This is a genomic window from Haloferula sp. A504 (assembly GCF_044385805.1).
GTDB lineage: Bacteria > Verrucomicrobiota > Verrucomicrobiia > Verrucomicrobiales > Akkermansiaceae > Haloferula.
On the sequence record NZ_JBISBU010000003.1, the window covers coordinates 171,982 to 226,753 of the forward strand.

The following is a 54,772-nucleotide window of genomic DNA, read 5'->3' on the forward strand; positions in this document are numbered from 1 at the left end:
CGCGGCAGCCTTCGCTTACCTTGGTGCAGCCCTCCCACCAGTTGACGGTGTGATGGGTCCAGCTGATTTCACTGTCGTCCATATTCTCGTTTAGTTGGTGGTTTTACGTTTGGTTGCCCCCCGGCCACCGTGGCTCGGGTTGGGTTTGCTGCGCGTTCGCGCAGGCGGATTATCTTTTCGGGTGGTTCCCGTATCCCATTGCGCTAGTAATGGAGCCGCGTAGTCAAAACGGCAGCCAGCGTTCGCGTATGCGGAATCCGTCAACCAGACAATTTCTGTGTCTTTCATGTTACTGTAATTGTAGTAGTTTACTTTTGAATTGTCTCCCGTTCATCGCGGGAGGGTAGGGTTGGTTCTTGTCCGCAAAGGCGGATCACTTTCTTGGGTTGTCCCCGTAGGCCGGTTCGTTCCGGCACGATCTCGAAGACCTCGGGATACTTCTCCGCAAGGCCCTTCAGGCGGGCCACTGAGAGCCCGCTCGCGTTTCGGCTGACCACGTGGAGTGGTCCGTCGTGTCCCATCAGGAACAATTTCAGATCATCCCTCTCGGCTTCGTCCGGTGTTCGGTCGTCCAGGTGGATGATTTCGTAGGTGTCGAGGTGCGCGCGGAACACGATTCGGCACGCGGCCTCGACATCATTCTCGGTCACCTCCGGCATGGAGGCTCCGATCTCCTTCAATGCCGCCAGCACCACGGCCATTCGAGCCGCGTTTTCGCGCCAGCGCACTGCCAGCAAGTCCCGGAGCGAATGCTTCGGCACGCCCGCATCTTCGAACGGGTGACGGATGGCCTTGAGGCGCTCCATGGCACCGGGCGTGAAGCTGATCTCAAGGGGGGCACCAGAACGATTGGCCAGAGTGCGGTGACGCCAGATGCCGATGTGACGTTTCCAGCTCGCTGAGGCCTCGTTGATCGCGCCGCCCGCAGAGAGCCAGCAACCCGGCTGCTCCCCTTCGACCGTGAAGGCAAGGAAGCGTCCGAGAACGCCCGACATACGCAGGAGGCGGTCCTGCCAGAACCGCTCGGCAATGTCCGGCTGGATTCCGAACAGGCAGCTTATCGTCGCCCTCTCTGCGCGGCGGTTCAAATGCTTGGTGACCCGGATGGCATGAAGGGGGTCTCCGCTGTATCCGCGCAGCCATACGTTGCGCTCGGCCTCGCCAGGTTTGCCCTTCGAGCTGATCATCGCCTCCAGATGGGGGCGACCATCGGCGGTCACCACGAAGATCGCGTTCCGGAGGGCGTCCGCCAACGCCGCCTCCCGTGCCTGTGGGGTGGCGTCATCCACGATGAACCGGAACTGACGAGTCAGGTCCTTCGACCGCTCGTTCTCCAGTCGTCTTTCGAGGTGCGCGGTGTGTTGCGCGATCTCGAATGCTTCGGGATCATCGGCGAGCTTTCGCTTCGCCTGTGCCAGCTTGGCTTCCAGCTGCAGGATCCGTGGCCGGATCTCGACATCTCTGCGCCGTGAGACGCTGCGGATCGTCCGCTCCTGCAGCTCGTGGACCGGGCGCACGACGGCATCGTGCGAGCGCGATTTGCCGCTTCCGGTGGCCCCGATCTGCTGGATGAACAGGTTAACAGGGACAATCCCGCCGTCATAATTGCCAACCACATGGCCGGCCAGGACGCCCGACATGGTGCCGAGCATGGCCGAGGCGGTCATGTCGGATGGGATGCCAAGGTGCTCCTCGTGAAGGCGGCAAAACTCCTCCGCCCACGGTGGAAGCAGTGGAGCAAGAGGCTCCTTCGTTACGCCGGCGACACATGGAGCGTGCTCGACGTTGCCCTTGGCCTCGTCACGAATCTGGGAGAGGACTTCAGGCCAATCTCCATCGCCAGACGCGGCGCCTGGATCAGGCGAGTCGGTCTGGTTCTCTCCGGCGGCGGTGCCGTTAATCAGGCCGACTGGTGCGTCGGCGTCATCGTTCGGGACCTCGAGGGTCTCGGGTTGTTGTTGCATGCTTTCTCGTACTCAAGATTCGACCCAAAACCCGTGACCCGGAAGCTCCCGCCGGTTGTCCGGCGGGCCAGGTAGTTCAGGAGTTGGGTGAACCAAGCGAGAAAGTGGGCATTAGCCCGGCATCTTGATTCGAGTGCCCGGTTGCCCGAGCACGGGAGACGATTTCCATCACTCGGGATAGTTTGCAACCTGAAAATCCCTCCCGCTAATTCTTTGAATTCTTCGCATTCGATTTTCCCAACCGGGCGCCGGGTCGATCAAATGGGGGGGGACCAAGTCGGTGAAACTGAATTCCGAGTATTCGGAGTAATCACCCACCGGCTCCGGCTGGAACCACTTGGTGTCGGGGTATCAGTGTCGGTGGAGCGTTGACCGCGAAGGACGGGTCCGCTGCTGGCTGGGGAATTCCGCAGGCGATGGTTGCAGAGCCGAACTGGGGACGCATTCCGCCCTCGAAGCAGCCCTGACTGCTTGAGCTTGAGCACAGAGATCCGAGCAGCGATCAGACTTTCAGGTATGTGACCTCGACCCCCCGCGTCAGTCGCGCCTCCTGCATCGCCTGTTCGAGGGAGAACGGCCCGGTCTCGTACTTCTGGAAGATGTCGAGGCCGCGGTCCATGGTGATCTTCCAGCCGGTGTCGGTGGTGATGTTCCGGGCGTGGAAGTTCGGGTTGTGGTCGAATTCCCAGCTGAAGGACACCTTGGATCCAGTAAAGGTGTCCACGAGTTGATTGAGATTCTCCTCCTGCTTCACGCAGGAGTCCGGGTCGGATTGGGTGACCAGGTGCACGGCTACCTCGTCGCCTTCATCGACAAGATCGTGAACCATCTGCAGGAACTCCATGAGATTCCGGGCCTGGAAGAACATCCGAACGTAGGGGTCCCGGATGGTGATCTCGGAGGCCCCCTTCAGATGATCGGCAAAGAGCCGGCGGTAGCTCCATCCCTTGGAATTCTCAGGCACGACAACGTGCCCGGTCTCGGGAGCCGCCTCTTGGGGCTCCGATGCGGCTGCAGACGGCTCATCGCCCCCAGCAGGTTCGCCTTCATCTCTCGCTTCGTCGGGATTCGGAACAAGGCGCGGGGCAGCGAAGGCAGGATACTGGATCTCCTCCGGGGTAATGACCGTGACCTCCTTGTTGTCGGCCGCTCGGCGGAAGATGAAGTCGTGTCGCTTGAAGGTGTCGTCGATCCGGAGGATGTGCTCGCGGACCCTCCGGCGGCACTCCATCGAGAACTGGAGCAGCTCCTCGACCTCCTCCGCCGTGGCCTCCGCGTTCGGGTAGATCACCTTCATGAGCCCGGAGAAGGTCTTCTCGAAGCCGGTCTGGTCGCGGGTGGAGACCTCGGAGACGATCTTCAGGTGGTCCTTGTAGGCGCTGGTGAAGTCCTCGGTCCGCTGGTGTTTGAGGATCTCCGCCAGGTAGTCGACGATGAAGCCGTAGCCGCTGGTGAACAGCTCGTTGCGTACCGGTGAGACCTCCCATCCCGGGCTGAAGGCGTGGAGGCGGTCGAGGAAGGCGGAATCGATGTATTTGTCGGGCAGCTGGTCGAAGAAGTGAGAGTGCTTGAGCATGTAGGCGACCGACTTTTTGGTGTTGCCCATGAAGACCATCGAGGCCTCGGCACTGAGCTGCTCGATCCCCCGCGAAAAGGACCGGTTGGCCATGTAGTTCTTCATGATGTCGACCAATCCCTTGTCCACTTTCTTGTCCTTCCCCGCGAACTCGTCGAAGCAGATGGCATCCCAGAATCCGACCAGACCGATCTTGCCGTTGGAATTGTTGACGAAGAGCTTGGCCGAGCTGACCTCGGAGCCGGAAATGAGGATCCCGTGTGGGGAAAACTCGGCGTAGATGTGGGACTTGCCGGTGCCCTTCGGACCGAGTTCGATCAGGTTGTAGTTCCGCTCGCAGAAGGGAACGAGGCGGACCAAGGCCATGAGCTTCGCCCGACGGCTGAAATGCTCGGGATTCAGTCCGATGCTCTGGAGGAGGACACCGAGCCATTCGTCGGTCGTGAACTTCGCCCTCGCAGCAAGAAACTCTTCCCGGTCCACTTTCGCCACCTGGATTGGCTTGAGGGTGTCGATGTGCCAAGCGCTTGCCTTGGGATCTTCCGGGACCTCGTAGGTGGCGTCCACGATGCACCAGATGCCCCCGACCAGCAGCTTCGGATAGCGGCGGACGAAGTCCTCGGAAACGGGCACCTTCTTGAGCCCCAGGTTGGTGAATTCGGCCTCGTAGTAGCCACCCTTGTCGTTCAAATCGACCGTCAGCTTGTCGATGACCTTGTGCCGCCCCTTTTCCTTGATGGTCGATCTCACAAGGGCGGCCTCGTTGCGGTGCACGTAGTGCTTGGCGAGGATCCGCTGGACCGACTCCAGACCTGACTTCAACACCTCTGGGTCATCCGTAGCACAGTGCTGCCCCAGCAGGTATTCGAGCACATAGGTCGGCACCACGGCGTTTTGCTTGAGCCCCTTGGTGAGATCCTTCCGGACGACCAGTCCGGGGAACACCTCGACGATCTTGCGGTCGAGCTCGGTGAGCGTGCTGGGTTCGGCTGAGAGGATCTCCGCCGGGTCGGGAGTGTTGTCTTCAGAAGTCATCGAAGTCGGAGGCAAAGGGTTTCTGGATCTTGATGGGTTGTGACCGGTAAGTCACGGTTTGTCGGGTGCCCGGGAGCGTTTCCTCCAAGCGGACCTCGACCGTCTGGTCATTGTATCCGTCTGCGGCCGCCGAAAGCACCACGACGTGCGTCGTTTCCCGCGCACGAGTTTCCTCGCTGGTGGAATCGCAGGCGAGGGTCTTCAGTTCGGACAGCACGGTCCCGTCCTTCGCATAGACCCCTAGTTTGAGCTGCCGCGGCAGGACCTTCGCCGACACCGGTTCTTCCTGGTAGATCGAGAGGGACAGTTGCCCGGTCGTCACCTTGGCCGGCACCCGCATGAATTCGACTTCAACCCGACGGGTATCATCGGACCGAGCCTTGTGGATCTTGACGATGGGAACGACCACCTCCTGCAGGCTGAATCCCCCATGCACGTAGCGCTTGCCCGACCCCTGTCGCGGGAATCGCCCGAGCGAGCGGGGAAATGCGACCTGCCAGTCGCCTTCCAAGCCCAGTGCCTCCGCCGCAAACACCTTCACCGCCGGGGAATCCGAGATCCCCTTGCCGATGGCGAAACGGCGATTCTTGTTCAGCCACTCTTCCGCATCAGGGAATGCAGCCGCGTCCCCCTCGTGGAGCTGGTTCTGCTGGAAGAGAAACCCGTGATCGGCGGTGAGCACCATGGTCGTCCAGTTGATGCTGGCCGCCTTCTTCACTATCTGTTCCAGCTCCTCGAAACATTGCTCCACGGCGTCTGAGGTTTTCGCTTCGGTCGTCGACTGGTCGCCGATCTTGTCGATCACGTTGTGGAACACGTAGACCACGTCGTGGTCCTTCATCAGCGGTCGGCCTTCGGTCTTTGAGTTCAGTTCCAGGAAATGCTCGGCCTGGACGGCGGTTGCCCGGCCCTCGTTGGCGCGGCCGAGGATGTCCTTCCGGCCCTCCAGACCCGTGGCGCTGCGCCCATCCACCGAGACGGTGGCATCAGACGCCGAGATCGCGAACCCGCTTCCGGGAAGCAGCGAGGCCATTCCGAGCTGTGTGTAGGAAGGAAGCGAGGCCAGCATCGCCTCGATGCCCGTCGTCCACCGGTTCTCCGACTTCAACCGCTCGGCGAAGTCTGCCGCCGCCTCGAAGCGCAGGGCATCCGAGACGATCACCAGCACCTTCTGCCCCTTGCCGGTCACTGCCTTGATCGTCTCCGGGTAGAAGCTCCGCTGAGCCGGCACCGATCCCACCTGCCAGGATGGCATTCCGACCACCAGATCCGACCATCGGTCGGACAGCGGGAGGAGGAAGTTGTTCAAGTAGCTGCCCTCAACCCATTCCACCACCGCTTCCATGACGTTGACCTGCCCGTACTTCCGCTGGTGGTAGCAGAACCGGCGGTAAGCGGTGTCTATCCGCCACCAGCTCTTCGTGTAGCGGCGGAACCCCGCCTCGGCCGACTCCATGCCCAGCTCGGCACCTTCGAGCAGTTCCCGCAGTTCGATGGCTTGATCCAGCGCCTCGTAGCCATGTCGGTGAGCCTCATGCCAGAACGACTGCCGCCGGGCGGTGATCCACTGGCGGAGGTCAGACGCTCGCTCTCCCCGCTGGAAGGCCGTGCAGATACGATGGACGGCGAAGCGCTCGAAGACCTCAAAAGCATCCGACTTCCCGAGACGCGCAGGGTTCTCGATCCCCGACAGACGATCTTTGATATGGAGCTCCCGCTCCATCAACCCGGACCACGTCTTGAAGGATTCCCGGTGCGACTTGCTGTCCTTCCAGCGCTGGAGAAATACCTGCGCGTGAGGATGCAACGGAACCCCGTCGTCCAAGGGATTGGCACCACGGAACAATTCGACCACGAAATCCCGCATCCCGGGCTCCTGCGGGGCGTAGCCGAACAAACGCCCGACATCCCGCCAGAAGGCGATGACCAGATCGGCGGGGCCGAGGCAGTCCACCACTGGATCGAGCAAAGGTTCGGCGGCCGACGCATCGAGGAACTTCAACAGCATCCCGTCGATCTCGACGGCCGTCCCGGCAAGCACCGCCATCATCTTCACCCGGATGTCCTCGACCTCGTCGTCCGACTCGATCAGCTCCTTGAGCCGGCGGGTGTTCTCCGCCTTACGAAAAAAGCCGACATGCTGCTCGGCAAGGCCGCGGAAGTCGTAGGACACGCCGAGTTCCTGCACCGCCAGCGAAGCCCGGTCGGCCTTGAACTCGTGCCCCTGTAGCACGAGATCCAGCAGCCAGTTCTCGCCATCGTCCGGCCGGGCCGCGGGAGCGTAAATCAGGAACTTCGCATCCTTCGGGCTCTCCGCGAGGACATGAACCTTGATCCCGAAATCGTTGTCTGCAAGCCGCAGCTTCTCGACCTCCTCGCTCTCGAACGAATCAAACGCCGATTCCCACTCCTTGGCATCGTCATACCAGAAGATCAGCCGGTGTCGGCGGAAGAGGTCGGTGAGGCTGTCGTGGATGCGTTTCATGCAGGGGGATCTTCGGAGGTTGGAGGCTGCTCGGAGTTCGCCTTCATTTGGGAGACGGATACTAACTCAACTTCATCTCCCTCGACGAGAATCAGGTCGGGTTCCTCATCCCCGAATGGTTTGCCCCCTCTAATCGAGCACTTGTCCGTAACAAACTCGACCAGCTCTTCAAAGTGGAAGCCGTATCGATCGAGTCCTTTGCCATACAATCCATCAATTCCCTTGGGGTAGTTCGGATACTTCTTCTCGTTGTATTTTGAATCCATAATGTTGACCAATGCCTTCTCCGCATCCGCTGCATAGGTCTGTTGATCCGGGAATTGCCCAGGCTCAAGCCACATTGATTCAATGTCCTCCTCAGTAATGCAGGTTTCAAACGTCGACGGTTCTACTTGAAACATGAAAAGCACAAGCTCGTCTGAAACCCTTGCTTCCGGGGTGATTTGCCGTTCATTGGTCAGGATGGAGGTCCTAGCCTTGTGGCCAGTTCCGAAAAGCCTTTGAAAGCTATCGTTCTCTTTTGAAATCCCGACGTAATGCATTCTGAAGCGCATCAATTCCCATGGCGACTCAATGCCATTGAGCTCAACCAAATCGTTGAACCACTCGGTCAGGAGAGTATTTGGTGTACACCAGTAGATCGGCTCTTCCTCTGGATTGATCGGGCTCTTTCTAACCTTGAAGCACCTCGGGCCGATCTCGACCTGGAATGTGTCCGGAAGGTCAAACTGGTCTAGCGCCAAGGAAACTGGACCCACTTGAATCCCTCCACATTTCAGATTAAACGCGAGAACGCGCGTCTCCTCATCGACCGAGCATTCGTCAAACAAAAGCTCTTCCCTCTGACCCAATACGTAGAGTTTGCTACTGCGAAGGATATCCCGAACTTCTGGCACCTTGTATAGCCATTCGCCCTCCTGATTCGTGATCGGAGGGTAAACCAGCTTTAGGGCGTGAAATCCGAACCTCTTCACTTTGGACCTCCTTTGCTCCGTCTTGGCTGTTTGGTGGCAGCGACCACTCTTGGCCTCCTCTGCCGATTGACGTAATCGTGGGAGTCGAAGGCGAGGTAGAGGTATTGGGTCGCCTCGGCGAGCCCCTCGATTTCGTCTTCGTGGTATGGCCAGTGAGCAAATCGCTCGTACCGCCCTCCTAACTGCCGCCAGGTGTTCCAAGGCTCGGTGGAACTGAAGAGTTCGTTGCCTGTGAGGATCACCAATGGCGAAAAAGCGTCCCCCTTGAGCCTCGTGCGCCAGCCTCGCTTGGCCACCCGGGCCAGCATGCTGACCTCGCTGGGGGTCAATTCCCTGCGAAGGGTGGAGAACACCATTGCGGCACCCGGAAACTGCTGCGCGAAGCTCTCCATCTTCTCGATGTCGGCTCGGGTGAACTCGTTGTAGCTCTTGCATTCCGCGAAGATCACACCCTGCTCCGGAAAGCCCCCTCGGATTCGCCGCGTGTGCAGCGCGAGGTCCACCTCCATTTTCGGCCCTCCCTTCGTGGCATTGAAGCTCAGCATCGGAGTCACCTGATCCAGTGAGTGCCCCTTGAACAAGCGAAGCGTGAGGATCACAGCTAGGCCGCCTTGAGTTCCATGCCTGGAAGTGAACGCGCCGTGCCCGCGATAGGCCCACCGGATCTCCTTGGGTGACTCCGTGGGTAAGGCGAAATCCTCTAGGCATTGACCGCACCGAAGTTCGTAGTCCGAGTCCGCAATCGAATACCACGACCGCTGGCGGCACTGTGGACACTGAAGCTCCACTCCGAGCTTGATGATCTTGGCGTCGACCAACCACTTGGTCAGGCGATCCACATCCGCAAACTGGATCTGATTGGCCGCTTTGTGAATGAGACTTCGGAACGTTTCGGCCGTCAGCCACTTTTTCGAGGCGATCTCATGCAGGAGTTGGATAACGCACTCCTCGGTCAACCAATTGGTGCCCCACAGGCCGCCAAACTGTTTGAGCACATGCTTCACGATGTAGCCGTTGTCAGAGAGCTCCACACTCCAGCCGCGTTCCTTAAACCACGCCTTGAAGATCGGCTCCGCCTCGGGCAGATCCAAGCGGTGTTCAAACCTGCGGTGATCCACCAGCAGGACGGGACCATCTGCTGAGCAGCGAAGATCCCGCAGTATATAGCCGCCTACCGCACGAACAAGATCGTCGCCTCCCTGCGGGATCGCCTCTGCGTGGAGGCCCGTCTCACCATAGACCCGTGGCTCCAGCTCATTCGCGCACCTGGGAGTGCAATGGCGGGAGAACTCCGCGGCGAATTTCGGCAGCAGCGGGGCTAGGTAGAAGCGGTTCTCGACCGGGGCCAAGCGGACCTCCCGCCTCTCTACCGAGATCTCTCCACGACCCCCGCCATTGCGCCGCCTGTCCCACTCGCTCCAGACTCTTGGAATCCATGGTTGCCGCGTCAGCTTACCAAAGCCGTCCTGTTTGGCGGGCTTCAGATTCAGTGAGTTCGCGAATGCCTCGTGATCCTTCTCATCGACGGAAGGCGCCTTCAGCAGCGTGGTGTGGTTGAACATCGAAGGGTTGTTCCGGTAGGGCCAGTAGTTGTCTTCGACAAACTGCTCGACGAATGCCCGGACTTTATCGAGGTTCCTCGCCGCCAGCGGAACTGGAAGGATCCGCCAACCGAGTGCCCGCAGGTTCCAATAGAAGACGATGTCCTCGACGCTGCTCCCGTCCATCAGGTAGATCCAATCGTCTCTAAACGCCCTGACCCTGCACTCAATGTCCAAATTGGTGAGACGTCTGAGGAAGTGATTCTCGCTTCGGAAGTGGTCGAGGTAGGAATCATTCCCGCAGGCTACCCGCTGATAGTCGGGAAAGCGCTTGAGGTAATTCTCCGAGTCGCTTTGAAGCGAGGACGGAAGGCCACCGAAAATGCTGGTCCAAAGGAGGCTGTCGGCGACGTCAGGAATATCGAACGTCACCTTGTCGCGGCGGACGAATCGGAACTCTTCTGCCAGGAGATGGTTGAGGATCTCAAACAGTCCGACACCGTAGCGGGGCGTTCCATCCTCCGATATTCCGCTGAGGATCTCCTCCGCTTCAATCTCACGATAGCTTCCGAGATCGACATCCAACTCCTTCGTTGAACCGAGCCGAACAACGAAGTCCGGATCGTATGCCTGTAGGTATCCGTCAAAAACCTCACGGGCGTTCTTCGCTCCCATGAAGAAACGGTTTTTGCGGTCGAGTCGCCGGTGGAACGGAATGATCGGATTGTAGGTTCCACCCCACAGGAAGCTGCTGATCTGCATTGCCTCCAGCGCCGCTTGGCGATCCCAAGGCGGGATCACGAACCCAATCCGAATGGGTCGAAGCGTGGAAGTGAGTGTGCCAGTGATCATCAGTTCATTGCTTCCTGTTGAATCCCGGGATCATGCCGCGCCCCTGCCGATCTTCGGAAAGCGGATATACCCGACATCATCGACGTCGAGAGCCTCTGTGATGGCGATCTGAATTTGTGGTGACATGGATCAGGCGGGGAACGTTTTTAGGTGGCTTGCCGGGAAGCGATGCGCTGCTTCCGCCTGGATCTCTCCAGCATGCATTGTTTGAATCGATCTAGGTTCGGCATGAGGGTGGTGAGCATGATCCGTTCGTCGTCGAGCAACTCCATCAACTGATCGACCTCCGAATAGGGCAATGTGACTCTCCGAATGTAGTCCCTGATATTGGGTGCATGGTCGCCAGCCTCGGAATGCTTGGCCCGCCAGGTCGCCATCTTCTCTAAGCCGAGATCAATCGTGGGGTATTCACCCGTGAGGATGCGAAATAGATCCGCGTACTCGGGACAAGTGAACAAACCCTCTTGGGCTGCGAGATACGAGGTGGTGTCGGTTTTCTCGACAAACAAGGAATGCGACGAGAGGAGGACTTCGGCCGCTTCCCTGTCGTCTTCTCCTTCTCCCAGCTCCGACTCGGACAACGTGTGATTCCGGAGCATGAAGGGGTTTACCGCGAACACTGCGATCTTCTTATCCTCACCCAATGCGTCCTCGCCCAGCCCGGAGCCTGCGAAGAACGCTGCTTTCCGGGAGTCGTGGCTCCAGTCGAGCAGCCTGGTTGGTACTCCGTGGTGCTGCGCCAGGGCGGCGACCGAGTTCCGCATCGTGAAGTTGGCGACGCTCGGCCAGCTCCTTTCCAAGGCGCGAAAGTGATGATGCTCTTCCTTCGGGATCTCGCGGTATACTTCTTCCGGGATTTCGATCGCCTGAGTTTGAAGAACCTGATCGAAGATCTTGCTCCTGCGATGTTCAAATCCTGGATAAGAGTCTTCGATGTGCTCCGAGAATGAGGCTGCCCAACCAAAATCTTGAACTCGGATGTCGACCGACGAATGGGGAAAAGGAAGTCCCGCGTAGTTTGAGTGCACAATGAACTCCTGAAGCATGCCTAGCTCATTGTTGGATTGACGATGAACATCAGCCACTGCTTCTGGCACGGTTAGCGAGCAGCAATCGAGCATGCAGCTCATGGAGCCGAGGGTATCCACGCCGTAGGTGGCGTTGCTGAGAAGTCGAATCTCCTCACGGGTCGTGCAGTCGGTGCGCCAAGCCGACGGCAATAGCCTCCAGCTAGCATCACGCTGTCCACGGAAGACCCAACGCAACTTGCCTCGCACGAACGTCCGCCAATGTGCCCCTGAGGGGCGGAGGTGCGCGAGAAACTCCTCTGCAGTGGCAAGATCGTCCGTGTAGTCTGCTGGAGTGATCATCGGTTCAATCTTCGCTCTTCATCCCCGGGACCGAAGCCAAGGCTTTGCCGAATTTCGGGTAGTTCGCCTTCACGCCGTCATCGAGGTCGATTTCGAGGCGTTGCTGGGCGAGCGGAAGGAGGACGTCGCGTTCCCATTCGCGGCATTCCTTGAGGGTCTTCTTGAGCTTGGCTTCCTCCTTGGCCGCCGCATTCTTCTCGCGGGCGCTGCTGGCCGTGTCCTGGACGTGCTCCAGGTGCTCGATCCGCGATTCCAGCTTCTTGAGGAAGTCGCGGAGGTAGTCGTTGAGCAGGGTGTTGACGGTGTCCCTGGTGTAGCGGTGGAGGTAGACGAGAGCGCCGAAGCCCTTCTTCGGGCTCTGGAACAGCCAGTAGATCGGGCGCTTCTTGTAGGTCTGGAGGTGGTCCTTGTAAAAGTCGGTGAGGAAGTACTTCCGCAGGTCCTTGCCGAGCGCGTCCTCGATGAAGCGGAGGTTCTCCTCCAGGGTGTCGTCGCCGAAGGTGACGCGGAGGAGTTCTCTTGTCCGGGCGACGATGTCGTCGGTGAACCACTCGCCGTCGAGGAGCGGGACGATGGCGTCGTCGTCGGGAGGAAATGTGATTTCATCCCGAGATCGAGGAATGCGGTGGGCGAAGCATTTGGCCAGATCAAGGAACGCCCCGAGTGTCTCAGGTTCTGCCCACTCCTGAGTGAGGCCATCTTGCACAGAAAATTGTGTCAGGGGACGGTTGAGAACGATCCGGTCTGCGTTCTCCGTGGCGCATGATTCGCAATAGATCATCGGGCGCCCTTTGATCTCGCCTTCCTCCCGGTCGTAGAGATCCGCGAGGATGAAGCGGGCCTCTTCCGTCGGGCCAACTTTGTCGCAGGCAAAGCAAGAGCATTGTGCATCCGGGATGAGCACCACGGACTCGGGATCTTGGATCGCACGCTTCTCATCGAGTGGCTCAGTGCGCTGCCAGGTCTTGGCGAGGTAGTTCTCCACCGTGTCGCCGGCGTCGGCGAGGATGAGGCCGGGGTGGTCGAGGCTGTAGCGGCCCATCATGCAGCCGACGGCGTAGGAGAGGAAGGCGGCCATGTCCTTTTTGGAGTCGGCGCGGGCGAGGGTGATCTCGTCCTCGGGGACTTCGGGTGTCAGCTCGTCCTGCAGGCCGTAGGCGTCGATCCAGAGGCGGTTGTTTTCGGTCTCCAGCTCCTGCATGCGCCGGATGGCGGCGGTGCAGTAGGCGACGTAGTTGGCCCACGACTCAGCGAGGGTGCGGCCCTTCCACGGGCCGCCGGGCTGGCCGGGCTCGACTTCCCAATCTCCGGAGCGCAGCAGCGGCAGGTCGCGGAAGTCCCAACTGGTTTCGAAGTTGTCCCAGTCGGCACGGGCGAGATCTACCAACTCGTCAAAACATTCATTTTTCGAAGCAAGTTGAAGCACCGGTAATGCACATAGGTGCTCTGCTTCAAAATTGAGAGTTGGGGACAATAGCTGTAAGCCGAGTCGTGAAACGCAGGAATTCAAGAGACTACCGAGTTTCGAGATTTCTTTGTCAGTTGTCGGAAACAGAGCCGACCCAGCCACGTCGAAGATGAAACCTGTGGGGAAAAATCGGATAGCGAAGTCACCGGCTCCAATTTTGGACCACGAGATGCATTTCTTGAAATAGCACTGCTGATTCTTCAGTCTGCCCCCAGGGCTTGTTTTGTTTAGCTCATCGTGGAAGGCCTTTATTTCCTCTCCATCGTTCAAGTAGTTGATCACAAATTCTTGATTGCCATACCATTTGCGATACTCACCACCTTTGTTGTAGGGAAACCACTTTAAACCACTGCCTTTGGCAGCCTGCCGACTGTCACAAGCGAATCCAATTTGAGGGAATCCAACCTCATGCCATTGCCGAAGGAACCGAGCATTGTCTGAAGTTGTTGCTCCTTGCAACGGCTTCGAAACATCTTTTAGTGATGTCCCAGTCTTGAACGAATCTAACATAGCTTCGGGTGCCCAATAGGCCACAGGGCTTCCGGGTATTGAAGCGAATGCTGAAGACGAGACTGAGTAACTGATAGCTGATCCCTTCTTGGAAATTGCCTTTTTGAATGCTTCTGATTTCTGCTCCTCGGATGCCCCTTCCACGAGGCGGAAGTATGTAGCAAGTGATTTTCCGGGAGGGTCATTTTGGACTACAAATGCTGTGGCTTGAACAACTTCTCCGGCGATGGAGTCGAAAGCTCGTGAGCCCAAGTGCGCCATCGTCAGCATCCGCTTTCTCATGACAATGGATTTCCGAATCAATTCGAAGCTGGAAAGAAACATCCAGCTCTGCATTGTAATCATCGCATTGTAACCGTGTTCAGCAGCGAGAGAGAATCCGCGGTCGATGAACATGGAGAACAGATCAGCTTTTGATCCTGGATAGAATTCCTTGGCGAAACTCTTGAGTGCTTCAGACATTTGCCTTCCTCCGAGATACGGCGGATTCGCCACCACTATCTGATACCGTTGACTGAGCATCTCTGCCTGATCGGCGACGAGGCGCAGCTTGCGATGCGTGTTTTGCACGAGGAGGTCACCGGCGGGTGGCTGCTCAGCGATCTTCCCCTTGAGGGCGATGAGTTGTTTCCCATCGAGCACAGGCTGGATGAGCGAGCCGAAGGTCTCGGTGTTCTCCCGGAACTGGTGGATCTGGGCGAGTTCGTCATGGCTGAATTTGATGCCGGTGGCGTCGGTGAAGCCCTTCACTTCGTCCGGAGTGAGGGCGACGTCTCGCAGGCACATGATCTGCGGCTGGACGGGACGGCGGAAGGCAGTGCGGGATTGTTCGCGGGCCTTGCAGACAAGAGCGAACTGGGCGAGCTGGGCGGCACGGGGGCAGATTTCCAGGCCGAAGAGGTTGTGGGTGAGGATCTTTTCCGGGATCTCGCTAGGGGCGTGGCCTTCCTCCTCGTAGATTTTCACCAGCAGGTCGAAGGCGTAGGTGAGCATGTGGCCGGAGCCGCAGGCGGGGTCGAGGAGCTTGATTTCCTCGGGCGTGGCGACGGTGAGGCTGTCGGCGGGCGTTTGTCCCTCCCCCTTCGCCGAGGCTTCGGAGGACGAGTCGGGATCCTCGACGTAGTAGGGCATGTGCTCCTTGAGCCGGGAGTTCGGGCGGGAGCGCAGCCAGAGGCGGCCGAGGGAGTTCTCGACGAGGTAGCGGACGATCCAGTGCGGGGTGAAGAGCTGGGTGACGGCGGGGATGTCCTCGCTGGGCACGGCCTTCTTGCGGGCCATGACGGCGTCCTTTTTCTCGGAGATGTAGAACTGGTAGAGCCAGCCGAGGATCTCGACCTCGGCGCAGTCGTCGTCGATGATCTCGGTGCGGAAGCCCTCCGCGACGGAGGTGGCGGTGAGCAGGTCGTCGGGCAGGAGCAGCTCGGTTTCGTCGTCGATGGCCTCGAAGAGGAAGGGCATCAGCGCGTGGTAGCAGCGGCAGGCGGCGAGGATGAGGCCGCGGTAGGCCTCGCCCTGGGGATCGGCCCCGGCAATGGCGGTGGGGAGGCGACCGTCGAGCAGGTCATTGAGGCGCTGGAGGTCGGTGTGAGGGCGGAGTTCCTCAGGCAGGGAGCCTGAGCGGAGGAGCTTGAGGATTTCCGGCTGAGTCTCGTCCCGCGTGGCCGGGGTGAGGACGCGGGCCTTGAAGGGATGCCAGCCCCGGGCATCGAGAAAGCGCAGCGCGGCGAGGCGGTTGAACCAGGTGTAGGCGACGCGTTCGATGAGGGCCTTGCGGTTCTTTTCCGCCTCCCGGCGCAGGGCAGCGACCTGGAGTCCCATCTCCCGGAGGTCCGGGGTGTCGGCGGTGAGGACGTAATCGAGCTTGCGGTCCACCGCCTCCATGAGCTGGGTGCGGACTTCCGGGGCAAAAGACTTGAGGGAGGAGGTGTTCATTCGGGAGCAGCAGATTGGTTCAGATGATTTCAGCGACGGTGGTGAAGAGATCGTGCATACGCCTAACGGCAAGATTCGCGATCCCGGGCCACGCGGACGGGTCGGTGGTATAGCCTCCTTGAGTGCTGATGGATAGCGTGCAGGATTTGCCGCCTTTGGAGCCCGTGCCCACAATCCCCCCTCCAAAGTTGTGGCCTGTGATTCCGAGCCGCTTTCGGAGCGCATTGTAGCGCCGAATTTGGCCCGAAGGGATGAACACAGCGGCCCGAACCTCGTCGCCGACTACGACGTAGTGCCAATTGAGTTCGTTCAGGTTTCCACAGTTGACCTTTGCGCTGGCATTCACGGAAGCGTTGGGAGTCGGAAGCTCCAGCCCGCCCGCGTAAGAGCGGATGTGTTCGGCAGCAACCGTCGTCGCGAGCCCGTGCTTGGCCCCCTTGGCAGCGGGCACTGCATTCGTCCGCTTTTTAGGAGCTCGACGACGGTTTGATCGGGCAAGGAAAAACGACTGGATGTAATTCCTCCAGTCTCCCCCCCTGCCATCGAACAAGGCCATCTCGACCTGCTCGCCCGTCCACTTGAGTTGCTTGCCCAGATCCTCCAAAGCCTGGCAAAACCACTCGTAATCCTCCGAATGAAGATCGGGACGAGGGAACCCTCCAGTGGTAAGGAACTTTTCCGGGCGATTGTCGGGAAACAGAAGATAGGCACTCTTGGCGGTGAATTGGTCAAGAATGTAGGCTGGCTTGTCTCCTTTTCTATTCCTGCGAAGGAAGAATAAGAGCTTGGTATAAAATGAGACCTTGAGCCCTTTGATGTTCCATGCAGCAGATTGGAAGTCTTCGAAAGCCGCCTGACGTGAACTCGTCGAGCTTCGGAGGCTCGAAATCGCTCCTTTGAGTGCAGCGAAGGACTTTCCCTCCAAACTCATTCGGTAATTCGGGGAATCCACTCCCCGTCCCCCCCAAGCCATCGTTGCGGCATAGCAAACAAGGTCATCTGTCGAAGGCTTCCTGCACAATTTCCCCAGACCGTCCCGAGAAAGGGCGTCGTCAGTGATTTCTTTCGGCCAGACGAGCGTGGCATCTGTGATGTCCTCGAGACGTTGACAGTAGCTCCGCGGGCTATCTCCCACCGCCAGCTGAGTAGGCGCCTTCGGAAAGTACTCCTTCAGCTTGGCAAGGTGTTCTGGATGGACCTGGAACATCTTCAAAGGCTGATTCGATGTCCTTTCGCAATTTCTTCGAGCGCAGCCGCTTTCAGCGCTGCCAGCCATGCGTCGAGTTCGGCCTCGGTGCCGATGTAGGGCAGGTTGCAGTCCGCCCGGAGCGAACTGGCTGGAACGTAGGTGGCAGCCGGAGTTGGAGGAGGAGTGGGGTCGCCGGGCTTCTGAGGTTCGGCGGGAGTCGCGAGGCGGGCGGCGAGTTCCAGCTGGGCCGGGTAGTCCTGGTCACGATAGCGGTTCAGTCTGTCGCGGATGGCGGTCAGGAATCGGGCTGAGGCGATGGCGCTGCGGGCCTCCGTGGTCTTCGCGAGAACCTCGGCTTGGTCCGAGGCATCGAGCTTGGTGAAGTCGTCCAAGGCCCGGATCCGCTGCTCGTGATCATCGAGCGCCGAGGTGGCGGCGGCACGCTCGGCGGAAAGCAACTCGTCGATCCGCTGGCGTAATGTCGTCACAGCGGTCTTGGCGGCGGGGATCCCGTTTCCACGATACGGCGCTTCCGCAGCCGCCAGATCACGAAGAGGCTGAACCTCCTCCTGGGGAAGATCCGGGAAGTTCGCCTCTTCCTCCTTGAGGAACGCAATGACCTCATCGTAGGCGACGCGCTGGGCGCCGTGCATAAAGGACTTGATTGGATCGAGGTAGTCCTCCTTCGCGTCGAGCAGCTCGTCCTCGAAGTCCCCCAGGTGATTGAGGAAGTAGGCGTAATCCTTGTCCGCCAACTGGCCGATCCTGTCGGCGGCAGGCTGGAGCTTCCCGAGGAAGGAATAGCGAGTGGTCTGGTCCAGCAAGACGCCGAGATCCCGCTTCTCCCCAGAAAATGCCTCGGCGGTAAGCTGGCCGACAGAGCGGGCATCGGTCCCCCCGTTGGGGCGGTCGAAGAACTCTTGGTGGAAGCGTTTCAGGGCGTTGATCTTGGTGGAATCGAACTGTTCCTGCAGGCGGACCCGAAGGGCACCGTGCTGTCGCGAGTTCTTGAGGCATTCGAGGGCTCCGCGGGCGTCCAGGGGTTCGGTGGTCCGCAACTCGACCTTGCCCATGCGGAAGAGGCGGCCGAGAAGCGTCGCGACGGCCATGGGATACCATCCGTAGGGCCGGCGGCCGAACTGGCGGATCATTTCCTCGGCCGAGGTGCGCTCGCCCTCGTTCTGGTTGCGCTGCACGTAGGTCAGGATCTCCTGCTCCGCCTCCGAGAGCGGCTGCTGACCGCTTGTCAGCAGGTCGTCGTCGCTGAGGAGGGCGGCGGAGAGGGTGTTCTCGTCGTAGTTCCCCTTGAGCATCCGCAGGTTGGGGAAGGCGAACGCGATGAGTTCCTGGGCGGCCTTGTGGAAGCGGTTTCGCGGCTCAGAGTAGCTCAGGCTTTCCAGCTTCGAACCGTTCAGGAAGACGGGCCCCTTCGTGAACAGGTCCGAGCACAGCTCCTTGAGGCCAGTGCGGCGGGTGCTGTTCTGGCGACCGCGCTCGTTGAGGATCGAGCGCCGTGCTTCGTCGGTGCCGGAACCGCTGTTCTGCTGGATGAACTTCTGGGTCTTCAGGAAAAGCCGGACCTCGTCCATCAGGTGCAGGTCGGGCGGCAGCACGAAAACCAGTTCCGGCTTCCCGGTGCATTGCGCGGCCAGGGCGGTCTGGTTCCCGTGGTTCGAGTGTTCCGGGGTAATGATATTGAGAGCGACTTCGGAATCCTTCCCGACAAGCTGATCGTCGAGCTTCCGCGCGTAGGCGTAGTCCTGGCTATTGGCCTCGTAGCGGACCTTGGGGTCCCGCAGGACATCCGAGAAGAGGATGGCCGAGAGCAGCTTGGTCACTTCCGACTCGTCGATGTCGGTGTTCTTGATCTCGACCTCGATGTCCTTTTCGGTGTCGGTGAGGAATTCGTAAACGTCGCTGTTGCGCTGAAGGTAAGACTGGCGCGCCAGCAGTTCGAGGGCCTCCTTGACCACCTTCTCGTGGGCGGCGATGTCTACATCGGGCCGATCAATCAAGAGGATCGCGACGTTTCGCGGCGTGGCCTTGAAAGCCCTTACCCATTTCAAGAGAAACAGGGCTTTGAGACCGCGGACGGCAAGCGGGTTGTCCAGGTTTCTGGCGGCAGCGTGGACCGACGTCAACAGGTCGCCTCGGAGTGTCGAGGCGATCCCTTCGAACATCCGGTCGAAGGTAGCGAGCCCACCGACAGACTCGGAGCGCATCTCCTTCACAACGCTCTGGAAGACTTCCAGCATCGAGCGTTCGCCCACCGAGGTATGACGTCCGGTAAACATGTTATGGCGGGACAGTTGCTCGATACTTCGCTGAAAAAGCTCGAACTGATAGGGATGAAAGGGGTAGAGGTCACAGAATTCGTCACTTCCTCGCCAGCCCTTGTATTGCACCGAGTCGTCGCTGAACCGGTAGAGCGTCACGAGGTTTTCCTTCTCCCTGTCATAGATTGTGGTAAGGCTCTCCGGCTCGGCTTCCGTCTTCGCCAGCAGGCGCTTCTGGATGACCTCCTTCACGTCAGCGCTGGTGAGGCTGGGCCGCGTTTTGAACCGTGCCTGAATCTTGGTAAAATCGTCGCCTTGCTCCTTCTTCAACTCACCCAAGACGGTTTCGAGGTCGCCTTGGGAAGTCACGAGGATCCACGAGCGTCCGTCGCAGATGGTTGAAAGGCTTTCAGCGACCGTCTGCAAATTGAGCATCATTTTCGAATCCTGACCGATGAACTGTCCAACCTCATCAACGAAGAAATTTAGGCGGAAGTCCGGGCCCTGAGAGTCGATGTATTCTTTCACCTGCCGGGCAAAGGACTCGATGGAGACTTTAAAGCTCTCGCGGGACCGGTCGAACAGGCGGAGCGCCTCGTCCTCGGCGACACCCGCAAACTCGGAATACACCTTCGCGAAGGTCTCGTTCTCCAGGTATTCGACATCGATCCGTGCATCCTCCCACGAAGTGCCGGTGGCGCTCTGCCACGCCGCTTTGAACCCGTCGAGCTGCCCCTTCTTCGCCAAGCCGTGCTCGAACTGCGCGATGTGGCCCTGCTTGCCATGGTAGCCGCGGAGTTCATTGAGCACCTTCAGGAACACGCTCAGGATCGGTGCGCCGGGATCACCTCCGATTTGGTCGGCCTTCTGGTCGATATTGAAAAGGACGCTCGTAGCCGGCACTTGGCAGGCCCGCTGAAGGTCCCCCCGCAGGATCTCGTCTTCGATCTTCGGCAGGATGATCTCCGATGGGTGTCGACCGCTGGGGAGCGGGTTGCGGTCGAGCAACAGGGACACGATCTTGAGCAGGTGCGACTTACCTGACCCGAAGAAACCGGAGATCCACACGCCATTCGTGCCGGGCTCATCAAGGTAGCGCTCGACGAACTCGGAGAGCCCCTTGGCGATCTCGCGGGTGATGACGAACTCCTCGACCTCGGTTTCGAGATGGCGTTGGTCGTCAGCCTTGATGACCCCTTCGATGGGGCGTTCGACCGGTTTGACGAATAGTTCCGAGATTCTCATGACTGGTGAAGACGGTATTGATCGAGATTGAAGGCGCGGTAGTAGCCCTTGGCAGGCTGAGTTCCGAAGAGGCGAAGCTGGGAGCCGAGGCCCTTGGTCTGGGTGTATTCACCCGGGAAGAACAAGACCAAGGGGTGGTGCATCATGGACGCCTGGATCTCTTCCAGGAGCTGGTGGGTGCGGAGGAAGGGATAGACGTGTCCGGCTCCCGTCAGGATGGTGATTCTCACGCCAGGCTCCGCCATCTTCTTTGCCAAGGCCGGCACCACCACCTTGCCGGGGTCGGCGAGATTCGACATCAGCTCCGTCATCTTCTGGCGGGTCAGCGAAGGTTCCTTCTCGGTGATCCGGGAGAGGCGTCCGGAGGCTTTCAGCAGTTCGACGATCAGGTCGAAGAGGTCGACATGAGTGGTCGAGATCCCCGCGTTGTTCATCCTCGCCACCAGCGACCTGACAAGTGAGGACATGAGTTCCTCTTCAGCGACCGGATACGGCTGAATGAAGATGGGCACCTCGTTGCCGAGGCCCTCCATGTCGAGAAAGCGCGTGCTGCTCAGAATATCGAACAGCCTCTCGGAGATTTCGCTTGGGGATAGGGACGTCGACATGGATCAGATTTGGGCTTCGGGGACAAGGAAGGCAGCCAGCCAGCGTGGATCGTCGGCCCTGATGGCATCTTCCACTTCGGGGGGCACGATTGGACGCGCCAGAGACCCCAGTTCCGGCCCCTTCACGAGGATTCCCACTTCTCGGAGCATCCGCAGGACGACGCGCTGGATCTTTCCCTGGGTCGTGTCACTGAGGGCTTCGACTTCGGGGTGACGAACCGCCTTCTCCTCGACGAACGATTCGTAATCGGACGCCCGGAGGACGGCATCATGGAGGTCGAGTTTGGAGCGAAGCAGCTCGGATGCGAAATCATGCAGGAAGGTGTGGCGTTTCACCGCAGCCAGCCATGACAGGGCAACCCTGCTCTCCAGCGTGCCGGTATTGAGGAGTGCCAGTTCCTCGGGCGTGAGAGTCTCAAGCCGCGGCCGCAGTTCCCTTTCGAGGCGGTTGCTGCTCGCGCTGGATCGGCACTGGAGCGCGTTGGTCTCCAGAACCACATCACGCGTCTGCTCCCAGGACCCGTGCTCAAAATACAGCTCAGCCATGACGCCTGCCAGCTCGGGGCGCAGGGAGGCGGCGGTGAAGCCGAAGCTGTAGGGGTTCGTGGGTGCGGTTCGTGGCATGAGCGGATGCTTAATCGGGGCCTTCCTAGCAAGCTGGGTGGGACACTTACAGGGGCAGTCCCATATGGTCGGGTGTGATTCTGCTTCTCGAATTCAGGGGCCATCGTGGGGGGGGCGGGGAGGAAATGGAAGAGTAGACGCTGACCCACAGTTAGAATCTGAGACTTTGACGGAGTGCCTTCAGCCCGGAGCACATGGCTGAGGACCGCAAGAGATTCTGGAGGCGGACTTGGGGAGCATTCTATCTCGTGTCAGCCCGCCTCCTCGCCTCCGCATACTCCGCCGACAGGTCGATGCCGATGTCCACGGACGGGTCGATGCGCTGGAAGCCGGCGTATTCGAGGCACAGCAGCTCCAGTCCGGAGAACTTCCCTGGAAGGTTGCGCAGGGTGTGGACCGGCTCGCGGTTGCGAATGGAGAGGCCCTTGGAGCCGAGCATGGCGATCTCGAAGGTGAGGTCGCGGACCTGCTCGTCGGTCATGGTGGCGAAGCGCTTCAGGGCCTCGACAAGATGGGCGACGGCTTCCTCGCGGAGTTCCGGGGGCTCTGCCGAGGTGAAGCGGTCGGAGGCGATCCGGGTAAGCCGTTGCTCGGCGCGTCCGGCCAGCGTGCCGCTCTTGTCGAGCGAGATCACCCGGCGGTAGGCGGTTTCGGCCTCGTCGGTCACGCCGGTCTGTTCGAGGGCCATCGCGATGTTGAGCCACGCCTCGGGATCGTCTTGGAGCAGGACCACGGCGGCCTTGAGGTGTTCGAGCCCCTCCTCGACGCGCCCGTTCTGGGCGAGGGCCGCGCCGAGGTTCTTGCGGGCGAGGCCGTCCTGAGCGTCGCGCTCCACCGCGACGCGGAAGGCGGCGATGGCCTCGTCCCAGCGACCGGCTCGTCCGCAGGCCACCCCGAGGGCGATGTTTCCGCCGGGATAGTCGGGGTGGGAAGCAGTGAGTTTTCCAAGCAGTTGGACCGCCTCCTCGGTCTGCCCCCCGTTCCCGAGCGCCATGCCGAGGTTGAAGAGGGCGTCCGGGTCGTCCGGGTTGCGCTTCAGGGCGACGCGGAGCATGGCGATGCCCTTCTCCGTGTCGCCCTCGCGGAGCTGGTCGGCGGCACGCTCGGTGAGTGGAACCGGCTCCGCCTGCTCGACCCACTGCAGGATGACGAGGTCCTCGCTGATGGCAATCTGGGCGGCTCCCCCGTGCGGAGCGAACTGCCGGGTGAAATACTCGCGCACCGCTTCCTGGAACGCCTCGCCCTTCAACGCCCGTTGCTGCTGCGGGAGCTGGTTGCGGTCGAACTCGTCGAGCGCGAAGCGGATGTCATGGGGAAGCTCGGCCATCAGTCGGTGGACGGTTCAGTGTGGAAGTGGAACGCGCCGCCAAGGTCGAGGGTGGCGGCCCAGCAGATGACGAGGTCCCGGTCGGTGGAAGGGTCGTCATCGACCACTTCGAGGGCGGAGATCAGCTCCTCGGCCCGGTCGCGGTAGCCAAGGGCATCGAAGGGGATGGCGTAGCGCGGCTCGTCGTGGACGCCGGCCCAGTGGATCGCGAAGGCGGCATTCATCGTGGTGTTCGCGTCGACGATGCCGCGCGGGAATTTTCCCCGGAACTGAGGAGCGAGCGCCTTCTCCATCTCGGCGAGCTGGGCGACGATCTCGCCGTGCTGCTGCTGGCGGAGGCCGGGAAACTCCTCGCGGATGGCTGCATCGACCCGGAAGCCGACCGGAAAGCTGCGGAGCTGGTTGATGACCTGCCCGACCATGTTGCGGGCGAAGTCGTCGGGAAAGACATCGAGACCAAGCTGTTGGATCGCCACGTCCTGCTCGGCGGAGGTTCCGGCGAGGTCCCAGCGTTCACCCGGCGGCAGGGCCAGTCGTCGCCGCAGGAACATGAGCTGGCTCGCGACCAGATAGTCGAGGTTGCGGATCCCCGGCTTGAAGCGGATCAGGTGGGCGGGTGCCTCGCCTCGCGCCGGGACCACCGTGGCCCGCAACTGCATCCCCGGCTCCTCGGAGGCGTGCACCGGGCGGCCCGAGGTGGTCTCGACCTGCTCGATGAGTTGCTGGACTTCGGGGGAGAAAGGCATGCGGCTTCAGCGCTTCCGGGCGCCGGGCAAGGCTGGCGGTCGCGGGAAGCCGACGCAAGCACCGGTGGATTCTCTGGCCATGTGCTCAGGGTGGCGGGTAGCGTCGCGCCCGTGAAGCGGAAGCGACAACAGGACGACCCGGAACGGCTGGAAAAGCTGGCCGCCCAGGCACAGGACTACGCGCTGCACATGATGCGCACGGTCGGCTCCGTATTGCCGACGGTGATCGCCGACACCGACGAGGGCTACGTTTTCTGCATGCCGACCGAGCTGGCCGACGACGAGGCCAAGGACCGCTTCGCCGAGGTGGCGCGTCTCTTTGCCGTGGCCTGTCGGGCACGGGCGCTGGTGATGATCGTCGAGTCGTGGGTGCGACTTCCGGATGCCTCCGGTCACCTGGACACCAGCGTCGCACCGTCCGAGTCACCCGACCGCCGGGAAATGGTGGCGCTGTTGCTGGAGGATGCCGACCACGCCGCCACCCGGCTGATCCCCATCGTCCGCCATGAGCAGGGGGGCTTCGCCGGCTTCGGTGACGGTGGTGCGCTGGACTACGGCGAGGGCGAGGGACGATTCTCCCAGCTGATGCCGAAGCACAAGCCCGGGTCGGCGGACGTGGACAAGGCACGCCGCCAGCTTGAGCTTCTCGGCATGCGGATCGAGAACCGGGGCTTCGACCCGTCGATGAACTGAGTCATGGAGGAGAGCGACCAGGGCATCGTGGTGGTCTTTCGCGAGCAGCAGGTGCGGCAGCGCAAGCTCGCGCACTTCCTCAAGCACTACGGCCTCGAAGCGCTGCCCGAGGGCCCGGAGCTGGCCGAGCTGATGGGAACCTTCCAGTTCTTCGTCGAGGGCTGGGACGACGTGCCGGAGGAGATCTACGCGATTCCCGAGATCCGGAAGTTCTACGCCCACCTCCACAAGGTGTGGCCCTACTGGTTTTTCTTCTGCGACCTGCGGACCGAGACGCTCAAGATGATGACGCTCTGCCTGATGCCGACGCTGGAGGCCTTCAAGCGCCTGGGTGAGCCGGAGGCAGCGGTGCAGTGCGACCCCATGGAGCTGCTGCGCTTCATCCAGCGGAACTTCGGGCCGATGAATCTCATGATGGAGAAGGCCGGGATGAGCGAGATGGACATCTACCAGCGGTCGGGCGACATCATGCGCTATTTTGGCCTACCCTATGACGCCCCGCCGCCGGAGTAGGGTGTCGGGCTTCTGCTCTCGGGGAAATCGCGGTGACACCCCCGGCGTCGCCCGCCACACTCCGCGCGTGACGATCTCCTTCCACCTCGACGACCTGCGCAAGACCGCCGCTGGAGTGCCCCTCGGCCCTGCGGACAAGGAGGCGCTGGAAGCACTCGGACATCCGGACGGCGAGGCGGCGGAGGCCGAACTGCGCCGGCTGCTGGGCCGGGTGGCGGACGGAGCGGCGGTCCGGTTGGAGGACGGCATGGTCACGCTGACCTGGCCGGAGGCTCCCGACGAGAATACCGCCGAGGCCGAGCGGCTGATGAGCCGAGCGGTCGAGCGTGCCCGCAAGGGCGAGCTGTCCAAGGCCGTGGGTATCCTTGGCCGGGTGCTCGAACTCGACCCCGGACGCCACGACGCCCGACGGAACCTGGCGATGGCGCTCAACGAGCTCGGTCGGGGCGAGGAGGCGGAGGACGCCCTGCTCGACGTGCTGAAGGTCGACCCCACCGACGCCGAGGCGCTGGTCATCCTGGGCAACCGCTACGCCCGCATGGAGGATCGCGGCGAGGAGGCTCGTCGGCTTTTCGAGCGGGCCTGCGAGCTGGAGCCCGACAACCCCGTCGCGGGCAACAGCCTGGCCGGGGCGCTGCTGGAGGCCGGACTCGACCGGGAGGCGCTGGAGGAGTTCGACCGGGTGCTCGGCATCGACCCCGGCTTCGCCAACGCCCACTACGGGCGCTCGATGGTCTTCCTCGGGCGTGAGGCCGTTCCTGAGGCGCTGGCAGCGTTGCGGGCGATGTTCGCCAAGTGCGAACTGTCCGACCCTCGGCTCGGGCGGATGCTGGAGGCTGCCCGCGACACCTTCCTCAAGCTGACCAACATCGTCGGCAACGACCGCGCGGAGGAGGCGCGACAGGTGGCTGAGGAGCTGCGGAAGAGGGCCGAAGAGGAATCCGGGGTGCCGGTGAGGGTGGTTGAGGAGAAGTTGGAAGGAACGCTTCATTCATCGGTGGAGTTCGCTTGGGACCACGGTCTCGATCATCACAAGGTCGCGATCCAGAGCCAGCTTCCGGCGGTGATGCTCAAGCATCACGCGTTGGCGCACGAGGCCTGGCACATCCTGCTGGAGTCGGGGGCCCGGGAGGCGGATTGTCGCCGTCTGTTTGTGGTCACCAGGGAAGGAATCGACGCGGCGGTCGAGTCGATGCACGGTGAGATCCGCCGGATCGTCCGCAAGGGGAACTACGACGAGGGGAAGTATCTCGCGATGATCCGGGAGACGGTCAACAACACCCTCGACCGATTGCTCCGCCTGCCGACGGACATGGCCATCGAACGCCAACTCGCGGAAGTGGAGGCATTGCGCGAGGCTCAGTTCTGCGCCCTGACCCTTCAGGCGCACAACGCCGCCTCGATGACCCTCGCGAAGGGGAAGCGCGAGGTTCTTCCCGCTGCAATGCTGAAGCGTGTCGATGCCTTGAACGGCGCGATGGCGGTCTTCATCGACCGTCTCACCCGGGGTGCCACGGATTTCGCCCGTCTCTACCAATCAACCGGCAACCTCCCGCTGGCCAGCAAGCTCGAGGAGTTGGTCCGGGTTCGACTGGACGAGGGTGATGCCGGGGACGGACTCAAGCCGGGTGCATGGTATGGCCTGGTCGATGAAGTCGCCGGGGTGCTCGGGATGAAGGGGTGGCATGAGTGGTCGGGCGAGGGAGAGTGAAGGTGCCGGAAGTGTCACTGATCGGTAACGTTTGCGGGACGAGACTTCACCGTGATTTCATGCCGCCCACATACCGGCTGCCGAGCTTCCTGCGAGACTCTCGCCATTGAGATGAACCCGGAAGAAGCCCATCGACGAAGCCTACTGCGATACGCGGCCCTGATCGGACTCACCATCGCCGCCGGGCTCGCCTCGCGGTCGTCCCTTGCCGTCCACCTGCCCGCCTTCATCGCCACCTACGCCGGCGACACGCTGTGGGCGCTGACCTTGTTCCTGGTAATCGCTTTTGTTTTCCCGGGGATGACGACAAGGAAGATCGCGGTGATGGCGCTGGCTCTGTCCTTCGCCGTCGAGTTCAGCCAACTCTACCAGGCCGGGTGGATCAACGCGGTGAGGGACACCCGGATCGGCGCGCTTGTGCTCGGCCACGGGTTCCTGTGGAGCGATCTGCTCTGCTATGCGGTGGGAGTTGGTGCGGGAGCATGTCTTCAGCTTCCCCTGAGGGCACCGGAACATTCGAAAGCGCGGTGATTTTCTTCGGAGGGTAGCAGGGTCTCACCACCTCTCCGATCCACTCCCGTGACCGTCGAAATCCAGCAAACCCTGTTCAGCCAGGTCTTCCGCGATGACCTTGATCAGCGTCCGTTGGTGAGCCAGGATGAAGGGTGCCAGTCCCGAGGCGACGAGATCCTCGGCATCCTCCACTATCAGCGCGCGCAGGGCATCCTCGGTGCTTGTCCCGGCTGGCAGATCGACGACTTTGCTCCACGCCGGCTGGATTGAGCAGGGGAGCGAGCAGGGTCCAAGCCCCAGGCGGTAGTCGAGGGCGCGCAGGTGCAGCACCGGGTCGCGCGGCAGCACCCGGGGGAAGCGGAGCAGCGCCGCAGCGGATACGCGGACTTGGGCGTCGCAGGTTCCCTCCGCCGGGACGGTGAGGGTGCCACCGCCAAGCTCGATGTGGAGCATTTCGCCATCGTGGGAAAGCACCGCCTCCTCGCGCCTCCGTCTGGGCAGCGCACGGTCGAGCCGGCGCAGCGCCGTGCCGAAGTCGGCGGTGCGGGTGCGGAGGTCGAAGGTGAGCGTCTGGACGGGGAGCATGAGGGGGTGGATCCTACCTCCCGGGTCGGAGAAGTGCCGCTACAAAGATGGGGGATTTTCGCCAGTCCGAGGGAATGGTCCCAGCTGCTGCGACTCGGTCGTGAACTCTGGATCACCACCCCAAATCACCTCTCCAGCACCTGCCCCAGCTCGAGCTTCTGCACCCTCCCCGGGAACAGGTCGCCGATCTCGCAGCCGAGCACGCCTTTGAGAATCCAGAGTTCGGCGTCCGACACGCGGCGCAGCCGGGCCTCGACCTTGGACAGTCCGCCCCGGCTGAGATCCCAGCCGGCGAGCTGAAGTTTCGCCGCGAGGGTCTCCTGCGATAGCCCGGCCTGCACCCGTAGCGTTCGGACCCGGGGACCGACGAGATTGCGTGGGGACGGTTGCTCCGGCATCGGAGCTTGACCTTAGCCGTTTCGAATCGTGATATTGCTCTGACAGCGGAGCACTTTCACGGTGGGAATCGCCGCTCCTGATTGGGCTCGTGGCTGTCGTCCACAGCCCCCAGAAAGCGATGACCTCCCGCCTCCTTCCCGGCATTGCCGCAGCGGCAGCTCTGATCCTGCCATGCTTCGCGACACCACTCGTGCTCTTCGATAGCATTGGCTCACCCCAGACGGGGGAAGAGTTCAACTCCGGCACCGACAGTCCCGGCGATAGGGCCGGTCAACACTTCACGACGGGGGGCTTCAGCGTGGTACTGAACGAGGTCACAGCGCGTCTTTCAGTGGCGCGTCATGGTCTGTGCAGGTTCTCAATCTTTGAAGGGAGCGCGGACCGTCCCGATGGAGCTCAGATTGCCGTTCTATTCGATGGATGGTCGACATCGCTTGGGACCTTCCCCAACGGGACGGAGTATGTGACCTTCAGTGGCCTGAGCCTGTCGTTGCAGCCGGGCAAGGACTACTGGGTGGCACTCACCAACACCCACGATGGTCCGCCAAGCACTGCGGGCATCTTTGATTGGAAAGGGCGCTCAACCCCGGGAAGCGGTGCCGGATTCTCTTCCAAGAGCGTGTTTGGCCCATCCACCTGCACGAGCTGTTCATGGAACGAAATGTCCGCCCCCCTGATGATGACGATGAAGGTCGCCTATCCCGCAGGCGCGACGCTTTCGACCAACGGCATCACCGTGGAGGACGACACAGGCTTTAAGTGGGTGAATCTCAACGTCGGGGTGAAGAACGGGCCGCTACCGCTCGCCGACTTGCGGGTGCTTTGGTCGCCGGATCTGACCGGGCCGTGGAACGAGCTGGGGACCATCCCCGGCGACGGAACGACCTTCAGCGGGAACGTGGAGCTCCCGGACGATCCGGTTGGGGGGCCGGTGAAGAGGGCGTTCTTCATCGCTGAGGCAAGATGATCGTAGTGGGCAGGAGCACATCACCTAGATCATGAGCAAGGCGTCGAGATCGAAAGGGTTTGTCGGACTACTCCTGCTTCTGGCCTGCGTGTCAACGAGCCAAGGGGTGCTGGTTTCTTACAGCTTCACGGGAACCTTCACCTCGGACTTCGGCACGATTTCGGCAGGGGCTGTTGTGACAGGCGGTTTCAGCTACCAAGTCCCCCAGACTGGGACAGTAAGCTATCCCACGTGGGCTCACTACGTCTATGAAACGGCTTGGTTCCGGGTCGAGACGGCAGAGTTTTCTTCCGTGGCTGATCTCATCGTGATCCGCAACGGAACATACGGTCGGGACGACTTTCAGCTCCTATTGGATCCCGATATTGTCCTGGGCGGGATCAGCCTAGCGGACTACACGCCGCTGCAGATCGTCCTTCACGACTACGACGAGTCGATCTTTTCTTCGACCGAGTTGCCGATGGTATTGCCGAATCTTTCTGAGTTTGAAGATCCCCGGATAGGCGCCACGTCAACAGCTCAGTCCCAGTCCACTGAGAATTTGTGGATTGCCATCACTGAACTAAACGCGGTGCCTGAAGCCTCGTCCGCCCTACTCGCCACGTTCTCAGTGGTGATCTGCGTCTTCGCCCGCAGGCGAGAATAGCGCTTGTGAATCAGGACTGATCAGCTTCGCCAAACGCCGCCCTGAAGGCCTTCCACACCGCCTCGCTCACCGTCGCGTAGGCCACAGCTTCACGGCTGAAATCGTCCTCCGCTTCCGCGAAGCAGAACGCATCGGCCATCAAATTTTTCCCCGCCTGGTAAATCGCATCCACGCACCTGCCCAACGCCTCCAGCTCGTTCTCGTCGATGAGCTGGACCGGGAGCTCGGGATCGTAGTCGGGCAGTTCACCGTCGCCGATCTCGGCCCGGGCCTCGGTGACCGTGATGGCAGCTTCGAGCAGGGGGATCAGGTGAGGAGATCTAACGTTGCGTGCCTGCCAGAGGGGGAGGAGCTGGCGTGCTATCCGGGCGAGACTGGCTACCTTGGGCCAGCGCTTGGTGGCAGGGGATTCGGAGGTTGTGCTCATTGCCTCCGATTCTGGCCTGGCCTGCGCCGGAGGTACAGCGGAATCGTCCCTGAATTGAGCGTGTCGCTCAGGCAGCCGCCGAGTGTGCCTCATGCCCTTCCAGGGCTGCGTGGAACGCATTATAGACAGTCTCTGCTACCACGAAGTAGGTGATGGCTTCCTCGCCGAAACCCGCTTCCATAGGCGGTATCGCTGCCTCAATGAGCATCTCCCGGGCATTGGAGTAGTTGGCATCTACGCAGGTGCGAACGTGTTCGAGCCTTGCCTCGTCAAACAGTTCCTCAGGCAAACTAGGATCATGCTCTGGAAGTGGATTGTTTCCTATCTCCGCCCTTGCCTCGGCAAAGCTGATCGCGGACTCGAAGATCGGAAGGGTGCGTGGAGGATTCGTGTCGAATCGCTCGAAGAGGTCCACGAAGCCGCGAGCGATGAAGGCTAGATTGCCTACCTCCTCCCAGTGGATGGAGTCGGGGAAGATCGAGATCTTTTTCATGCCCGTATTGTCGCCTGGGACGGTGGCAAGGTACAGCGCAAAAGGCTGGATCCGGGGGATCTTGGCAAATGACAAATGGGGCGTCTTTCCGGGCCTCGAATGATGTCGCTTCCAGGCCTAGGCGCTTGGCGACCTGTGTCAGCGTCAGGCCCTCTTGGAACTTGAGACGGACCACTGCGTCCCGGGTGATCTGACCGACGACCTGCTTCTTAACCCCGGTCCGTGCGAAGCCCTTGGCGACCGTGCGGGGTTGGCCACGATTTTTTCTGGACCTCGCGGGGAAATGTGATTTCGTATCCGCTGTTGGGTCTGGAAAGGCCTGACAAAACTGAAATCCAAGGTGCACAGCACATCGACATTATCGCCCGCTTCAGAAGGGCGTGCAGCAGACGGGTCCCGTCCGGGAGCCGCACTTAAAGACTCCCATCTGGGAGCCGCCGGTAATACTGTGCCGGCGTTCGCCATCCCACTTTCGTTTATCCGGGAGTCGTGGGCCCGAGGCTGATCCTTTTGACCCGTTCGACGGGAGAGGCCTGAATGGCACTATGTGAATCGGTCGATTTGAGACCGAAATTTGATCCTGAAGTGATCAGCGAGGCGCGTTGATGTCCGTTCGTCGGAGCAGCGTGCCCATTTGAGCCCCGGAGACGGTGGACGAGGTGGTCCCCGTCCGAAGGTGGCTGCTGTTGGCCGACACGAGGCTCTCGTGCGGCATGACTGGGATCACGGTTCTAACGGATCCGGCGACTCCCACCAATAGACAATTGTGTATTCAAATCAGTGAAACCAAAAATCAAATAGAAATGAAAGACAAAGCTGACGCTTCAAAAAGCGTCACCAAAGAGGGCGCTCATCAAAGCGCCAATGATCACGACGCCAATGCTGGTGCCGTGAAGACGAGCGGCTCTGAAGGAGTCGTTGCCGAACCCGTTGACAACTGCTCTGACGGCGGAAGCGTGCAAAGCCACGAGGTCGCAGAGCAACGCGTTGTGATTCCTGGGAAACAGGGATCTGCCAAAGATGGGGTGGTTGAAGTCCTCTATCGCATTGATGGCGTTTCGCCCGGATTGCGGCAGGAGGATGTTGAATGGAAGGACTACTCCGCTCCGTTCGACCCGCTGCCGGTGGAAATGTTTGAAGGGCCGTGCGAGGTGCTGGAAAGCATATACAACCAACCGGAGAAGTATTGCGGATCGGGTCTGCGGCAACTGCAGCGGCACGATATCCTCCATGTGGTGTTCTCCCAGGAGAACCTGAGGAACGTGGCTCTAATCGTTGCAGATCTGGACGTCGATGATCAGCTGTCATATGACGGCTGTCGATGTCTCGTGCAAGGACCAGGGGCCAGGTGCCCGTTCGTCTTGATTCCATTACGCAAGACTATGGATCCATTCCATACTCCAGTGTCGTTGTTCCAACGCCCTGACTGCTCGGACGAGGAGCAGTGAAGCTGGTGTGCCGGAAATGAAATAGGCGTGCCACGGCATTTGTCCGTGGCACGCCAGATTTCAGCCAGTGGTGCCCGAGGATTACCGGATGCTGACAGACCCGCGAGCAGGGTGGTGATCGCCCGGCTCGGCAGGAGTTCGAGGCAGTCCGCGGGATTACCCGGTGGATCTTGAACGGGTTTGGCGGGCTACTTCTTCTTGGCCGCAGCCTTCTGCCAGAAGCCGCGCCCCGGCAGCTCGATGCCGAGTTTCGTGCAGTGCTTTTTGAGAGCCACGTCGCTGACGCCGAGATCGGCGGCGATGTGGGTGAGGGGCTTCTTCCAGACTAGGTGCTTGAGTTTGGCCTTGGAGGGATAGTCGAACCGTTGCGGGGTCGGCAGAGCCGACTTCAACTCCGTGCCTTCGACTCGATCTGGGAGCAGATCCCAGAACGCGCTGACGACATCCTCGTCGTCAACCACCTGCCGATAGTGGGCGTCCATCATCTCCTTCGATGTGCCGTTCTTGAGGGCTGTAAACGCCTCGTCTTGGTCTCGTTCCGCTTGGAAGCTGATCGAGGTGTGGCGGATCACATCCTGCGTCCAATTCTGTGCGCCGGTGGCCTTCTTTAGGATCTTGAGCTTGCCGTCCCAGCCGGGAGGCAGGCCCTTGAACGGGAATTTCTCCAGCCAGACCTTCAGCACCGGCGGGATCGGCACTGAGCGCTTGAGCGCGCGGCGCAGCTTTCCGCCCGACACCCGAATCTTGCCCTTGCCGATGTCGCACGGTTTCAGATCCCGGATTTCACTGGGGCGGAGTCCAGCGAACAACCCGAGCGCTACGGTTGCCGCAGCAGCCCCTTCGTGGAGATGCATGGCAGCGCAGAGCAATCGTTTGCATTCTTCGAGCGTGAGCACCCCAATCTCGCTCATGTCACGAGGGATCTTGTCGAGTCGTTCGCAGGGATTCTCTAGGGTGTAGTGATGTCGCACTGCCCAGTTGAAGAAGGCAGACAGTGAACGTCGCATGGTGCGTTTTGAGTTGAGGCTTTTGTACGTCTCAAGGATGTCCTCCATGTCGGTCACTGTGAAGCTGTGCAGTAGGCGGTTGGGTTCCGGCTTCAGGAGCTTCTTGAGGCTGGACTTGTAGTGTTCTTGGGTCTTCGGAGAGGTGACCTCCTTAGCCTTCAAAAACTTGCGGTAGGCGTTGAAAACTGTGATCTCACGGATTTCTTCGCGGTAGTGCGACTCGAAGAAGCGGATGACGGTGTCTAGGTCTACGCTATGCTTGTTCGCTCGTGCCTGCAGAGCGTCGTGGCGCGAGACAATTCGGGATAGATTCCTGCCGTTGGCCGCGGTGATGGCGGCCTCAGCATCGGCTAGTTGAGCTTCCGAAAGGCGAGTGCGCCGGGGCACCAGTTTGCCGTCCGCGTCCTCATAGCCGGCCTCGTAGTCGGCCATCGCCTGCAAGGCTTCGGCGTAGTTCGCGAAATTCCTCCGGACGCGTTCACCGCTGGCCTTCCGCCCGCTCACTCGGTGTGAGATCGTACCAGAAGGATTCTTGTAATCCTCGATCTTGAAGTGCTTGGTCTTATCGTGCGTTGCCACTGCATATTGGGCTTGGCAACTGGCTTGGCAACTGGCAAGGAAATCCTTAGTGGGAGGTCCATAAATATCTGATAACCAGCGATTCTGCTCCAAATATTGTCTTTCTACGGATCAGGAGGTTTGGGGTTCGACTCCCTACGGGTGCGCCACTTTTCGAAAAGCCCCGTGACTCATCGAGTCACGGGGCTTTTCCATCCGTGTCCCAAAAAATGGCGACATGACGAACTCGACGAATCGGGTATTCTCGACGCCGTCAGCCGGGGTCGACTCCCGCGACACAGATTTCATGACAACATCGGGGGCCGCGTGAGTGCGCGGCCCCCACTTTTTTTGGCTCTCGGCCAGTTTTGCAACCTGTTGGCCATCCCGGCTTCGCTTCAGGAAGCAGGGGTCGTCTCGGATCGTGCCGCCGTGATGTAGGCGGCGATGATGTCCTTCTTCGAGAGGCTCATGAAGGTGGTGTTCAGGCCGTCAAGAAACGAAAAGTCGAGCACCTCGAACCGCTCCCGGACGCCGGAGACCTTGGCCTTGATGAACCAGTAGCTGCCGGCGTTGATGTCTCCGACGTCGCGAGGCACGAACTTGGCACCCACCTGGGGCAGTGCGAAGTCGTACTCGGCCCGTGCCCGGGCGAGCGCTTCAGGCGACGTCCGGGAGAGGTGGAAGTGCTTCATCTCGAAGTCCTCATGGCTCGTGGCGAGGACGATCTTGGATCGCGGATGGGCTTCCCGCTTCCAGATCTGGAAGACGGTCTTGACGGTCCTCTGCTCGCCGGAATCCCGCTCGAAGGTGTCGCAGTCGAACTGCTCCTGGAGATGAAAGTGCCCGGGTACCCGGTTCAGGAAGGTGTGCTTGCGGAACGAGCGGGGCAGGATGAAGGCGACGCAGTCGCTGAACGAGCAGGCGCGCTCGACGAAGCGGACCGCAAGGCCGGCCCGCGCTCCGAAAGGCGGGTTGCCCACGGTGAGGATGGGACCGTGCAGCAGGGGGGGATTCCAGTCGAAGAAGTCCGCCCTGCCGATGCGCGGGTCCTTGGGGTCCAGGTCGATCGCCAGGGTCTTGTCGGGCGGCAGGTGATCGAGGAACGAACCCTTCCCGGCACTCGGCTCGAGGATGTAGTCGAACTCGTCGAAGGAGCAGTGCCGCAGAAGTGCATCGACACATTTTCCCGCGAGGGCCGCAGGCGTGTAGAACTGCTCTTCGGCGACGACTCTCTTCCTTCTCCTGGTCACGGGTCAGCTGGTGAGTTTGAACTGAATGGTGGCGTCCTTCCAGACGGCCAGCGTCAGGCCATCAAAGCCCAGCTTCCCGTTGGTCAGGAGAACCTTGATGATGGAAGACTGCTCTTTCGGCGTCAGCCGGAACTGGCAGCCTTCGACCAGCGTGGCCCGCAGCTTGCCATAAGCATCCGAGGTGAAGCTGTTGACGATCCGGGTGACCTCGCCGTCGTCGCCGGCGATGGCATTCAGGGTGAGGATGCTGTCATCCACTCCGAGCACGAACTCCGCCCCCTGCAGAAAGGTGTCCCACTCGATGAATCGCCCCACCCGGGAAAATCCGGTGTTGAACATGTTTGCATAGAGCCGGGCAAACTCGTGTTCGGGCGTGAAGCCGTGCTGCTTCTCGAAGTAGTCCCCCACCTGGGCCCGCCGCAAGGGGTTGTTCACCTTGCGGGTTCCGCGCTCCTTCTCGAAGGCGTCCAGGAAGGCCTTTCCTTCCGCCGAGTGATCGTAGAATTCCTCCGCCGTCGATTTGAACTGCTCCAGCAACTCGATGAAATCGCGAGCATCCGGGCCGAACATGCGCAGGAAGTCCTCATCGGAGACCTCCGGGGCACCGAAGAACATCCGGGCGAGGCTCGCCCGCGCGCTCTTGCTGCCGAGGCTCGAGGTGGACGATCGATAGGCCTTGAGGCTGACGGGTAGCTTCAGCGTTCCCCGGTCTCCGTAGTCCAACCTGAGATCGATGTCCGAACTGCCGTTCTTGTTCGTGAGGTGGCCCGTCGGCGTGATGGTTGCGGAGGCGAGTCGGTGACCGGAGAGATCGGCCGGCAATCCGAGAAGCTCGGGCTCTTTCAGCAGTTTGCCGGCGAGGTATTCGCCGAGGGCGTTGCCCTGGTTGAGCGCCCGTTCGCGCTGGGTCTTCGAGAGGTCGCCGGCGACCCGGTCGATGGCTTCCCGCACCTGCCGGGAAAGCGTTGCCCGCGAGGGCGCGCAGGCGACGCCCTGGTCCGACAGTTCGCGGTGCAGTGTTTCCGCACACTGGTACTCGGCCACCAGTCCGTTGCCCCCTTTCTGGAATAGCTTCTCCGCCATGAATGCCTGCCGCTGCAGCCTAGGAAACCCGGGGTGGATCCGTGAAGCGGGATCTGGAGTGGAGTCGAAGGACGGTCCGGGGTGGGCGAAATCCGGGGTGGACGGACGATTTCGTCTTGCAGCCTGGGAGCAAATCGGAGAAAGAAGCCGCCCGCCCGGGCGCTGGGCGGTTTCAGATATCGGGGTGTGGCGCAGCCTGGTAGCGCGCTTCGTTCGGGACGAAGAGGCCGTGGGTTCGAATCCCGCCACCCCGACCATTCTTCGCTTTCGCGTTCGCGAAAGCTACGAATGGCAGGCCAGGCTTGGCGGCTGTCGCCGCAGGTTGGGGATGGTTGTGTCCTTGGCTCCTCCAGCGGCGTATCGGTCTGACCTGCGGCCAGATGCATTTCTCACCCGTGAGAAATGCAGGCTCGCCGTCCTCCGGTCACTCCGGCGTCTCGATGGGCAGCGGGAACAGGATCTTGTGCTTCTTGATCTGCCCGGGACGGGAACCTCCGTTGAAGACGAAGATGTTCCGGCGGGTGGGCCGCAGCACCACGGTCGAGCCGCTGATTATTTTCCACTCTTTCCTGGCCGCGTGATAGAACTCGTAGAGCACGGCAATGTTGGTCGGCTTGGTGAGGGCGGGCGCCTTATAGATGTCGGCGTGTTTTGGAGGAAGGTTCACAGTATCCTTGCCCAGTCTCACACGGACGTGTTCGCGGCTTAGGTTAATGTAGAGCCGGTCTCCGCCCTTGAATTTTGCCAGATTCTGGACCTTGGCGGTGAAGATGAGGTCGTCCTTAGGCTCCGGGAGGGGCACCAGAATGATCAGGGCTTCACGCACACCTTCGGGAACCTGTGCCTCGGCAAGGATGCGGAACTGAGCTTTCTCAGGATCACTCGGATCCGGGTCCTCGGCGACGAGGCGGAGCATGCCGTCTTTGGGGATCTTCACCGGGTCGCTCGCCATGTAGCGGGGGATCTCGAGTTCGGTGATGGTCTCGCCGGCGAGGATCTTGGTGGGGTTTTCGAAATCCTTTGGCAGGGAGGTGCAGGCAAACCACGCGGACCGGCCGGGCTTGCGTCGACCCTCACCGCCCCGGTCGTCCTGGGCGGCCAGCGGCAGGATCGCCGTGGACAGGAGGCAAAGGCAGGCGAAGACTCGTCTCATGCTGATGGCGGCGAACACGTGGCGGGAGTCTAGACCTCAGAGGCGTTCAGCCAACGAAAACCCTCGATTTCGAACCTCCGTCCGAAGCGGCGGTTCACCGGGGTCAGGTCGCTGTCGTCGAGGTCCGAGAAATTGCCGTCGGCGTCGATCCGGCGGGCGGGGACTTCGGGGCCGTTGGCGGGGTCGCTGTATTCCGGAATGCGCTGGACGATCGCCTCGCACCACGCGCGGGCAATCACCTCGCCATTCTCGTCGACCGATTCTCCGTAGGCCCGGATGCGGAAGGTGTCGTCGCGCACCGAGAGGGTGTTGGCGATCGGCTTGAGCAGGTCGGACTGGATGACGTATCCCGGAATGCCGGCGAAGCGGGAGCCCACGGCGGCCTCGGGCGTCTGGAACTCGTGATTTCCAAGATCAGCATCATCGAGCATGTAATCGGAGCTGCTCTTGAAGTCATAGTTGATGGATCCGGATTCGGGGTTGTCGTCGTCGTAGTCGATGGCCGCCTGCAGGGCTCCCATGATGCCCAGATCGTCGTTGGAAAGCCGGCGGTTGATGAACTCGGAAAAGTTCAGGAAGGGCCCGCGTCGCTTGACCTGCTTGACGCATTCCTCGGCGAGCTTGCGCAACTGGTCGTCGTCGAGGAACCGCACGCCGGACCAAGCCTTCATGCCGTCGTCCCGGTCGATTCCGGATGTGGGGTCGATCCCTTCCTGGTCGGTGGTGGCGGTGTTGAAGCGCGAGAGGGCGATGCGCTTGCCGGACGGAACCTCGACCGTCTTCAGATTGCCGTTCTGATCGCGATAGACGACCTGGCGCTCCCGGATGCCGGCGAAGAGGGCGTGCCAGGCGTCCACCGAGGTGCTGTTGACGTTGAATATGCCGTCGACCATCAGGTGGGCGGCTGCCTTCAGGTAGCCATCCTCGGCTTCCAGGTCGGCCTTCACATCACTGACCGGTCGCCCGCCGAGATGGGGGAGGTAGCGCGAGTTCGCCAAGGGTTCACCGTTGACGAGTTTCTCCAGATTGGCATCGAGGCTGGCCCCGGCGGATGCCCCGGGGCGGGTCTGATCCGCCAGCGACGAGACGAAGTAGTCGTCCCAAAGGGCGTCGTTGAGCAGCAGGACATGATCCCAGTAATCGCAGTAGGCCTGGGTGTCGGTTGCCGCATGGCCCGCGGCAACATCCTCCTCGTTCAACATCTCCATGCTGATGGAGTTGTTGAAAAATCGGTAGACTTCAGTCCTGCCGATCATGGGATGGAGAAATGAATTGCCAATCCCCGGGCCTGTAATGCCACTTTGGTATGCGTTAGCCTTCGATTCGGCACCGTACAGTGAGTTGCCGGTCGTATTCGAGCCGGCGGGTGACCAACTTCTGCCCCACCTCGAGTTTAGGACATCAGGGTTGGTCCACCCCGGGTTCACCCGCATGCCCGAAAAGCCGGCCAGATTGCCGATGGGGGCGGTGGGGAGTTCCAATGCAGGAGCGGCCGTAATAGGTAGCTCAGGTCCCATTAACGCACTCTCTCCGACATTGGGAACAATGTCATCAAAGTCCAAACCCGCTCCCGCTATTGGTCCAAACCTGAACTCGTAGGGGCAATCGATTCTCTGGGTATGGGCAATCTTTGGATCTTCCGACATGTAGAGCCCTTTCACGAAGTAATACGGGGGCGCCTGTATCCAGTTTCGGCAACGCCAGTCCTGTTCCCAGCTGATTGTCGGATAAGAATGGTCGCGGAGTCCCTTGAGTACCAACTGGAAGTAACCAACCTCAAGTGGTTCACTATCACTCAAGAGAAAGCGGTCTCCTCCCTGCGGCGAGATGAGTGTCCCGTACTGTTGTGTGTTGAACCAGTCGACGTGTTGATTCAACGGCAAGTTAGACCGACTACTACTATCGTTAGGATTGCGAGCTGGAAGCCACCGGAATTCAGCGACAAACGATGCCGGAGTATTCCCCTTTCTCGTATTCCATCGATAGTAAGTGCCCCATCCTATGTGGAATTCACACCTCGGCGGCTCTTGGTTAATTCTGGCTGTTGCATCAAGGCCCCGATCAGCGCCACCGAGTAATGAAGGATCAAAGCCGGGATGATAGATTATGGAATCTTGTAGCTCGCCGATCCGGAGCGGTGAAAAAATCCTGAACTGACCCGGTTTGAAGACGATGTCATCGCGCACGTCTGACATTTCGGGCCCGTGGTGTGAACTGAATGGGCCTTTATACTGACTCCAATTGATTTGGGTCTTGGGGTCCTGCGTTCCATCCGGTCGGTAGATCATCGCCTCCAGAGGCTGAACTTCCGACAGCCCATCCCTCGTCATAAACGCCTTATCCGGGACCCTTAACTCCACATTGTATGGGTTCCATAGCACATAAACAGGCGCGGCAAGCGACTCCAGATTGCGTTCGGTTGCATTACGCGAGTTAGGAGTAGTTCTAAGTTTGAGGATGTAGGTAATATGAGTGACAATAGGGAACCGGGGGTAGGAGTCCTGACCGTCCCAATCCGAGGCCCTGGTGCTGAAGTTGCAGTCCGCCCATGGTAAGGCACCGCTCCACCTCAGTGCCGGGGCACCGTCTGTATTTGGACTGCTTGGCGTTCCGTAGGGATATCCTGGAGCCAGCGCATCGCTGTCCTGCCGGTACATCCGGTAGAAATGCCGCATCCTCGGCCACGGGGCGAAGTGTCTCGCGGGAAGCACCGCCTTGCCGGCGATCTCGGGGCTCATCGGGCGGATCGATGGCTCGCGGATGTCGCCCGGATCGAATCGGTAGGGCTCGGGCAGCTCGGACTTGTCCTTCTCGAAGAGCAGGCTCAGATCCTTCTTCAGGTGGCCGGTGCGAACGCTGGCCAACACGCCACGGCTTGCCGGGGTGAGGTCGAAGAAGTGCCGGTCCACCGAGTCGGCATCGATTCCGGCCGGGCGGAGCGTCTGGCGCGTGGCGAGCTTTTCGCTGAGGCTGCCGTCGGCATCGAGGCCGCCGAAGCCGGGCAGGACGCCGATGCCGACTTCGGCCGTGTCGCCCTGGGAAACCTCCCAGTCGGTGGCCGCGAGGTTACGCGGTTGCTTGGCCTTGTCGATGCGCGCCTTGTGGTTTTCCGGGCCGATCCACCACGCCTGGCGCCCGGTGTCTCCGATGCGCGTCAGGTAGGCACGCGTGACCCGGTCCGGATGGCTTTGGGCGGAGTCGCCCAGTGAGCCGGCGCCGACCAGAATCACGGAATTCGATTCGTCCAAGGTACCCGAGCGGAGGGGTGCGCTGACGTCATTCCGGGCAGCCTCCGGAAGCGAGACCAGCCAGCGGCGGAACATGGCCTCCCGGCGGGGCGTGTAGGTGTCCTGGATCTGCAGCGTGCTGCGTCCGGGTGGTGTGTAGTCGGCATTCAGCCAGCCGCCCCACGAATCGTAGCTTGCCAGCCATCGGGACTGGTTCACGCCATCGATCTTCTCGCTGGCTTCGGTTTGATCGAAAATCGCCGCTTCGGCGCTGACCCGCATGTCCGGCCCCATCTCCTTCTGCAGCTCGCCGACGGCAATGATCAGTGCCAGCCGCGCGTTGGCGCGGGCTTCCGCCATCGCGCCGCCGGTATCGGTCGAGCGCAGGGCGATGGTGCTCAGACTCAACAGTCCCACGGCAAGCAGGGCGAGAAGGACCATCATCGAAAGGGTCACCACCAGAGCGAAGCCCCGCTTCCGGAGAAGGGAGGGCGGCCGCCTTCCATGGATTTCGCGAGTATTCATGTTGTAATTACTTGGAAACCTTCGTGAAACACCGACCAAATGTCCATCGAAACCTTTCTGGCACGAGAAAATTCCCTCCACCGAACCGTACCGTTTTTCATGAAGTTTGTGCCACAAGAGGGTCTCGGACCGAGCGATATCAAGGTTTTGGCTCGTTTTGATCCTCCGGTTCGGCCTTGCCAGTGCCGGTTTTCCCGCGTAATGGCTCCGCCGCCCGGAGAGTTTCCGGGGCAAGCGGGTTTGTTCAAACCCATCCGTGTCCGGCCTTCATCGATGAGAGGAAAGGGTAGCGGTTCATCCAACCACCCTTCATCGATTCCGCCCGAGCCATCTTTCGGCAGACGGGCAAGACTGACCACATGACTCCGAATACCTTCGAGGCGCTGCCGTTGGCGGCGCCCCTCCAACGCGCGCTCACCGAGCGCAACTACACGACGCCCTCGCCGATCCAGGCGCAGGCGATTCCGCATCTACTGAATGGCCGCGACCTGCTGGGTTGCGCCCAGACCGGCACCGGCAAGACGGCGGCCTTTTCGCTGCCGATCCTCGATGCGCTCCACCGCGACCCGCGCCGGGTGCAGCGGAAGACCGCCCGGGTGCTGGTGCTCACGCCCACGCGCGAGCTCGCCAGCCAGGTGGGCAAGAGCCTCGAAACCTACGGCGCCCACCTGAAGATCCGCCATGCGCTGGTCTATGGCGGCGTCGGTCAGCGTCCGCAGGAGAATGCAATGCGCAACGGTGTCGAGGTGCTGGTGGCCTGTCCGGGCCGCCTGCTGGACCTCGTGAACCAGGGCTTCATCGATCTCGGCTCGGTCGAGTTCTTCGTCCTCGATGAAGTCGACCGGATGCTCGACATGGGCTTCCAGCGGGACGTCCAGAAGATCGTCTCCATGCTGCCGAGGAAGCGTCAGTCGCTGTTCTTTTCCGCCACGCTCGCCGACCCGATCGTCAAGCTGGCCCACGAGATCCTGAGGGATCCGGTGACGGTGAGCATCGAGCCCGAAGTGACCACCGCCGAGAAGGTCGAGCAGCGCGTCTGCATGATCGAAAAGGAGAACAAGCGGGCACTGCTGCTTGAGCGTCTGAAGGCCCAGGGCGACGGTGAGCTGGCGATCGTCTTTTCCCGCACCAAGCACGGCGCCAACAAGCTGGCGAAGCAACTTTCCAAGGAGGGGGTTTGCGCCGAGGCGATCCATGGCAACCGCTCGCAGGCGCAGCGTGACCGCACGCTCGACAAGTTCCGGGCAGGCCGTCTGCCGGTGCTGGTGGCGACCGACGTCGCGGCGCGCGGGGTCGATGTGAAGGCGGTGACCCTGGTGGTGAATTTCGATCTTCCCAACGAGCCCGAGGCTTATGTCCACCGGATCGGACGCACCGGGCGGGCCGGCGCCACCGGCCATGCGGTGTCTTTCTGTTCGCCGGACGAGCGCGAGTATCTTCGCGACATCGAGAAGCTCATCCGCAATGAAATTGCCGTGGATGCGGATCACGACTGGCATCTCGAAGGCCTGGAGAAGCTCCAGGTGCGCCCGCAGGGAAGGAACGGGGTGCGCAAGGATGGCCCGAAGCCGAATGGCGCGCGTCGTCGCCGTCGTCGGCGTCCGGCAAGGGTCTGATGGCACCGCTTGGAGAGGCGGCAAGGCAGAGCGGTTGGGGTGACCGCGATGCGGTGGTCTGCGGCCGGACGTGTCGGTCCCGATGTCCCTCCCGTATTTCCGGCTTCAGGTCTTCGGTAAGTAGGGCGGTCGGAAAATCTAGACTGCGGCGATTCATCGCCGCTTTGGCGAAGCATTTCAATGCGAGCCGGGCCATCGGCGATGAATCGCCTCCATCAAAGCGGCGATGAATCGCCGCAGTCTACATGGGGGATGCCTGCCTGCCGGCGTCGGCCCGGGAGAAGGCCCCGCCGCAAGGGCGGACTGAGGTTCTCGTACGGCTTCGCTGGCCAATCCGAAATCGTGACGCCGGGAAGGGTTTCTGGCCGGCAAGTCCCGGCCATGCCCACCACTTTCAGTCTCGCGGGGCCCTTTCACTGTGTTTCAGGAGCTGGCCTCCATCTGGGCCGACATCTTCCTGCGGATCGACCGGACCAGCGAGACGATGCCGAGAACGATCAGCATCGCCACGATGACAACTGCCGGGATGACCCACGCGGGCAACGGGATCGGCGCGGTGTAGCGCTGGTGGATCGGCTCATCGAGGGCCTGACCGAGCGTCCGCTTCCAGATCAGCGTGCGACCGTTGTCTTCGACAAGGTCGGCGTTGTGGTTCTCGGCGGCCTTGGGGAGGTGGATGATGTACTCGAACTGACGTTGCTCTCGTTCCTCCCGTCCGATGGCGAGGGTGGCCAGTCCGAGGGCGTTGGCGACGTTGATCTCCCGATGGGTCTGAACCTTCAGGCCGTCGAGGCGGACATCAATCGTTCCAGCGAGGTTGCGGCTGCTGGCCGGGAGATCCTGGAACGCCTCGGTCTGCTTGAGATCCATGAGCGCCAGCATCGTGTCGGCGACGATCTCGATGTGAATGCGGGCATCGGTTCCATCGTCGATGATTTCCAGCGTCTCAAGGCGGACCCTGGGTTCGGAGGCGATCAATTTGTCGATCTCCTCGCGGATGCCTTCCTTTCCCCTGACGGCTCGCAGCGCCGTTGGTGGGACCGAGTAGTCGAAGACGAGTCGGCCGGAACCGTCGGCGGCGACGGTGACCTCTTCCCGGACGTCGAAGCAGGACGACAGGAGGAGCGTCAGGGTGAGCAGCAGCAGGCGCTTCATGCGCGGGAAGATGGGGGAGGAAAGATGGGGGAGGAAAGGTGGAAGATGGGAGGGTGAGGCTTGCGTGGTTGGAGATGGGCGCGATGCTGGCGGCGTGCGTCGGGTGGTTGAGCCGGAAATTCTTGATGACTTGCCGACGGATGATCCCGAGGCCCAGTCCGCCCGTGCCGATCTGCGGCTGCTCAACTTCCTGATGGGGAATGACCGCTGGATCCTACGGCGGGTGGCGGAAATGCCGGATCGGGCGCGAAGCGGCATCGTCGAGTGGGGGGCGGGCTCGGGAGACCTGCTGCGGAGGTTGGCGGGTTTCGGGCCGGCGATCGGCGTGGACCGGGCGACGAGGCCGGACGGGCTGCCTGCGGAGATCGGTTGGAGGCGGGAGGATGTTTTCCACGACCAGACTTCGGGAGGGGTGCTGGTGACGAACTTGTTCCTGCATCACTTCGAGGCCGATGCGCTCCGGTCTCTGGGTGAACGGATGAGCGGATTTGATGCGGTGGTGGCGGTGGAGCCGTGGCGTTCCCGCCTCGCCCTCGGACTGGGCGGGCTGATGGCTCCCTTCGTCGGCCGGGTGACCCGTCATGACATGCCGGTGAGCATCCGGGCGGGGTTCCGACGGGGAGAGCTGGCCGGGTTGCTGGGCCTGGATGCGGACGACTGGGAGATTTCGGAGCAGTTGGACGGGCGCGGCGGGCTGCGATGGCTGGCCCGGCGGCGCGACGTTCCAGGTGGCATGGTGGAGGGGAGGTGCTAGCCTGCGGCGTTGAAGCAGGGAGTCATCATCGCGGGGGGCGGTCTGGCCGGGCTGGCGCTCGGGCTGGGTTTGCGGCGTCGAGGGGTCCCGGTGACCCTGCACGAGGCGGCGAGCTATCCCCGCCACCGGGTGTGCGGTGAGTTCATTTCCGGCGTCGGGGAGGCCACGCTGGAGGCCTTGGATTTGACCGATGACCTGGCGGATGCCGCGCGGCATCGCTCGGTCGTGTGGTACCGCAAGGGTCGGAAAATCCTTGAGGATGAACTGCCGGTGCCTGCCCTCGGGATTTCGCGTCACCGGCTGGACCAGCGTCTGGCGGCGAGGTTGCGTGAGCGAGGCGGCGAGGTGGTCGAGGACTCGCGTTTTCCGCGCGAGCCGAAGCCCGGGGTGGTGTGGGCAGCGGGCCGCATCCCGGCGAAGGGCGGGTGGGTCGGACTCAAGTGCCACCTGCAGGATTTCCCGATGAGCCGGGGGCTGGAGATGCACCTCGGGTCGAACGGCTATCTCGGACTGTCACCGGTGGAGGACGGACGGGTGAATGCCTGTGGCCTGTTCAGGGTCGACCGGTCGCTGCGGGCGAAGGGAAGTGACTTGCTGCTCGAGTATCTGCGACGCGGCGGTCATGAGGCGCTGGCAGGCCGGATGCAGTCGGCCCGGCGGGATGAGGATTCGTTTCTGGGCGTGGCCGGGTTCCGGCTTGGCTGGCAGACCGAGGAGCCCGGGGTGTGTGCGATTGGTGATGCGGCGGGGATGATCCCTCCCTTCACCGGCAACGGCATGAGCATGGCGCTGGAGTCTTCCGAGCTGGCGCTGGAACCGATCGCGGCCTGGAGCGGCGGATCCTGCGAGTGGAGCGAAGTCATCGAGGTCGTGCGACGCGATGCACGGCGGAGATTCCGGCGGCGGCTGACAAATGCGATGGCGATCCACCGGGTGCTGCTCCATGGTGTCGGCCAGCAGGTGCTGGAGTGGACCGCCCGGAGCGGGTTGCTGCCGTTCCGTCCCCTTCTTTCCCTCGTCCGTTAGATCATGTATCTGGAATCCATCGCCACGGCGCTGCCGCCTTACCGCTACACCCAACCGCAATGTCTCGACGCCCTGCGCGAGGCCGGCCTGCTCGAAAATCTGCGGCCAGGGTCCGGGGTCCTGCTGCAGAAGGTTCTGGCGAATGGCGGGTCGGGCATCGACTCGCGCTACTTCTGCCTGCCGGACATCGCGCCGGTGATCGGGCGGGGGGCGCAGGAGTTGAACGAGTTTTTCGAGCGCGAGGCACCGCGACTGGCGGCCGCCGCGCTGGTGCCGGCCTTGGAAAAGGCGGGCCTGCGGGCGACCGATCTGGATGCGCTGCTGGTGTGCACCTGCACCGGTTATCTGTGCCCGGGAGTGACCAGCCACGTCGCGGAAATGCTCGGGCTGAGGTCGGACGCCTACCTGCAGGATCTGGTCGGTCTCGGATGCGGTGCGGCAGTGCCGATGCTGCGCGGGGCTGAAGGCCTGGTGGCGTCGGGCATGCGGGTGGCCACGGTGGCGGTCGAGGTGTGCTCGGCGGCGTTTTTCGCGGATGACGATCCCGGGGTGCTCATTTCCTTGTGCCTTTTTGGGGATGGAGCAGCGGCGGCGGTCTGGTCGGGTGATGCCGGCGATGGCAGGTGGCAGGCGCGGAATTTCTCCACGGTCCACCGTCCGGAGGAGCGCGAGAAGATCCGCTTCGTCAATGCCGGCGGAAAGCTGCGCAACAAGCTCGACCGGGCGGTGCCGGGGCTGGCGGCCGAGGCGGTGAAGGAGCTCTACGACCAGCTTGATGAGAAGCCGGACCGGGTGCTGGCGCACTCCGGCGGGCGGGATGTGATCGAGGCGCTCGAAGGGGTGCTGCCGCATCGCTTGAACGAGACGCGCGAGGTACTCGCCGAGTGCGGCAACATGAGCAGTCCCTCGGTGTTGTTCGCGCTGGAGAAGGCTCTGGCATCGGCGGGCGACGACTCGCGCTGGTGGTTGACGGCCTTCGGGGCGGGTTTCGCCGCGCATGGATGCGAGATGAGCCGTTAGGCAGGACCGCGCGACGCTGTCGCGCATTGATGGGCCTGGGCGGATTGGATTGGCTGGCGGCCATGCCGCGGTGTTGGTGATGCATCCCGGCTCCTCGAATTGGAGAGCGTCGTCGGTGGCTCAGGGCGCGACAGCGTCGCGCGGTCCTCCTCACGTCGCCGGCGTGAACTTCTGCAGCAACAATGCGGCCCCGAATGCCAGCGGCGGCAGCAGAAAGCCGATCCAGGTGGCGTAGGGCAGGGGGGTCTCGGGAAGCATGAAGGTGGTGGCCAGCGGAATGGCGGCGATCCAGTCGATCAGCGGGATGCCGGCCAGCAGCTTGGAGACGAAGCGCGGGACCGGCTTGCGGAAGACCGTGAGGCAGAGCGCCATCCAGATCGCGAAGGGAATGAGGGCGAGCGCCCCGTAAAGCGGATACCACGGAATCCACCACGCTGACATCGCAGCAAGGGGAAGCAGCAGCATCGCCCGGGAGAGGATCAGGGTGCTGCGGGGGGGGTGGGGCAGGCTCTCGCATCGAGCGGCCAGCGAGAGTCCGGCGATGTAGGCGAGCAGTCCCAGGGCGTGGGTGGCGATCACGAGGGCGCTTTGCAAGGCGCTGGCGAAGTCGATCCTCATGGTCGAGTCGGGCATGATCATCAGGAGGTTCGTTGGCCACGCCGCAAGGAACCCCATCACGTAGAGTCCGGCCCGGCACAGGCCCATCGGCACCACCCCCCAGGCGGTCTTCTTGTGGATCGCCGTGTAGATCGCGATCAGGACCACGATGATCAGAGCCGTGATGCCCGAGCGCGCCGCAACGACAAAGGCAAAGGCGACGCCGAGCACGGCGGCGATGATGGCGAACTCAAGATAGGTCGAGCTGCGGAAAGTTCCCTGCGGCAGCGCGCGCTCGGGGCGGTGCTTCTTGTCCCAGTCGCGGTCGAACCAGTCGTTGGCAAGGTTGCCCGCGAAGTAGAGCAGGAGGGCGGACAGGCTGAGCCACAGCAGCACGGGGCCGATCGCCTCGGCGCCGCCCCAGTAGAAGCGCCCCAGCAGGCAACCGAGCACGACGTTGCTCACCACGCTGGGAGCGTTGGCGGTGCGCAGGCTGGCGAGGAGCGATCGCATCATCAGGCGTCGGTCTGTTCCAGGACCCAGCGGTATTCCCCGGCAATCTGGTCTTCGACGGGGCGCTTCATTTCCTCGGGCAGCACGCCCCAGGTGTAGGTCTCGATCTCGAAGTGCGAGCAGATGCCGGGATCCTCGTCGCACAGGCGCAGCACCTGCTCGGCCTGGATGCGGGTCGACTTGAGCGGCGGCGCGGGCTCGTGGTCGAGCGGGATGTGGAAGTGGATGCGCCATTGCTCGGCGGAATCGCCGGGGTCGTGCGCGGCGACGGCATCGGGCAGGTCGGTGTGGCGGACGATGCGCCCGTCGGGCCGGCGCTCGATGACCTGGTGGAGGTAGGTCGGCTCGTCGAAGCGCTGGGCGGTTTCGACGGCGTCGAAGTCGCGGGGGTCGAGCGCGAGCGCGGCCGAGAGGTGGATCTTGGAAATCCGCAGGCCCTCGCGGCGGAGGACCTCGAGCGAACTACGGCAGTCCTCGTACTCCAGCGCGAAGTGGCAGCAGTCGTAGTTGATGCCGATCCGCTGCTTGACCCGTTCGTGGTCGTCCGCCTCGTCGAGCAACCGGTCGAAGAAGCGCAGAGTTTCCTCGGTGTTCTCGAAATGGCCGAGCGGCTCGGGTTCGAGTCCGAGGTGAAGGTCGGTGCCGGAGACCTCGGCGAGGGCGTCGATGTAGTCGGCCAGCTCGATCAGGTTCTCGCGGATCAGGCTTTCGTCGGCGCCGAAGGCCTTGAACGAGCCGGGCAGGGTGGAAACCGAGCCCCCGACCTTTTCCGGGGTCAGCTCGGAGACGATGGTGAAGAGGTTCTTGGTGTAGTTGACCCGGTCCGGCGAGGTCCAGTCGGGCAGGTAGACCTTTTCCTTCACCCGCGTGCCGTGGAAGTCGCCGTAGGGGAATCCGTTGATGGTGAAGACGTAGGTGTTGGTCTCGCCGAGCCAGTCCTTGAAGCGGGCGAGCTGGTCGCCCTTGAGCAATTCCCGGGCCGCGTTGGCGGAGAGCCGCAATCCGATCGCGAACGGGGCGGAGGCCCCTCCGACGAGGTCGCGGACGCGCAGCGTGTGCTTTTCCAGCACGGCGAGGGTTTCCGCCCAGGACTCGGCCGGGTGGATGTTGGTGCAGTAGGCGAGGTGGCCGTGGGGAAAACGCATGGGGGATTGAAAGCCGCGACGCGCGTCGGGGCAAGGGCGGGGGGGTGTGAAGGAGCGCCGATGATGAGATCGGCATGCGCAGGTGGGGGCCGGAGACGGGGGGGTGGCGCTTTCCAAGCGCCATGACGGGGCGCGGCGGCCTCCGGCCGCAGGGAGCGGGTTGCCTCATGGTGGCGGATCGCCAGCCGCGACCCGGAGGTCGCCTCGCCCGGGTATGGCCCCTGCAAGGAGCCACTCCTTTGCATCCCGGCGGTTCTTCGGTAGGCTTCCCGCGAATGGAGGAGTTGCTCGATGCTTTGCGCCCGGTGGGCCGGTGGCCTTCGTTGGCGGAGGCCGACGAGCGCGCGTTGGTGGTGCTGGCGATGAATCGTGACTGCCGCGTGCGGGCCGAGCCGGAAGGCTTCGTGCTCGAGGTGGATGAGGAGGACGCGGAGCCGATCGAACAGGAACTCGCGCTCTACGAAGAGGAATGCCGGGAGGTTCCTGCGGCGATGCCGGAGGCGGTCGGCCACTCGCCTGGTCTGGGCGTTGCGCTGTTGTGGGTGCTGGCGCTGGGCTTCGTGTTCCTGCGTCAGATGACCGACCCGGCGATCACCGATCGTTTCATGAACTCGTCGATCGACGTCATCAAGGGCGGGGAATGGTGGCGGCCGCTGACGGCGCTGTTTCTTCATGCCGACTTAGAGCACCTCATGGGCAACATCGCGATCGGCGGATTCTTTTGCCTCATGGTCGCGACGGCCTTCGGTCCGTGGCGCGGGTGGGTTCTTGTTTTCCTGTGTGGCTACGTCGGGAATCTTCTGAATGCCTGGCTCCACATGCCGGGGCCATTTCATTCCCTCGGCGCCTCCACCGCGACCTTCGGCGCGCTCGGCCTGGTCGTGGGTCACGGCTCGGTGGCCGTCTTGCGCTCCCACCACCTGCGCGAGATGAAGCGCCTGCTGGTGCCACTCGGCGTCGGCCTCGGCCTCTTCGGCTGGTTCGGGATCGGCGGGGCGGACACGGACGTGAGCGCCCACCTGCTGGGTGCGGGTTGCGGGGTGGTGCTGGGAGTGTTTGTTTCGCTCCTCAGACGCGACGCAGCATACCTCCGGTCGCCTGGAACACCTGCATCCACACGCCATTCTTCATGAACCGCCGCAGCTTACTGATCACCGGAGCCAGCCTGCTGGGAGGCGCACCGACGGCGATGGCCGCCGTGTCGGCAACCGCCGCCGAGGGGCCGTCACTTCCTGCATTCACGCCCGGCACCCGTCTGCTCTTCCAGGGTGACTCGATCACCGACATGAAGTGGGGGCGCAACCAGAAGGACCGCAATCATTACCTGGGCCACAGCTACGTGTTTCTGCTGGCGGCCCGTCTGGGCGTCGACATGGCGTCGATACCGCTCGATTTCCTGAACCGTGGCCACAGCGGGAACACGGTCGCAGATCTGCGCAAGCGGTGGCGGCAGGATGCCGTCGATCTCAATCCGGACGTGTTGAGCGTTCTCATCGGCACCAACGATGTCGCCTCCGGAGTTCAGGCTGACGCCTATGAAGCCGACTACCGTCATCTTCTCGAGACCAGTCGCGAGGCCAATCCGGACCTCAAACTGGTGCTGCTCGATCCCTTCGTCCTGCAGTCGGGCCCGCTGAGCGAGGAGGGCGTGTGGAAAACCCGGCGCGAGGCGACCGACGCGCTGCGCAAGGTCGTCGCCAGGCTGGCCCGCGATTTCAATGCCGTGCATGTGAAAACACAGCAGGTGTTCGATGCTGCGGCGAAGGAGGTTCCACCCGATCACTGGATCTGGGATGGCATTCATCCGCTGCCGCAGGGCCACGAACTCATCGCCCGACAGTGGTTGCATGAGGTCAGCCGACGCTGGCCAAAGGAATGATCAGGCTTGCTCCGGCCATCGTGGCCATGGGGGACCCTCAAGGTGTTTCTTCGCAGATCCCCAGCACTGGCCACGCCCGGATATTGCGGATTTGTCGACTTGCGGGATCGATGTGGCCGGCCGGTTGACAGCCCGGGCGGGATGCGTATTTTTCGCGCCGCCATGAGCGACGCGACTGCCGAAAAACACGTCTTCCAGGCCGAGATCCAGCAACTGCTCGATCTGGTCGTCCACTCCCTCTACACCGACCGCGAGATCTTCCTGCGCGAGCTGATCTCCAATGCCAGCGACGCGATGGAGAAGCTGCGCCACGTCGAGGCGACCGAGAAGGACGTCCACGACGCCGGGCTGCCGTTGCAGGTCGAGATCATCGCCGACAAGGAGGCCGGGACGCTGACGATCCAAGACCACGGGATCGGGATGACCCATGACGAGCTGGTGGAGAACCTCGGCACCATCGCGCATTCCGGCACCAAGGCTTTCCTGCAGGCGATGAAGGACAGTGGCAAGTCGCCGGAGACCATGATCGGCCAGTTCGGGGTCGGCTTCTACTCGGCCTTCATGGTGGCCGACGAGGTGAAGGTCTTCACCCGCAGCTGGCGCAAGGACGGCGAGGGGCTGGTGTGGACCAGCGACGGCACCAGCGGCTACGAGATCGAGCCCGCCGAGGGTGTGGCGCGTGGCACCAAGATCGTGCTCAAGCTCAAGGAGGACCAGAAGGAGTATGCCGAGGAATACCGGGTGAAGCACCTGGTCGAGACCTACAGCAACTTCGTCGGCTTCCCGGTGATGATCGATGGCAAGCGCGTCAACGAGGTCGAGGCGCTGTGGCTGAAGAACAAGAGCGAGATCAGCGACGACGAATACAAGGAGTTCTACAAGTTCCAGGCGAAGGCTTTCGACGAGCCGCAGTACCGGCTGCATTTCTCGGCCGACGCGCCGCTGGAGATCAACGCGCTGGTCTTCGTGCCCTCGGAAAATCCGGAGAACATGGGATTCGGCAAGGTGGATCCGGGCGTTGCGCTCTACTGCAAGAAGGTCCTCATCGATCCCGAGCCGAAGGGTCTGCTGCCCGACTGGATGCGCTTCCTCAAGGGGGTGATCGACAGCGCCGACCTGCCGCTGAACATCTCGCGGGAGACCATGCAGGACAGCGCACTGGTGCGGAAGATCGGCACGGTGATCAGCAAGCGGGTGCTCAAGATGTTCGACAAGGAGGCCGACGCCGATCCGGAGAAATGGCGCGCGTTCTACAAGAAGTTCGACCGCTTCTTCAAGGAGGGCGTGGCGACCGACTTCGCCAACAAGGAGGCGCTGGCGAAGCTGTTGCGTTTCGAAACCTCGATGACCGAGGCCGGCGAAGTGGCGGGCCTCAAGGACTATCTTTCACGGGCGAAGGACGGCCAGGAGGAGATCTATTACATTGTCGGTAATTCGCGCGACCAGATCGAGGCGAGTCCCTACCTCGAAGCCTTCAAGACCCGCGGGCTGGAGGTGATCTACTTCACCGATGCGGTGGACGAATACGTGGCCGACTCGCTGGCGGAGTTCGACGGCAAGAAGCTGCGCTCGATCACCAAGGGCGGCGTGGATCTCGACGATGCCGAGGTCGAGGGTGAGGCGCTCTCCGAGGAGGAGACGACCGCCCTGTGCGAGTTCCTGAAGACCGAGTTCGGCGACAAGGTGACCAAGGTCGGGGCCGGCAAGCGGCTGGTCGACAGTCCGGTGGTCGCGCTGGTGCCGGAGGATGCCATGACGCCGCAGATGCGGCAGATGATGAAGGCGATGGACGAGAACTTCTCCGACGAGGTGAAGGTCGAGCTCGAGATCAACCCGCGTCACGAGCTGATCAAGCGTCTGGCTTCGGCCAAGGACGACAATGCGGACCTCGCCAAGATGGTGGCGGGTCAGCTTCTCGACAACGCGCTGATGGCCGCCGGTCTGCTCGAGGATGCCCGCGACACCGTGCGACGGATGAACGAGCTGATGGCCAAGGCGCTGGGGTAGGAGTGGCGCTCTGCGAGCGCCATGCCGGGGCGGGTCGGCTTGCAGCCGACTCGGTGTGGCGGAGTCGCCCATCTCGGTCGGGAGGTCACACTCGCGGCCTGCCTCTTTCCGCGACGTGGACGTCGCCCGGCCCCGTCATGGCTCTTGGAAAGAGCCACTCCCTTCAACGCTCGGCGACCGACAGGCTCGGCAGGCAGTTGATCAGGAAACGCCCGGTGCGTTCGGCGTCGTTGCGGATGGCTTCGGCCTCGCTGCCCAAAGGATTGAGTTCGAGGTCCAACGCACCCTCATCCGCGGGCGCGGGCACGGACACGAAGACTTCTTTCGGAACCGGCTTTTCCTGTGGCGACAGCACGACGACGAGCGCGACGACGGCAGTGGCGGGGAGTGCTAGCCATGCGGGTGAGAGATGCCGGTGGCGCTGACGGAGCGCCGCGTGGATGCGGGCCTCGAGACCGGGGCGGACCGGGATTTCGGGAGCCTGCAGGCGAAGCAGGCGGTCGATGTCGGACTCGTTCATGACGGGACGTGGGCGTTGTTCCAGATGGAGGGAAGCGGTGGCGGGGTGTTGGGCAGCGGCGGCGGACCGGACGAATCCTTGCGAATTGCCTCGGCCAGGGTTTTGCGGGCGCGATGGACGAGCACCTTCACCGCGCCCTCGCGCTTGCCGAGAATCCGGCTGACTTCGGCGAGCGGCAGATCCTCGCGGTAGTGCAGCCAGAGGGCGCTGAAGGCATCCCGGGTGAGATGCTTCTCGGCGGTCCGCCACAGGTCGGGGGCAATCGAAGGTTCGGGAGCGGGAATGACCGTGTCGATCTCAAGCGCAGGCAGAGGGCGCTTCTTGCGCAGCATCGAAATCGACTGCCGACGGGCGATGGTCAGCAGCCACGGAAGCAGTGGGCGTGAGGGATCGAAGTGATTCAGTTTTCGCCAGGCCCGCACGAAGGTGTCCTGGGTCAGGTCCTCGGCGTCCTGACGGTTGCGGGTGAGGGTGAGGAGAAACCCGAAGACCCGCGGATGCAGTTCGTGGACGAGGCGGTCGAAGGAGGCCGCCGAGCCGGCACGACTTTCCCGGACGAGCGCGGCCTCGTCCGGGGTCGGGTGCTCCTGGTTTTCGGGCATGCGTCCGGCAGTCTAGACGATGAATGCCGATGGGGACAGGATCATTCGCCAATGCGATCGAAGGCGCCGTCTTTCTCCATCATCTCCATCATGGTGGTGCTGGGCAGGCTGAGGGTGCAGTTCACCCGCCGTCCACCGTCCTCGGCGCGGGCCTCGAACCGCATGTCGGCGTCGCGAAGGATGGCGTTGCCGAGTTGACCGAGGGCAATCATGCCGTCCATCACCTTGCGGAAGCGTTCGCCATCGGCGGGGTCGGCGGTCTCGATGAGCATCCGGCCTTCCATGCGGTCACCGGCTTCCGCCACCGCAATCTTGAGGGTCTCGGCATGGCCGAGCAGTTTGGAACCATCGTCATCCATCTCGACTTCGGACAGGTTCGCGGATCCGACCAGGAAGGGAGCCGTGGAGCCGGCGGCGACGAAGGGGTCGGGGTCCATGCCAGTGCCTCCCAGCGTGTCCATCGCGGTTTTGAGCAGGGATTCAAAATGGCTGAACACCAGGGTGTCGTCGGCGGCGAAGAAGGCGTGCTGGCGCTTCTCCTTGTCGGTCCAGGAGTGGATGGTGAACTGGCCCTTCTTCTCCGAGCTGTAGTCATCGGCCGCGGCCACGAGATCCTCGAGATGGGCGCGGTCGAAGCTGCCCTGGATGATGGCGACCGCCCGGTCCTTGCCGCCGTCGCCGTAGAGGGTGATGCCCGCGAGATCGGTCACGGGGTTGATCGAGAACATCCGCTTCACGGCGCGGAGCTGGGCGCCCTGCTTGTCTTCGATGGTCTCGACGACGCGTTTTCCGATTTCGGTGTCGCGCACCGCTTCGAGATCGGCATGCAGCCACCAGTTGGCGTCGGGGGAAATGTGGGAGGGGTTGAGCTCGGCGGCGTGGACCGAGGCGCTGAGGATGAGTGGAAGGATGAGAGGTTTCATGTTGAGCGCGGATTCGTCCGGGGGTACGCGGTGGGGTGGGGGGATGGTTACATGGAGTGGCATGGAGTGGCGCTCTGCGAGCGCCATGCCGG

Annotated in this window: 45 protein-coding genes and 1 tRNA gene (1 of these 46 cut by a window edge); 17 read left to right on the plus strand and 29 right to left on the minus strand. The window is 62.1% G+C overall.

What is annotated here, in order from left to right; translation table 11 throughout:
- Together ACG2LG_RS02780 and ACG2LG_RS02785 are read right to left on the minus strand one after the other, a co-directional pair.
- On the minus strand, positions 1 to 82 hold the start of the coding sequence (locus ACG2LG_RS02780; RefSeq protein WP_396256109.1) for a DUF5131 family protein. It extends 1,391 nt beyond the left edge of the window; the window shows 82 of its 1,473 coding nt (coding positions 1-82); the start codon lies at positions 80 to 82; the stop codon falls past the left edge of the window.
- A gap of 226 nt (positions 83 to 308) precedes the next feature.
- Positions 309 to 1,667 (minus strand): DUF3987 domain-containing protein, encoded by a 1,359-nt coding sequence (locus tag ACG2LG_RS02785; RefSeq protein WP_396256110.1) that lies wholly within the window; start codon positions 1,665 to 1,667, stop codon positions 309 to 311.
- 18 nt (positions 1,668 to 1,685) lie between these two features.
- Here ACG2LG_RS02785 and ACG2LG_RS02790 point away from each other — a divergent pair, with 18 nt between their 5' ends.
- Positions 1,686 to 2,039, plus strand: coding sequence for a hypothetical protein (locus ACG2LG_RS02790; protein WP_396256111.1), 354 nt, complete (start codon positions 1,686 to 1,688; stop codon positions 2,037 to 2,039).
- Positions 2,040 to 2,466: 427 nt separating this feature from the next.
- On the opposite strand, the gene brxL is transcribed toward ACG2LG_RS02790, so the two are convergent.
- From brxL to ACG2LG_RS02810, 4 genes are read right to left on the minus strand one after another with little or no spacing between them, the layout of a single operon-like run.
- Positions 2,467 to 4,575: a BREX system Lon protease-like protein BrxL gene (brxL, locus tag ACG2LG_RS02795; protein ID WP_396256113.1), complete on the minus strand. Its 2,109-nt coding sequence runs from the start codon at positions 4,573 to 4,575 to the stop codon at positions 2,467 to 2,469.
- Positions 4,565 to 7,060: a BREX-1 system phosphatase PglZ type A gene (pglZ, locus tag ACG2LG_RS02800; RefSeq protein WP_396256115.1), complete on the minus strand. Its 2,496-nt coding sequence runs from the start codon at positions 7,058 to 7,060 to the stop codon at positions 4,565 to 4,567. The genes brxL and pglZ overlap by 11 nt, the downstream gene beginning before the upstream one ends.
- Positions 7,057 to 8,034: a hypothetical protein gene (locus tag ACG2LG_RS02805; protein WP_396256117.1), complete on the minus strand. Its 978-nt coding sequence runs from the start codon at positions 8,032 to 8,034 to the stop codon at positions 7,057 to 7,059. Before ACG2LG_RS02805 ends, pglZ begins: the two co-directional genes overlap by 4 nt.
- Complete coding sequence (locus tag ACG2LG_RS02810; RefSeq protein WP_396256119.1) at positions 8,031 to 9,596, minus strand: hypothetical protein; 1,566 nt, start codon at positions 9,594 to 9,596, stop codon at positions 8,031 to 8,033. Before ACG2LG_RS02810 ends, ACG2LG_RS02805 begins: the two co-directional genes overlap by 4 nt.
- Here ACG2LG_RS02810 and ACG2LG_RS02815 point away from each other — a divergent pair.
- Positions 9,543 to 10,172 (plus strand): hypothetical protein, encoded by a 630-nt coding sequence (locus tag ACG2LG_RS02815; RefSeq protein WP_396256121.1) that lies wholly within the window; start codon positions 9,543 to 9,545, stop codon positions 10,170 to 10,172. The two genes, ACG2LG_RS02810 and ACG2LG_RS02815, sit on opposite strands and share 54 nt — an antisense overlap.
- Positions 10,173 to 10,573: 401 nt before the next feature.
- Here ACG2LG_RS02815 and ACG2LG_RS02820 read toward each other — a convergent pair whose 3' ends face one another.
- From ACG2LG_RS02820 to ACG2LG_RS02855, 8 genes are all read right to left on the minus strand, one after another.
- Complete coding sequence (locus ACG2LG_RS02820) at positions 10,574 to 11,797, minus strand: FRG domain-containing protein (protein ID WP_396256123.1); 1,224 nt, start codon at positions 11,795 to 11,797, stop codon at positions 10,574 to 10,576.
- Positions 11,798 to 11,801: 4 nt separating this feature from the next.
- Positions 11,802 to 15,707 (minus strand): BREX-1 system adenine-specific DNA-methyltransferase PglX, encoded by a 3,906-nt coding sequence (pglX, locus tag ACG2LG_RS02825; protein WP_396256124.1) that lies wholly within the window; start codon positions 15,705 to 15,707, stop codon positions 11,802 to 11,804.
- A 19-nt stretch (positions 15,708 to 15,726) separates the two neighbouring features.
- Entirely contained in the window at positions 15,727 to 16,914 is a 1,188-nt protein-coding gene (locus ACG2LG_RS02830; protein ID WP_396256126.1) for a hypothetical protein, read from the minus strand.
- A 2-nt stretch (positions 16,915 to 16,916) separates the two neighbouring features.
- Complete coding sequence (brxC, locus tag ACG2LG_RS02835; RefSeq protein WP_396256128.1) at positions 16,917 to 20,417, minus strand: BREX system P-loop protein BrxC; 3,501 nt, start codon at positions 20,415 to 20,417, stop codon at positions 16,917 to 16,919.
- Positions 20,414 to 21,025, minus strand: a complete 612-nt coding sequence (locus tag ACG2LG_RS02840) for a DUF1788 domain-containing protein (protein WP_396256129.1) — start codon at positions 21,023 to 21,025, stop codon at positions 20,414 to 20,416. The genes brxC and ACG2LG_RS02840 overlap by 4 nt, the downstream gene beginning before the upstream one ends.
- A 3-nt stretch (positions 21,026 to 21,028) precedes the next feature.
- The gene (locus ACG2LG_RS02845) at positions 21,029 to 21,649 is read right to left on the minus strand and encodes a DUF1819 family protein (protein ID WP_396256130.1); all 621 of its coding nucleotides are present in this window, start codon (positions 21,647 to 21,649) and stop codon (positions 21,029 to 21,031) included.
- A gap of 241 nt (positions 21,650 to 21,890) precedes the next feature.
- Positions 21,891 to 22,976, minus strand: a complete 1,086-nt coding sequence (locus ACG2LG_RS02850) for a tetratricopeptide repeat protein (protein WP_396256131.1) — start codon at positions 22,974 to 22,976, stop codon at positions 21,891 to 21,893.
- The gene (locus tag ACG2LG_RS02855; protein ID WP_396256133.1) at positions 22,976 to 23,722 is read right to left on the minus strand and encodes a hypothetical protein; all 747 of its coding nucleotides are present in this window, start codon (positions 23,720 to 23,722) and stop codon (positions 22,976 to 22,978) included. Before ACG2LG_RS02855 ends, ACG2LG_RS02850 begins: the two co-directional genes overlap by 1 nt.
- Before the next feature lie 111 nt (positions 23,723 to 23,833).
- Here ACG2LG_RS02855 and ACG2LG_RS02860 point away from each other — a divergent pair, with 111 nt between their 5' ends.
- The 4 genes from ACG2LG_RS02860 to ACG2LG_RS02875 all read left to right on the plus strand — a co-directional run bounded on the left by ACG2LG_RS02860 (position 23,834) and on the right by ACG2LG_RS02875 (position 27,170).
- Positions 23,834 to 24,415, plus strand: a complete 582-nt coding sequence (locus tag ACG2LG_RS02860) for a hypothetical protein (protein WP_396256135.1) — start codon at positions 23,834 to 23,836, stop codon at positions 24,413 to 24,415.
- A 3-nt stretch (positions 24,416 to 24,418) separates the two neighbouring features.
- A complete protein-coding gene (locus ACG2LG_RS02865) occupies positions 24,419 to 24,928 on the plus strand; it encodes a hypothetical protein (protein WP_396256136.1) in 510 nt (169 codons plus the stop codon).
- A 67-nt stretch (positions 24,929 to 24,995) separates the two neighbouring features.
- Positions 24,996 to 26,639 (plus strand): tetratricopeptide repeat protein, encoded by a 1,644-nt coding sequence (locus tag ACG2LG_RS02870; RefSeq protein ID WP_396256138.1) that lies wholly within the window; start codon positions 24,996 to 24,998, stop codon positions 26,637 to 26,639.
- Positions 26,640 to 26,750: 111 nt separating this feature from the next.
- Positions 26,751 to 27,170 (plus strand): DUF2809 domain-containing protein, encoded by a 420-nt coding sequence (locus ACG2LG_RS02875; RefSeq protein WP_396256139.1) that lies wholly within the window; start codon positions 26,751 to 26,753, stop codon positions 27,168 to 27,170.
- 24 nt (positions 27,171 to 27,194) lie between these two features.
- Here the strand turns inward: ACG2LG_RS02875 and ACG2LG_RS02880 are convergent, their stop codons facing one another.
- Complete coding sequence (locus tag ACG2LG_RS02880) at positions 27,195 to 27,737, minus strand: hypothetical protein (RefSeq protein WP_396256140.1); 543 nt, start codon at positions 27,735 to 27,737, stop codon at positions 27,195 to 27,197.
- A 125-nt stretch (positions 27,738 to 27,862) separates the two neighbouring features.
- Positions 27,863 to 28,135, minus strand: coding sequence for a helix-turn-helix domain-containing protein (locus tag ACG2LG_RS02885; RefSeq protein WP_396256142.1), 273 nt, complete (start codon positions 28,133 to 28,135; stop codon positions 27,863 to 27,865).
- Positions 28,136 to 28,254: 119 nt separating this feature from the next.
- Between ACG2LG_RS02885 and ACG2LG_RS02890 the strand changes: the two genes are divergently transcribed.
- Complete coding sequence (locus ACG2LG_RS02890) at positions 28,255 to 29,103, plus strand: choice-of-anchor R domain-containing protein (RefSeq protein WP_396256143.1); 849 nt, start codon at positions 28,255 to 28,257, stop codon at positions 29,101 to 29,103.
- A gap of 31 nt (positions 29,104 to 29,134) precedes the next feature.
- On the plus strand, positions 29,135 to 29,749 hold the full coding sequence (locus ACG2LG_RS02895; RefSeq protein WP_396256145.1) for a hypothetical protein: 615 nt from the start codon (positions 29,135 to 29,137) through the stop codon (positions 29,747 to 29,749).
- A 10-nt stretch (positions 29,750 to 29,759) separates the two neighbouring features.
- On the opposite strand, the gene ACG2LG_RS02900 is transcribed toward ACG2LG_RS02895, so the two are convergent.
- A complete protein-coding gene (locus ACG2LG_RS02900; RefSeq protein WP_396256147.1) occupies positions 29,760 to 30,176 on the minus strand; it encodes a hypothetical protein in 417 nt (138 codons plus the stop codon).
- A 67-nt stretch (positions 30,177 to 30,243) separates the two neighbouring features.
- Positions 30,244 to 30,669, minus strand: a complete 426-nt coding sequence (locus ACG2LG_RS02905; protein WP_396256148.1) for a hypothetical protein — start codon at positions 30,667 to 30,669, stop codon at positions 30,244 to 30,246.
- A 713-nt stretch (positions 30,670 to 31,382) separates the two neighbouring features.
- Between ACG2LG_RS02905 and ACG2LG_RS02910 the strand changes: the two genes are divergently transcribed.
- Positions 31,383 to 32,117, plus strand: coding sequence for a hypothetical protein (locus ACG2LG_RS02910; protein WP_396256150.1), 735 nt, complete (start codon positions 31,383 to 31,385; stop codon positions 32,115 to 32,117).
- A gap of 188 nt (positions 32,118 to 32,305) precedes the next feature.
- Here the strand turns inward: ACG2LG_RS02910 and ACG2LG_RS02915 are convergent, their stop codons facing one another.
- From ACG2LG_RS02915 to ACG2LG_RS02925, 3 genes are all read right to left on the minus strand, one after another.
- Positions 32,306 to 33,703: a tyrosine-type recombinase/integrase gene (locus ACG2LG_RS02915; protein WP_396256151.1), complete on the minus strand. Its 1,398-nt coding sequence runs from the start codon at positions 33,701 to 33,703 to the stop codon at positions 32,306 to 32,308.
- A 377-nt stretch (positions 33,704 to 34,080) separates the two neighbouring features.
- Complete coding sequence (locus ACG2LG_RS02920; protein WP_396256152.1) at positions 34,081 to 34,935, minus strand: hypothetical protein; 855 nt, start codon at positions 34,933 to 34,935, stop codon at positions 34,081 to 34,083.
- 3 nt (positions 34,936 to 34,938) lie between these two features.
- Complete coding sequence (locus tag ACG2LG_RS02925; protein WP_396256154.1) at positions 34,939 to 36,018, minus strand: hypothetical protein; 1,080 nt, start codon at positions 36,016 to 36,018, stop codon at positions 34,939 to 34,941.
- A 180-nt stretch (positions 36,019 to 36,198) separates the two neighbouring features.
- Between ACG2LG_RS02925 and ACG2LG_RS02930 the strand changes: the two genes are divergently transcribed.
- Positions 36,199 to 36,275: transfer RNA gene (locus ACG2LG_RS02930), tRNA-Pro, on the plus strand.
- A 167-nt stretch (positions 36,276 to 36,442) separates the two neighbouring features.
- Here ACG2LG_RS02930 and ACG2LG_RS02935 read toward each other — a convergent pair.
- On the minus strand, positions 36,443 to 37,171 hold the full coding sequence (locus tag ACG2LG_RS02935; protein WP_396256156.1) for a hypothetical protein: 729 nt from the start codon (positions 37,169 to 37,171) through the stop codon (positions 36,443 to 36,445).
- A 29-nt stretch (positions 37,172 to 37,200) separates the two neighbouring features.
- Positions 37,201 to 40,923, minus strand: a complete 3,723-nt coding sequence (locus ACG2LG_RS02940; protein WP_396256157.1) for a hypothetical protein — start codon at positions 40,921 to 40,923, stop codon at positions 37,201 to 37,203.
- A gap of 359 nt (positions 40,924 to 41,282) precedes the next feature.
- On the opposite strand from ACG2LG_RS02940, the gene ACG2LG_RS02945 reads away from it, so the two are divergent.
- The gene (locus ACG2LG_RS02945; protein ID WP_396256158.1) at positions 41,283 to 42,539 is read left to right on the plus strand and encodes a DEAD/DEAH box helicase; all 1,257 of its coding nucleotides are present in this window, start codon (positions 41,283 to 41,285) and stop codon (positions 42,537 to 42,539) included.
- 423 nt (positions 42,540 to 42,962) lie between these two features.
- Here the strand turns inward: ACG2LG_RS02945 and ACG2LG_RS02950 are convergent, their stop codons facing one another.
- On the minus strand, positions 42,963 to 43,694 hold the full coding sequence (locus ACG2LG_RS02950) for a hypothetical protein (RefSeq protein WP_396256160.1): 732 nt from the start codon (positions 43,692 to 43,694) through the stop codon (positions 42,963 to 42,965).
- A 94-nt stretch (positions 43,695 to 43,788) separates the two neighbouring features.
- Here ACG2LG_RS02950 and ACG2LG_RS02955 point away from each other — a divergent pair, with 94 nt between their 5' ends.
- The 3 genes from ACG2LG_RS02955 to ACG2LG_RS02965 are packed head-to-tail and all read left to right on the plus strand — an operon-like array spanning position 43,789 to position 46,494.
- A complete protein-coding gene (locus tag ACG2LG_RS02955) occupies positions 43,789 to 44,448 on the plus strand; it encodes a hypothetical protein (RefSeq protein ID WP_396256161.1) in 660 nt (219 codons plus the stop codon).
- Positions 44,449 to 44,457: 9 nt separating this feature from the next.
- Positions 44,458 to 45,474, plus strand: a complete 1,017-nt coding sequence (locus ACG2LG_RS02960) for an NAD(P)/FAD-dependent oxidoreductase (RefSeq protein ID WP_396256162.1) — start codon at positions 44,458 to 44,460, stop codon at positions 45,472 to 45,474.
- A 3-nt stretch (positions 45,475 to 45,477) separates the two neighbouring features.
- Positions 45,478 to 46,494: a type III polyketide synthase gene (locus tag ACG2LG_RS02965; RefSeq protein WP_396256163.1), complete on the plus strand. Its 1,017-nt coding sequence runs from the start codon at positions 45,478 to 45,480 to the stop codon at positions 46,492 to 46,494.
- Positions 46,495 to 46,644: 150 nt separating this feature from the next.
- On the opposite strand, the gene ACG2LG_RS02970 is transcribed toward ACG2LG_RS02965, so the two are convergent.
- The gene (locus ACG2LG_RS02970; protein ID WP_396256164.1) at positions 46,645 to 47,607 is read right to left on the minus strand and encodes a UbiA family prenyltransferase; all 963 of its coding nucleotides are present in this window, start codon (positions 47,605 to 47,607) and stop codon (positions 46,645 to 46,647) included.
- On the minus strand, positions 47,607 to 48,749 hold the full coding sequence (eboE, locus tag ACG2LG_RS02975; RefSeq protein WP_396256166.1) for a metabolite traffic protein EboE: 1,143 nt from the start codon (positions 48,747 to 48,749) through the stop codon (positions 47,607 to 47,609). The genes ACG2LG_RS02970 and eboE overlap by 1 nt, the downstream gene beginning before the upstream one ends.
- A gap of 275 nt (positions 48,750 to 49,024) precedes the next feature.
- On the opposite strand from eboE, the gene ACG2LG_RS02980 reads away from it, so the two are divergent.
- From ACG2LG_RS02980 to htpG, 3 genes are all read left to right on the plus strand, one after another.
- A complete protein-coding gene (locus tag ACG2LG_RS02980) occupies positions 49,025 to 49,882 on the plus strand; it encodes a rhomboid family intramembrane serine protease (protein WP_396256168.1) in 858 nt (285 codons plus the stop codon).
- A complete protein-coding gene (locus ACG2LG_RS02985) occupies positions 49,879 to 50,628 on the plus strand; it encodes an SGNH/GDSL hydrolase family protein (RefSeq protein ID WP_396256169.1) in 750 nt (249 codons plus the stop codon). The genes ACG2LG_RS02980 and ACG2LG_RS02985 overlap by 4 nt, the downstream gene beginning before the upstream one ends.
- A 162-nt stretch (positions 50,629 to 50,790) precedes the next feature.
- Positions 50,791 to 52,635, plus strand: coding sequence for a molecular chaperone HtpG (gene htpG / locus ACG2LG_RS02990; protein ID WP_396256171.1), 1,845 nt, complete (start codon positions 50,791 to 50,793; stop codon positions 52,633 to 52,635).
- 163 nt (positions 52,636 to 52,798) lie between these two features.
- Here the strand turns inward: htpG and ACG2LG_RS02995 are convergent, their stop codons facing one another.
- From ACG2LG_RS02995 to ACG2LG_RS03005, 3 genes are read right to left on the minus strand one after another with little or no spacing between them, the layout of a single operon-like run.
- Positions 52,799 to 53,155 carry a hypothetical protein gene (locus tag ACG2LG_RS02995; protein ID WP_396256173.1) on the minus strand — a complete coding sequence of 119 codons (357 nt, stop codon included), beginning with the start codon at positions 53,153 to 53,155 and terminating at the stop codon, positions 52,799 to 52,801.
- On the minus strand, positions 53,152 to 53,757 hold the full coding sequence (locus tag ACG2LG_RS03000; protein ID WP_396256175.1) for an RNA polymerase sigma factor: 606 nt from the start codon (positions 53,755 to 53,757) through the stop codon (positions 53,152 to 53,154). The genes ACG2LG_RS02995 and ACG2LG_RS03000 overlap by 4 nt, the downstream gene beginning before the upstream one ends.
- Before the next feature lie 41 nt (positions 53,758 to 53,798).
- Positions 53,799 to 54,680 (minus strand): hypothetical protein, encoded by an 882-nt coding sequence (locus ACG2LG_RS03005; RefSeq protein WP_396256177.1) that lies wholly within the window; start codon positions 54,678 to 54,680, stop codon positions 53,799 to 53,801.
- Positions 54,681 to 54,772 lie beyond the last annotated feature (92 nt).

Coding starts and splice junctions, on each gene's coding strand:
- ACG2LG_RS02945 (WP_396256158.1), top strand. CDS start 41,283: ATGACTCCGAATACCTTCGAGGCGCTGCCGTTGGCGGCGCCCCTCCAA.
- ACG2LG_RS02985 (WP_396256169.1), top strand. CDS start 49,879: ATGAACCGCCGCAGCTTACTGATCACCGGAGCCAGCCTGCTGGGAGGC.
- pglZ (WP_396256115.1), bottom strand. CDS start 7,060: ATGAAACGCATCCACGACAGCCTCACCGACCTCTTCCGCCGACACCGG.
- ACG2LG_RS02785 (WP_396256110.1), bottom strand. CDS start 1,667: ATGACCGCCTCGGCCATGCTCGGCACCATGTCGGGCGTCCTGGCCGGC.
- ACG2LG_RS02890 (WP_396256143.1), top strand. CDS start 28,255: ATGACCTCCCGCCTCCTTCCCGGCATTGCCGCAGCGGCAGCTCTGATC.
- ACG2LG_RS02845 (WP_396256130.1), bottom strand. CDS start 21,649: ATGCCACGAACCGCACCCACGAACCCCTACAGCTTCGGCTTCACCGCC.
- ACG2LG_RS02925 (WP_396256154.1), bottom strand. CDS start 36,018: ATGGCGGAGAAGCTATTCCAGAAAGGGGGCAACGGACTGGTGGCCGAG.
- pglX (WP_396256124.1), bottom strand. CDS start 15,707: ATGAACACCTCCTCCCTCAAGTCTTTTGCCCCGGAAGTCCGCACCCAG.
- ACG2LG_RS02875 (WP_396256139.1), top strand. CDS start 26,751: ATGAACCCGGAAGAAGCCCATCGACGAAGCCTACTGCGATACGCGGCC.
- ACG2LG_RS02840 (WP_396256129.1), bottom strand. CDS start 21,025: ATGTCGACGTCCCTATCCCCAAGCGAAATCTCCGAGAGGCTGTTCGAT.
- ACG2LG_RS02965 (WP_396256163.1), top strand. CDS start 45,478: ATGTATCTGGAATCCATCGCCACGGCGCTGCCGCCTTACCGCTACACC.
- ACG2LG_RS02830 (WP_396256126.1), bottom strand. CDS start 16,914: ATGTTCCAGGTCCATCCAGAACACCTTGCCAAGCTGAAGGAGTACTTT.
- ACG2LG_RS02865 (WP_396256136.1), top strand. CDS start 24,419: ATGGAGGAGAGCGACCAGGGCATCGTGGTGGTCTTTCGCGAGCAGCAG.
- ACG2LG_RS02995 (WP_396256173.1), bottom strand. CDS start 53,155: ATGAACGAGTCCGACATCGACCGCCTGCTTCGCCTGCAGGCTCCCGAA.
- ACG2LG_RS03000 (WP_396256175.1), bottom strand. CDS start 53,757: ATGCCCGAAAACCAGGAGCACCCGACCCCGGACGAGGCCGCGCTCGTC.
- ACG2LG_RS02885 (WP_396256142.1), bottom strand. CDS start 28,135: ATGCCGGAGCAACCGTCCCCACGCAATCTCGTCGGTCCCCGGGTCCGA.
- ACG2LG_RS03005 (WP_396256177.1), bottom strand. CDS start 54,680: ATGAAACCTCTCATCCTTCCACTCATCCTCAGCGCCTCGGTCCACGCC.
- ACG2LG_RS02900 (WP_396256147.1), bottom strand. CDS start 30,176: ATGAGCACAACCTCCGAATCCCCTGCCACCAAGCGCTGGCCCAAGGTA.
- ACG2LG_RS02980 (WP_396256168.1), top strand. CDS start 49,025: ATGGAGGAGTTGCTCGATGCTTTGCGCCCGGTGGGCCGGTGGCCTTCG.
- ACG2LG_RS02905 (WP_396256148.1), bottom strand. CDS start 30,669: ATGAAAAAGATCTCGATCTTCCCCGACTCCATCCACTGGGAGGAGGTA.
- htpG (WP_396256171.1), top strand. CDS start 50,791: ATGAGCGACGCGACTGCCGAAAAACACGTCTTCCAGGCCGAGATCCAG.
- ACG2LG_RS02855 (WP_396256133.1), bottom strand. CDS start 23,722: ATGCCTTTCTCCCCCGAAGTCCAGCAACTCATCGAGCAGGTCGAGACC.
- ACG2LG_RS02910 (WP_396256150.1), top strand. CDS start 31,383: ATGACTGGGATCACGGTTCTAACGGATCCGGCGACTCCCACCAATAGA.
- ACG2LG_RS02970 (WP_396256164.1), bottom strand. CDS start 47,607: ATGATGCGATCGCTCCTCGCCAGCCTGCGCACCGCCAACGCTCCCAGC.
- ACG2LG_RS02940 (WP_396256157.1), bottom strand. CDS start 40,923: ATGAATACTCGCGAAATCCATGGAAGGCGGCCGCCCTCCCTTCTCCGG.
- ACG2LG_RS02935 (WP_396256156.1), bottom strand. CDS start 37,171: ATGAGACGAGTCTTCGCCTGCCTTTGCCTCCTGTCCACGGCGATCCTG.
- ACG2LG_RS02880 (WP_396256140.1), bottom strand. CDS start 27,737: ATGCTCCCCGTCCAGACGCTCACCTTCGACCTCCGCACCCGCACCGCC.
- eboE (WP_396256166.1), bottom strand. CDS start 48,749: ATGCGTTTTCCCCACGGCCACCTCGCCTACTGCACCAACATCCACCCG.
- brxC (WP_396256128.1), bottom strand. CDS start 20,417: ATGAGAATCTCGGAACTATTCGTCAAACCGGTCGAACGCCCCATCGAA.
- ACG2LG_RS02820 (WP_396256123.1), bottom strand. CDS start 11,797: ATGATCACTCCAGCAGACTACACGGACGATCTTGCCACTGCAGAGGAG.
- ACG2LG_RS02950 (WP_396256160.1), bottom strand. CDS start 43,694: ATGAAGCGCCTGCTGCTGCTCACCCTGACGCTCCTCCTGTCGTCCTGC.
- ACG2LG_RS02895 (WP_396256145.1), top strand. CDS start 29,135: ATGAGCAAGGCGTCGAGATCGAAAGGGTTTGTCGGACTACTCCTGCTT.
- ACG2LG_RS02810 (WP_396256119.1), bottom strand. CDS start 9,596: ATGTTCAACCACACCACGCTGCTGAAGGCGCCTTCCGTCGATGAGAAG.
- brxL (WP_396256113.1), bottom strand. CDS start 4,575: ATGACTTCTGAAGACAACACTCCCGACCCGGCGGAGATCCTCTCAGCC.
- ACG2LG_RS02850 (WP_396256131.1), bottom strand. CDS start 22,976: ATGGCCGAGCTTCCCCATGACATCCGCTTCGCGCTCGACGAGTTCGAC.